Here is a 57,671-nt window from a genome sequence, read left to right as displayed (position 1 = left end):
GGGTACTTTGCATCACCAGCTGCGCGAAGTGAATTGATGATGACGATGTTCATCGTACGTCCCGTTTCAAGTAGTACACTTAGTAAAAGAACTGACGCACCTAACGTAATAATGTGCGGATTATCTGTAAATAGTCCCATTAATTGTGTGCGGAATGTAATAACGAGGACGACCATACATAAAGTGACACCAATTGCCAATTTTACACTTTTCCATACGCGTTCATACGCTTCATCTTTTTCACCACCACCAACGAGGCGTCCGATAATAATCGCTGTTCCCATACCGATCGCAATAGCGAATAAATAAGTGAACATAGAAATGTTAGTAGCGTATTGTCTAGCAGCTAATGATTCCGTTCCTAAGTATGTTGCATAATACAGGAAGACAATTTGGCAAGCTTGATACATAACTTGCTCAAAGGCAGAGGGAATCCCGATCTTTAAAATTTTCCCGATGTATTCTTTTGATAAGGTGAAGTAATATTGTAATTTTACACGATATTCCATAACGCGGTACAGTAACCAGAAGAAAACGATAAGAGCGATTAATCTGCTGACAGCAGAAGAAATGGCAGCCCCTTGTACACCGAGTTCTGGGAAACCAAATTTCCCGAAAATGAGTACGTAGTTTCCAGCGATATGAATAATATTCATTCCAAGTGAAATAAACATCGCTTGCTTTGTGAAGCCATGCACGCGGATAATTGCGGCTAATGAATTAATAATAGCTTGAAGGAAAATAGCTCCCCCGACGATGGATAAATAGTTTTGTGCATACATGAGTACATCGCCTTGTAAGTTCATTGCCATCATCATATGTGTTGAAAATAAAAGAAAACCACCACTTATAACGAGTCCAACCACTAAATTTAATGTGACGGCTAAAGCGGATATTTTAGATGCTTCCATAAAACGTTTGGAACCGAGGTATTGAGATACGACGATAGCAGCGCCGTTCCCGATGACTTCTAGTACCAAAATTGCGATATGGAGATATTGATTCGCTGCACCAACCCCAGATACAGCATCGTCTGATAATGCACTTAACATGAAAGTATCAGCGATCCCCATTAACATAAATAGAAAAACTTCTAGAAAAATAGGCCATGTTAATAAGAATAAACTTAATTTCTCTGTCGGCCCGTTTTTTGCCTGAATTGCAGTCATGTCCGTCCCCTCTTTACCGATATCTATTTTTAGCAAGGTGTATCGTAACATACTTTCTTATCCATTGCACTCATTTTAGCCTACATATTTTTAATATGAAGGGCCTGCAATTTTATGTTAAAAAGAGAAGGATAATTATGCGCAAAGTATTATAAAATATAAATTTTATTTTTCTTTGATAATTTAGAAAAATATAAAAATATTTATTGTCGACGCTTTAGTAAGGGAAAATAGTAATATGAAACGTTTACATGGATACATTTTTTAACGGAAAATTTTAATGAAATAGAAATATAAATATACAAAAAATACATTTGTGTGTATAATATGAATTATTAGAACATATATATATTTCTTTCTGTTTGAAAATGAAAAGGCTAACATTTTTTGGAGGGTGGAAGTATGAAAAAAAAGATACCAGTTTTTGTAGCGTCAACAGTAGCAATGAGCATGATGTTAGGGGCATGTAGCTACCAAAAAGATGAGCCGCAAGCGAACGCAAAAGGGGATAGCGGGAAAAGCGGTGCGAAGCAAGTGATTAATCTAACAGAAGTGTCTGAAATTCCGACAATGGATACAACACTTGCCTCGGATGCTGCTTCTTCAAAAGTTATGAATAATACAATGGAAGGGCTATATCGACTTGGGAAAGGCGATAAGTTAGTTCCAGGTGTAGCGAAATCCAATACGAAATCTGAAGATGGTAAAAAATATACATTTAAATTGCGTGAAGACGCTAAATGGTCGAATGGTGATCCTGTAACAGCAAAAGATTTTGTATATGCATGGCAAAGAGCTGTTAACCCGGATACGGCAGCAAAATCAGGATATATTATGTTAGATGTGAAAAATGCAGAGAAAATTAATAAAAGAGAGCTATCACCGGATCAATTAGGTGTAAAAGCGATAGATGATTATACATTAGAAGTTGAGTTGGATAATCCAGTTCCATATTTTCTTGATTTAACGGTGTATCCACTATTTTTCCCATTAAATGAGAAGTATATGAAAGAACAGGGAGAAAAATTTGGTTTGGAAGCAAATACAACGTTGTATAACGGTCCATTTGTATTAAATGAATGGAAGCATGAACAAAGTTTCCAATTAAAGAAAAATCCAAGTTATTGGGATCAAAAAGAAGTGAAATTAGAAGAAGTTAATTTTAATGTTGTAAAAGATACAGGAGCAGCTGTTAATTTATATAATACGAATGCGATTGACAGAGTTGGTTTATCAGCGGAATTAGTTGATAAATATAAAGGGAAAAAAGATTTTAAAACAATTAATGATCCAACTGTGTTCTTCTTGCGTTTTAATCAAAAAAATCCAGCGTTAGCTAACAAAAATATTCGTAAGGCTATTTCTAGTGCATACGATCGAGATGGTATTGGTGAGGTTATTTTAAACAATGGTTCTAAGGGAGCTTATGGTTTAGTACCATCTGATTTTGTTAAGGGACCAGATAAGCAGGATTTCAGAAAAGAAAATGGAAAACTTTCAAAAGTAGATGTGAAGGAAGCTAAAAAATTCTGGGAAGCAGGAAAGAAAGAATTAAGTAAGGATAAAATAGAACTAGAATTTTTAAACTTTGATAATGAAGAATCTAAGAAAATTGGTGAGTATGTAAAGGGAGAATTAGAAAAGAATTTACCAGGTCTAACAGTAACGATTAAGATGCAACCATTTGCACAAAAATTAAAACTTGAAGATAGTGGACAGTTTGATATTTCATTTACTGGATGGGGACCTGATTTCCCTGATGCAATCACATTCCTTGATATGTTTATAACAGATGGTTCACAAAATAAAATGAGTTATTCTAATGCCCAGTATGATGGCCTTATTAAAAAGGCAAAGCAAGAAGGTTCAGATGTAAAAGGACGTTGGAATGACCTTTTAAAAGCGGAAAAAATCTTATTTGAGGATGCAGCAATTGCACCAGTATTCCAACGCGGTAGATCTATATTAGAAAGAGAAACAATTAAAGATGTATATATCCACAAATATGGCGGCGAATTAAGCTTTAAGTGGGCATCTGTAGAAAAATAAAAAAAGCAGGCTAACCGCCTGCTTTTTTTAATACGTACGTTTCTTATAAATACCTTTTCCGCCAACTTGGTTCCAGCCGGATTGTACATCCAAGCTTTTATTAACAAACTTCATCTTTTCTTTTCCGCCAAAGAGTTTTTCACCGATGTTATTTGTAATGACACCAATCAATGCTGTTATTCCGATGATGAGGGCAGAAACAGTGACAAAATCAATAAAAAAAGCAATCATTTGCAAATTCCCCCTTTGCTTGTCTGTATTTTTATTGTATGAGATAAAAAGATAAAAAAGAAAGAACTGTCAGAAAAATAATGGATTTATTTTAGAAATCGTATAGACATGAATGAGAATGTTTGTTAAAATAAGAACAAGTGTTCCTTTTGGTTCTCACTTGTACAGTCTTACATTTCTTAATTGATTTATCAGGAAAAGGTAAGAAAACGTTCTCTTTTTCATAGGAAAGATTATGAGAAAATAACTATATATCATATGAGGAATCTATGAAAACCGAGTGTTAAAAGGGTTGAAGGTTATTGTTAAAGAACAGGTAATGTGAGTGTAATCTTGTTACATAGCAGTGGAATGCACGGAAGAGTTTTCTCAATTAGAAGGAAATTTACTGTATATTTCTTGCAAAATCTATTGTATAATGATTATAGAAGTTACTTATTAAAAGTAATTGTTGTTTGCTTAAAGTTGTTGCTTACATGAAATGCGATTTTTGCACTTTGTTTTAAGACAAGGTATCGCGAAAAATTGCTGAATTTAGAAATCTAAACTGTAATTAGTACAGAATTTGTACTCTTTAAGGAGAGTGAGCTTTGTATGGTAACATTATATAGTTCTCCAAGCTGTACGTCTTGTAGAAAGGCGAAATTATGGCTAGAGGAAAATCATATTCCTTATACAGAACGTAATATTTTCTCAGATCCATTAACGATTGAGGAAATTAAAGAGATTTTACGTATGACAGAAAGCGGAACGGATGAGATTATTTCTACTCGTTCAAAAGTTTTCCAAGAATTAAATGTAAACTTAGAGTCTTTACCACTTCAAGATTTATATAAGATGATTCGTGACTATCCAGGGATTTTACGTCGTCCAATTATGATTGACGAGAAACGCCTTCAAGTAGGTTACAATGAAGACGAAATCCGCCGTTTCTTACCACGTACAGTAAGAACGTTCCAATTACGTGAAGCACAGCGTCTTGTAAATTAATTATAATAATATGAAAACCTTCTACCTATTATATAGTAGAAGGTTTTTTTTAATGTTTCACATTTCGTAATCGAACTTGTTGAACGATAAAGCCGATACATAAAATGGTGAAAATAAACAAGTACGGAATGCTTGCAGTGAAACTTGGGTTGTTATGAAAAAATGTTGCAAGTCTGTCTTCATGTGTGACCATTTTTCCTGCTGTATAAGCGAGAATGGCTGCCCCACAATAAATGAGGAATGGAAAGCGTTCCATAAGTATTAAAATGAGTTTGCTGCCCCAAATAATAATCGGGATAGAAATGAGTAAGCCGATTATTACGAGTAAAAATCTTCCGTGAGCTGCCCCTGCAATGGCAATAACGTTGTCAAATCCCATAACAAGGTCCGCGAATACAATCGTACGCACAGCTTGAAATAAAGTTGTTTTTCCTTGAATAGAAGAAAGGTCGTTGCTATTATCAGTTAGTAAATTTACTGCGATTAATGTAAGTAAAACGCCCCCAATCAGTTGCAGAAATGGAATGTCGAGTAAATAGACAGCTAATATAGTAAGGACGATTCTTAGTACGATTGCTAAAAGAGTACCAATCAAAATGGCTTTATTTCGCTTTGATTCAGGTAAATTTCGGCTCGCTAGTGCGATAACGATTGCGTTGTCACCACCTAATACAACATCGATACCGACAATCATTAGTACAGATGTTAAAAACTCTAAGTCCATTCGTCTGCCTCCATTTATGATGTTTTAATAAGCGAACTATATGTATGTGGTGAAGAGAGAGACTAAATCATCTTCTCTAATAAAAGTTGCACTTTATTACAGTGTACGGGGGAAGGTGGAAATGTATGTCCAAATTTTTTGTGAGTGAGAAATCGCTATAATGATATATCTGTGTAGATGGTCGAATAAAGATAGGCATTATAACTATTTTTGTAAAATAAATCGATTTTATTTCCATTCTGGAGAATCTTATCATAAAATGAGAGTACAAGAATCTATTGATTTGTCATATGAGTGGGGAATCCCTTCATAACAATTCCAAGCAGGAAGGGAGAGTTGTATTTTGGATATTGAAAGAATTAATGACCATACGATGAAATTTTTTATTACGTACATTGATATAGAGGACAGAGGTTTTAATCGTGAGGAAATCTGGTACGACCGCGAACGAAGTGAAGAGCTCTTTTGGGAGATGATGGACGAAGCTCGTGATCATGATGATTTCTTTATTGATGGGCCGTTATGGATTCAAGTGCAAGCAGTCGATAAAGGGATTGAAGTACTTGTAACGAAAGCAGAGCTTTCAAAGGATGGACAAAAGTTAGAACTACCAGTAGGTGTAGATAAAATTATAGACATTCCTCTAGATGAAGGCATTGAATCATTATTCCAGCAAGAATTAGTGGAAGAGGTAGAAGAACAAACAGGAACAAACTTTAACGAAGATGGTACGTTTGGCTTTTTAATTAAGTTTAATGATTTTGAAGATGTCATTTCATTAAGCCACCGTCTTATTTTTGAAGATATAAAAGATGAGCTGTATTCATTTGAGGACCGCTATTATGTATATGTGGAATTCGATGAAGTGCTACATGATGAAGAAGAAATTGACCGTATTTTAAGTATTGTTTTAGAGTACGGAGAAGAATCCACTTTAACAATTCATCGTGTAAGTGAGTATGGGAAACAAATTGTGAAAGAGCATGCGCTTGAAACAATTCGCAATAATTTTCCTGCTAAAACGTAGGCCGATTTCTGTAGTATGAAATCGGCTTTTTATATGAAGAATAGGAAAGCTTTCTTAGTAAGGAGGTAAGAGATGAAAAATACGTTAAAGTTGATTTTCTTTGTTTTGCTATTGTTCGTATTATTTGTTTCGTTACGTATGTTTATTGATGTAGCATTTTATTCGGATGTAATTGGGATAAAAGATGTTTCGATTCTAGGTATTATTAGTATTTTATTTACGGTATCTGCATTTTTAATTGGCTGCGTGATTTTCTTAGAGAACCGTCATCCGTCTAAAACACTTACATGGCTCATTGTGTTAGGTATTTTTCCCGTATTTGGATTCTTCGCTTATTTATTATTTGGGCAGAACTTTCGGAGGAAGAGAATGTTCCAAAAGAAAGCGTTGCTCGATGAACAAGCGTTTTTACAATATAAAGGGCATGAAGATTACGAAGAACGAATTTTGCGCAATCATAAGCATCAAGAGCTGTTATTTCGTTTAGCGGACCGCTTAGGCGCTTTAAATATTTCATTTCAAACTGAAACGAGAACATTAACAAATGGAGATGAAACGTTTCAGGCTATTTTAGATGGATTAAAACGAGCGAAACATCACATTCATATGGAATATTACATTGTGCGTGATGATAAGCTTGGAACAGAAATTAAAGATATTTTAATACAAAAATCAAAAGAAGGCGTAGTCGTTCGTTTTTTATATGATGCGGTTGGAAGTTTTAAATTATCAAAATCGTATATTGAAGAATTAAACGACGCAGGTGTCGAAATGATTCCGTTTTTCCCTGTGCGCTTTCCGATTTTAAACGATAAAATTAATTATCGAAATCACCGGAAAATCGTTATTATTGATGGGAATGAAGGGTTTGTAGGTGGATTAAATATTGGTGATGAATATTTAGGGAAGGATAAGTACTTCGGCTTTTGGCGAGACACGCATTTATATTTGCGTGGTGAAGCTGTTCAAAGCTTGCAACTTATTTTCCTTCAAGATTGGTTTTATATGACTGGTGAGGCTGTGCTAGCCCCTGAATATTTACAAGCGAAAGCAGTTGAGGGGGATCATTGGGGAGGCGTGCAGCTCGTTGCAGGTGGACCAGATAATAAATGGGAAACAATTAAACATTTATATTTTGCCATGATTTCTTCTGCACGAAAATCCATTTGGATTGCGACGCCATATTTCATTCCAGATGATGATATTTTATCCGCATTAAAGGTAGCTGCACTTGCTGGTATTGATGTTCGTTTGTTAATGCCGAGTAAGCCTGATAAGCGTACTGTCTTTTACGCATCGAGATCGTACTTCCCAGAGCTTTTAGATGCAGGGGTAAAGATATATGAATACGAAAAAGGTTTTCTTCATAGTAAAGTTGTCATTGTCGATTCTGATTTAGCTTCAATTGGGACAGCTAATATGGATATGAGAAGTTTTCATTTGAACTTTGAAGTAAATGCCTTTTTATATGATACAGATAGCATTCGAAAACTTGTTCAAGATTTTAAAGACGATTTAGAAGAATCCAGTGAAATTCATGTCGATCGTTTTCATAAAAGGCGTCTTCATAGACGAATTGTTGAATCAACGTATCGGCTATTATCGCCTTTATTATAAAAAGAGATGTCCGAAATTGGGACATCTCTTTTTTAAAGGAATTTGTAATAAATTGTAGAATATAAGGAGCTGAAAGGGTGTGATTATGATGTTTATTGCCAAAAGAGAAAACGGAGAAAAAATTCATCTACTTTATCATTATGATGAAGAGCTTTTACAACGTATGCGTAAAATGGAGAGCTTCTTTTGCACAGCTTGTGGGAAGGAAGTACAAATGAGATTAGGGAAACAAAAAAAGTGGCATTTTGCTCATAAGAAAGTGGATTCATGTTTGGCCTTTTATGAAGCAGAATCTATATACCATATGCACGGTAAAGAATTGTTATATAGATGGCTAAAACGTCAAAACTTTCATGTAGAGATAGAGCATTATCTGCCGGAGATTCAGCAACGACCGGATATTTTCATAGAGAGAGCAGGGAGAAAAATTGCGATTGAATATCAATGTGCAAATCTTTCTATAGAGCAGCTGTACAAACGAACCTATTCGTATTGGCGAGCTGGTATACAGGTTATTTGGATCATTGGTGGAAATCAATTGAAAAAGCACTCTGCATATTGGATGAAATTTTCCTCACTTATGGCTTTCTCCTTACAATCTTATCCTCAGCCACTGCTTATTTTCTTCTGTTCGAAACAAAAATCATTTATGAAAAGCACGTTTATCACTTCATTTTCTACAAGTGCCTCTTTCTCACATATTATATATTTACCAACTGATAGAACTACTTTTGAAATGCTCTTTTCTCCTGTTCCTTTCCAAAAGGAAATATTAAATCAAGAATGGAAGAAGCGAAAGGACTATTTTCGAAAAAACGCTTTACCTATTTGGAATTATAATCATAAGTCACTATTACGCCTCCTATATCAATGTAAATGTACCCCGGCAAATTTTCCTTCTGAAATTGGTGTGCCGCTCCCGTCCTCATTTGCTTTTCAAACACATCCATTTATATGGCAAGCTTTTCTATATATGAAGTGTATAGGTGAGCTTGCGGTAGGGGATTGTATTTCCCTCGAGTATGTGTGTAGTTACGTAAAAAAGTATACGAAAAGGCGTATGCTCCCGTACTTTTCACAGCATATATGGAAAGTGGCAGTTACGGAATATATGACATTTTTATGCTATGTAGGTGTATTGCAGAAAGTAGGGACGTATAAGTACCGAAAAAAAAGGAGGATAGTTATGCTAAAAACAGAGGAGGAAGTTATGAAATATGATGAAGTTTGCTTAGCGTATGCCTTATCTTTATTTGAGGAAAAGTACAACATGAGAGAAGGAAAAGGGGATATAATAAAGATTGATCGTGAAGGAATTACATAAGAAAAATCGAATTGTATGTAAGTAGAGATATTTAAAGGAGGGCTTAAAGGATGTCTGAACAAAACACAGCAAAAACATTACCAGATCGTAACGAGATTGAAGAATCAAGTACGTGGCGATTAGAAGATATTTTCCAAACAGATGCAGAATGGGAAAAAGAATTCCAAGCTATTAAAGAGCTATTACCGAAGTTAACTGAATTTAAAGGGAAACTTGGTGACTCCGCGAACAATTTACTTGAAGCATTGCAATATGAAGATGAAATTTCAATGCGATTAGGTAAGCTATATACATATGCACATATGCGTTACGATCAAGATACAACAAACTCTGTGTATCAAGCGTTAAATGACCGTGCGACAAATTTATATTCACAAGTATCTAGTAGCACAGCATATATTGTGCCTGAAATTTTATCGATTTCAGAAGATAAACTGCAAACATTCTTGAAAGAAAATAGAGACTTAAGTGTATATGAACATGCATTAGAAGAAATTACGCGTCAACGCCCGCACGTATTATCTGAAGCGGAAGAGGCTCTATTAGCAGAAGCATCTGAAGTAATGAGTGCGTCAAGTAATACATTTGGTATGTTGAATAACGCGGATTTGAAATTCCCATCTATTAAAGGTGAGGATGGAGAAGAAGTAGAAATTACACATGGTCGTTACATTCAGTTTTTAGAAAGTGATGATCGTCGTGTACGCGAAGATGCATTCAAAGCTGTATATGAAACGTACGGAAAATATAAGAACACATTTGCAAGTACGTTAAGCGGAGTTGTAAAGCGTAATAATTTCAATGCGCGCGTTCGCAAATATGATTCTGCACGTCAAGCGGCATTGAGTAATAATAATATTCCTGAAGCGGTGTATGATCAACTTGTTGAATCTGTAAATGATAATTTACACTTGCTACATCGTTACATTGATATTCGTAAGCGTGCACTAGGACTTGATGAGCTTCATATGTATGATTTATATACACCACTTGTACCAGAAGTGAAAATGAACGTGAAGTATGAAGAAGCACAAGACATGTTATTAAAGTCATTAAATGTACTTGGTGATGAGTATGTTGACATTTTAAAAGAAGCATATGAAAATCGCTGGGTAGATGTGTATGAGAATAAAGGAAAGCGAAGCGGAGCATATTCATCTGGTGCATATGGAACAAATCCGTATATTTTAATGAACTGGCATGATAATGTAAATAATTTATTTACACTTGCTCATGAGTTTGGTCATTCCGTGCATAGTTACTATACAAGAAAAACGCAGCCGCATGTATACGGTGATTATTCAATTTTCGTTGCGGAAGTAGCATCAACTTGTAATGAAGCGCTTCTAAACGATTATTTATTAAAAACGACAGAAGATAAGAAAGAGCGTCTATACTTATTAAATCATTATTTGGAAGGATTCCGTGGTACTGTATTCCGTCAAACGATGTTCGCAGAGTTTGAGCATATTATTCATAAGAAAGTACAAGAGGGACATGCGGTTACGCCAGACATGTTAACGGAGATCTACTATGATTTAAATAAGAAATATTTCGGTGAAGCTTTAGTAATCGATGAAGAAATTGGTTTAGAGTGGTCTCGTATTCCGCACTTCTACTACAACTATTACGTATACCAATACGCAACAGGATTTAGTGCAGCAACGGCTCTATCTAAACAAATTTTAGAAGAAGGGCAACCAGCAGTAGAACGTTACATTAATGAGTTCTTAAAAGCAGGAAGCTCAGATTATCCAATTGAAGTATTGAAAAAAGCTGGGGTAGATATGGCATCTTCAGAACCAGTAAAAGAAGCATTGCAAGTATTTGAAGAGAAGTTAAATGAATTAGAAGCATTATTATTTGAAGAGAAGTAATAGAAAAGACGAGGGATTTTCCTCGTCTTTTTGTTTATATATTGAATTGTTGATATTTGTCGAAATAATAAAGTGAATTGCCTTATTTTTTCTAAATTAGAAGGCGGTTTTATAATTGATTTTTGTAGTTAAAACCCTTTAAATCGTTTTTTATGGTTGAAATAAGAGAGAGCGATGACAATGACTCCAAATAAAAGAGGGAAGGCAATAATTTTTGGAAAAGCTTGTAGTAGAGAGAGGATGTACAAGAAAAAAGAAACGATGACAGCTAGAAAGATAAGTAAAATATATGTTTTTTTCATACAGAACACCTCCAAAATAGCTTTTTTATAGCTTATTCAGAAATGAAAACGTTTAGAATGTGACAAAAGTGTGAAATTCGACAAAAGGGGTTGTCATCTGACGTCGAATCTTGTAATATAATAAGCGTGAACGAATTCACATACAAACATATACCCCTTTGTTTGAACGTGAAAATTTCTCCCATCCCCTTTAATATTTTTATAAGCCGTAAAGAAAAAGACCTGGTGTTTACACCAGGTCTTTTTCTATCCATTTCCAATAACGCTCACATTTTACGTCAAGCATTTGTACTTTTCGTTTCAGTTGTAATTTTTTTAGTTCACGCTCGATTTCTTGTTGCGAGCAGTCATATATAAATGCTACTTCTTTTGAAGATATAAATTGCGTTGCTTCTAGTAACACTTCTAAAGGCGGTAATGGTTCTGGTTCGAGTTCACATTTTACAAGTTCTTTTAATAATTGTACGTATACGTCGTAGGAATAAGTTCCAGCGATTTTAATACCTTCTTCATCTGAATTCGCATGAAAAAATACGAGAGAAGGTATTTCTGTAATATGCATCTCATTTGTGAATTTTAAGTCACATTGGAAAGCTTTTTTTGCGCTAGCGGAATGTAGATCTTTTTTAAATTCTTCTACATCAATATCGCTATCTTTTGCACATGCAAGTAATAATTCGCAGTCAGGGTTTGATACATTTTCAAGGAAAATGTATTCTTGGAGTTTGCGCAAAAACTTCGAACCTGCTTTTCGGCCTTGTAACTCCGCTGCCTTAATTGCCATCGAAACTAAATATGGTGTTGATGATGCCTCTTGCATATGTACCTTTCCATCACATGAAAACCCTTGTAAACTTGTTGTCTTTTCCCACACAAATCGAATATTAGCAGGTTTATTCCATTTGTGTGAGGAAGCGTTCGCTCCGTCCACTTTTCCAGTTACGATATGACGAATAGAGAAGTATTTCCCGTATTCAAGCCATAGTTTAATAATAAAGGGTTCAATTTCCCAGCAAGCTTTACAAAGCGGATCAATAAATAAATATGCTTCTACAGACTTATGCTCACATGCGGAAGGAGATGGCATATTGATATGCTTTGCTTCCTGTTTATCCATTATATTTCACCTGTTTCGTTTGGAGTATTAACCATATGCTGAGCAGTTAATGCTAAACGTTCAAAAACAAACTCTCTTATATGACCGTGCACTCCTGTGTCATCCATTGCTTGCTCCATACATGATAGCCAAGCCTCTGCTCGTTTTGGAGTAATCTCAAACGGAAGATGGCGTGCTCTTAACATAGGATGACCATGTTCTTCAGTGTACAAATTAGGACCACCTAAATATTGTGTTAAAAATTGCTTCTGCTTCCTAGCTGTTTCTGTTAAATCATCCGGGAAGATGGGAGATAGGTCAGGGTGTTTGCTGACATAGGAATAAAATGTGTCTACTAATATTGCAATGCATTGTTCACCGCCAATTGCTTCAAATGGTGTCATCGGTTGCTTGCTCATCCTTTATAAACTCCTTTTTCCATGAAATGTATATCTATTGTAGCAATGGAATGTTAGAGAGGGCAAATAAATAGCCTTCATAACGTTCTTTGCTTATTCTACAGATGTAAAAGAATCTTTTCCTTTTAAAAAGCGAGATGTATCCACTAGTAGAACGTATTCACTAGTGGAATTTTCACTTTAGCGTGCTTTGTTTTGTTTGGCAAGGAAAAAGCGTTTTACTTTATTATTTGTATGACGAATTGGTATGTCGTGTTGTTTTAATAAATGAATAAATGCAGCTTTGCCAGTTTCTTCATCTTGCACTTCAAATTCAATTTCATAATCATCGTGATTGTAATAGAAACTATGATCAAAGACAAGCGTTCCGCCTTCAAATAACGTTTCGGCTCTTTCAGTTGTTAAACTACCCATATAAGTTAAAGTGGAAACAGGAATTTGTAGTTTGTGTAGTTGATCCATTACAGCCCCTGAAATAATTACGTTTGTTTCCATCATTATTCTCGCTTCGGCTTCTGTTACGACTTGATGTGTCTCTAACAAGCCGACTTCTGCAGGTTGTTTCAATGTTAATGTATAAGTTTCCCCTTTATGACGAATACGAAGTGCAGAGCCAGCTTCTTTTAAAGAGAAATCCGGTGTTTCAAAGTAGTGATTCACTTGCTTCGTAAATACCTCAATAGAGAATGATTTACATAATGTATTGAATTCTTCTTCTGTAACAATATTTTTAAATTCAATTTCAATTTCTTGTGTCATTGTATGCGCGCTCCTTTTGAAAAATAATTCTTTACACATTATCGCTTTTTCGCAAATTTGGTTCAATGTTTTATTTGTTTGCGTCCATGTTATGATACAATAATACTGTTAAGTAAGACAGGAAGTTGAGATGGAGGAGTTAGAGCATGCAAAATAAAATTCAAGTTAAGAGCGTAGAAAAGAGAGAGAATGCTCTTATTTTTTGTGCGGAAAATAATGAGATAGAGGTAAAGGAGTTAAGTGCGCGTAATCACGTACTTGTAGACTCAGACAATTTATCATTTTTATATATCTTAGAAAACGAAGCATCTTTCATTTATGTAAGTATTCCGCACACATGCTGGGAAGCAATGCATGAAGCGATGAATAAAGATATGGCAATGTTCGTTCGCGTGAATGACGTTGAAATGGAATTAGAAAGTTTAAAAGAAGAAGTAGAATATTTAGTTGAAAATATTGAAGGTAATGCAAATTACGGAGAAGAACTAGTAACTGCTGTAGAAAAAGTATTTCTATAAGCAAATGGATTGATTTTGGTGGTGGTTGAAATGAATCGAAATTGGGAAGAATTTTTAGCACCTTACCATCAAGCGGTGGCAGAGCTGAAAGTGAAACTAAAAGGAATGCGCACTCAATTTGCAATGTTAACAGAGCATTCTCCAATTGAGTTTGTAACAGGAAGGGTAAAGTCGGTTGCTAGTATTATTGATAAAGCGGAGAAAAGAAATGTATCGCTAGACCGGCTCAGAGAAGATATGCAAGATATCGCTGGTCTTCGAATGATGTGTCAATTTGTTGATGAGATTAAGCCTGTGGTAGAATATCTTCGAAAACGAAATGACTTTGAAATCGTGGAAGAACGTGATTATGTCACGCAAAAGAAAGACAGTGGCTATCGCTCTTATCACGTTGTCATTAGTTACCCTGTTCAAACGATTCAGGGAGAACAAAAAGTATTAGTAGAAATCCAAATACGCACGCTAGCAATGAACTTTTGGGCAACAATTGAGCATTCTTTAAATTATAAATATAGTGGACGTTTTCCTGAAGATATTAAAATACGCTTGCAACGTGCAGCGGAAGCAGCATTTTTGTTAGATGAAGAAATGTCTTCTATCCGTCTTGAAATTCAAGAAGCACAAAAAGCTTTTTCAAGAAAGCAAGAAACGAAAGATTCCGAATCATAAACTAAAGGGTGTTGGGCGATGAAATTTACAATTATGTCAAAGGGAGATCAATCATCAGATACGTTGGCAAGCACGATGAAAGAATACTTGCTAGATTTTGGATTTATAATGGATGAAAAGGAACCCGATATTGTAATTTCTGTTGGGGGAGATGGAACGCTTTTATATGCATTTCATCGTTATTATAATCGATTGGATGAAACAGCATTTGTTGGTGTACATACAGGGCATTTAGGTTTCTATGCAGATTGGTTACCGACAGAAGTAGAGAAATTAGTAATTGCAATTGCTAAAACACCATTCCAAGTGGTGGAATATCCGCTTTTAGAAGTGATTATTCGCTATGTGAATGGGAGTAAAGAGTCACAGTATTTGGCGATGAATGAAGCGACTGTAAAAAGTGCAGAAGGTACATTAGTAACAGAAGTGGAAATACGCGGAGAGTACTTTGAAACGTTCCGCGGGGATGGCCTTTGTATTTCTACTCCTTCAGGAAGTACTGCGTATAATAAGGCGCTTGGCGGAGCGATTATTCACCCTTCTATTGAAGCGATTCAAATTGCAGAAATGGCATCTATTAATAACCGTGTGTTTCGTACGGTAGGTTCGCCCCTTGTACTGCCGAAGCATCATACATGTGTGTTGAAGCCAGCTGCAGGAATGAACTTACAAATTACGGTGGATCATCTAACGATGGTTCATCAAGATGTGAAATCAATTCAGTATCGCGTTGCAAACGAGAAAGTACGATTTGTTCGTTTCCGTCCATTCCCGTTCTGGAAACGAGTTCGTGACTCGTTTGTTGCAGATAAATAGAAAGGGTTTATATATTTGAACAGATTTACATTGAAATGGGATATAGAATCGGCTGAAGAGGGAACTTTAGTTAGAGAATTTTTAAAAACAAAAGGGATTTCTAAAGCAGCATTAACGGATATAAAGTTTCACGGCGGAGCTATTGAAGTAAATGGTCAATATGCGAGCGTTCGTCATCAGTTGCAAGCTGGTGACGAATTACGTATCTTTTTTCCGGTGGAGGAAAGAAGTGAAGGGATGATTGCAGAAGATATCCCTTTATGTATTGTATATGAGGATGATGCAGTTCTTGTCATAAACAAAGAGGCGAACATGTCAACAATTCCGTCTAGAGAACATCCATCAGGGAGTGTTGCTAATGCGCTCTTATCTCATTATGATAAGCAACATCTTGCAAGTACGGTGCACATCGTAACGAGGTTAGATCGTGATACTTCAGGCCTTATGCTTATTGCAAAAAATCGTTTCGTGCATCATCTTTTATCGAAACAGCATCAACAAAAAGCCGTGAAAAGAACGTATGAAGCGATCGTTCACGGTGAGATGGTAGAACGAGAAGGAACGATTGACGCACCGATTGGACGAAAATCGGATAGCATTATTGAGCGAACCGTTTGTGAGGAGGGGCAAAGAGCCGTTACTCATTTTAGAGTGATTGATAGCGCCAATCATAAGACACATGTATCGCTTGAGCTTGATACAGGAAGAACGCATCAAATTCGTGTGCATATGGCGCATATAGGACACCCGCTACTTGGTGATACTTTATATGGTGGAAAAAGGGATGAAATGAAACGACAAGCACTTCACAGTACATCTTTGACGTTTTGTCATCCTATTTTAGAGAAGGAAATGTCTTTCACTACAATGATTCCAAGTGATATGCAAGAGGTATTAAAGCATGATTAAAAAGGGAACAAAATTCTTATGTAATGAAGAATTTTGTTCCCTTTTTTCTTAGCGGAATAATATTAAAATTTGATTTTCACCTGTGCGCTTTATAACGAAAAAACCACTTTCGGATTTTGTAGCAATGCCATCGTCATTTGGACGGCAATATCCATGTGTTTCGCAAGTGCCGTCATCACGTACTAACATTTGTCCAATTAATCCGACAGGAAGCCACTCAGTACGATCTTTCCTTGCTATATATTTGCAAGCTGGATCCCATTCTGTATTTAAAAGTGGTTGTATGTCTTGCGATTCCGAACGTACATATTGGCGTTTTCCAAAGTTATCTGTTTTGTAGCGCTTTTGCCAACTTAAAGCACCGCTATTTCCTATAAGAGCGGGGGTTGCACTAGATATTCCTAAAATGAATGAATCGTTTGAAGTAGCAATTCGAATTTTTTCTTCGCTACTAAATGTAACGAAATAACCTACATCAATAAGAGTATTGTCTGCTGTTTCAAACATTTGTGCAAAATCAGTTCCGCTTGCATTGTAAGAAGCGCCATCAATGTACATTTCTCCATTATGAGCAAGCCACTTTGCACCGATATTATGATCGGTTTCATTTGTTCCATTTGCAATAAACCAAGAATAAGATTCTTCTGCTGTGCCGAAGCGTCCCATAATGTGGCTACCTGCAAAATGAGCTGTTGATGTATGATTACCTTCCGCATGAGAAGAGAATCCGTTAGCGATAGTAGCGGTTCCTTCTGCATGTGCTGCTTCGCCTAAAGCGATCGTATGTTTACCTTCCGCATGAGAATAAGAGCCACCTGCTGTCGTTTCACTTCCTTCACTATGCGAACTATGTCCAGTTGCTTTTGTTTTTGATCCTTCTGCATGAGAGAAAGAACCTTTTGCGTGTGTAAGAAGTCCTTCTGCATGTGAAGCTGTACCCTCTGCATTAGAGTGAAGCCCTTCTGCATATGCATGCCGTCCCCCTTTTTTTACTTTTGTATTTTCAGGTGTAGGGGTTTGAATTATGATAGTTTTTTCTGTTTGTATATCATTGGATGGTGCTAATGCTTCTTTTATTTTCTTCACTTGATTTATAATAGCAGCTGGAATTTCTGCTTCCGCTTTTTTATTTATTGCTACAGGGATGTTTTCTTCTGTATTTTCCTCTGTTTGTTCAGAAGGTACAATCTGTTCATTACGAGTAGAGAGAGGGTTGTTTTTTTGTTGCATCTTTGTTTTTCTATTATCAATTATGCGGCTCATTACAGCATTTTCTAAAGAGACATATTTTGGTCTAGCTTTGTTTTTGGGGGATGCCTCTTGTCCTTCCAGTTCTTCTAAAGCTGCAGCGCGAATGCTGCACCAGTTGTTAATTCCGTACATGGGCAGATAAAAAGGCGGGCATTTTCTTTTTTGTTTAGAAGATTTTTTCTTCATTCTGTCACCTCCTGCGACAGTATATGCCGTGTAATGAAAAAAAGATGCACTTTATTGCATCTTTTTTTCATTACTTTACCGAGTTTTTATATGAGATCCGCCTAAATGGTACGTAAATAAGGGGAGTTATGAAATTGGGCGGAATTTCTCAGGGACAAAAGGAAGGGAGGAAGGGACGGAAACAGTCTCCATTTCAGGATAACGTAATCCAGTTAAACTGCCGCCAAATACCGCACCAGTGTCAATGTTGACTGTATGCTTTACAAAGCGAGGTTCTTTTACGGGTGTATGTCCATATACAATCCAAGATTTTCCTTCATAGTCCTTTGCCCAGTCGCGACGGATAGGTGATCCGTCAGCATGTTTTTCTCCTGTAATATCGCCATATAATACAAAGGTTTGTACTTTTTTATCTTGTCTTCCTATGTAATCTTGCCGAATTCCGGCGTGACATACAATTAACCTTTTCTCATCGAGTACGTGATATAAAGGGGATTGCTCGTAAAGTGTGATGAATTTTTCTTTTATAATGTTTTGTTTATGAGCAGGTAGTGCTTCATATTCGGCAACAGTTGTTTCGAGTCCATGAGCGATTGATACATTACGCCCAAGAAAAAATCGGTATAGTTTATTACAGTGATTTCCAGGAGCGTAATAAGCTACTTTTTTATTTATGACAAGTTCCCATACAATTTCAATCATACGTAATGAATGAGGGCCACGATCTGTAATATCACCAACAAACGCAAGCATACGTTGATCAGGATGAGTCGGCAGGTCACTAATCCAGTTATATCCTAGTTTCTCTGTTAAATTTTGAAACTCTTGGAAGCATCCATGTATATCCCCTATAATGTCATATTTCATATGTAAACCTCCATCATATTTTTCATTAGTATATCTAAAAAAGGATAGAGATAAAAATATATCGTTTTGTGCTTCAGTTGAACATAAAGACTTTTGTTCTTGAGCGAACGTTTAAAACAAATCCAATCGCTATCATGTATGTGAGTAAGGAACTTCCTCCGTAGCTCATAAGGGGTAATGTGATGCCTGTAATAGGTAGTAATCCGATGGTCATCCCGATATTTTGAAATACTTGAAAAGTAAACATTCCGATTGTGCCAGCGCAGATGTAACTACCGAAAGGGTCATTACTTTCTAAAGCGATATGAATCATACGGAAAATAAGTAGGAAAAAAAGTGCAATAATGACACTTGCTCCTAAAAAACCGAATTGCTCAGCGACATTAGTGAAAATAAAATCTGTATGTGGTTCTGGAAAGTATACTTGTCCATTTTCCCAACCTTTTCCGTGCATTTCCCCTGATCCAGTAGCTAAGAAAGCTTGTCTTAATTGATAGCCTTGCGCATCATATTTGTATGGCGCTAACCAGCCGTAGAAGCGATTTAGTTGATATTCTTGTAAAATGTGTGCTTTAAAGAATTTTGTATAAGTAAAAAAAATATACGTTAATGTAACGCCAGCTACAAAAATACCGGAAACTAACCCGAAAATAAAACGCCAACGTATACCAGAAACTAATATCATTGCTGCGAGCATAGCTGAAATTACCATCGTGTTTCCTAAATCAGGTTCCTTTGCAATAAGTAGGAGTGGTGGCAAACTTGTTGCGCATATTTTTCCGAGTAATAAAAAATCGTCGTGTATTGTTCTGGAAAAATATTTCTCGTTGTGATTGGATATAATTCGTCCAATGACGAGAATTAAAAATAATTTCATAATTTCAGAAGGCTGAAAATTTCCGATGCCTGGGAGCCTGTACCAAGCGGTAGCACCTTTAATTGTAACGGCACCTGGTACTTGAAGTTCTAGTCCAATAAGTAGTACCAATGCAAAGCTATATAAATACCAAGCAATTTTTTGATAACGATCGAAATCGATAATCATAATAACACCAATGGCTATAAATCCAATGAAGTACCATTGGACTTGCTTTAGTACAAAATTGATGTTTTGTAAAAATGGTGGTAAAGAGGCTTGCGCACTTGCAATAGCACAACAACTAACAATCCCAATGGCAAATAAAATGAATAGTAATATGTAGTCTATTTGATATTGAGAATTTGGATCTTTCAATGTATGTATTCCTTTCTATTATCTAGTAAGAGTATGGATGGCATCATGAAAAAAATAATATGTAAGCAGACTACCGTTACATTTATTCCACTATTTGAGGGAAGCCATACATCACAAGGAAGGAATAGTCCCCCCTTGTGATGGACTATATTGTACGGAGTTCTTTTGTAATTATATTTGAACAATGGGAAAGACGTGCATGTGTATCTTCAGCGTATAATTTTTTCATGGGGGGATGTTGTTCAATTATGTCTCCATTATCATTAATCCAAGTGCGATAGGATGTAATAAGTGTGAGATTTTGATCTAAGTCTTGGTGGAAATAAAACATCATTTTTTCGATTTTATTACTATAAAATACATCATCGTCCATTAAAAAATTTATGTACTCTCCATTAGATTGTTCTACGAGCATAAGGGCGTTATGAAATTGTCCTAGAGTATAGGCGTTTCGAATGTAAGTTATGTGTTTATGCTTAGGTAAATAATGTGTGTTCATTAATCTTTCTGTTTCATCATTCGTACTATCATCTAATAATTTCAATGTTTGGATAGGTTTGTGCTAATGCGCTGTCTAGAGCAATTTTGAAATAATAAGGTCGGTTATAGGTGGGAATAAGGATAGAAACGAGAGGGGATTTTTTTTCATTAGTCATATACAACTATCTTTCAGCAATTTTTTTGTAAGAATAATATCTTGATGACTTGTGTACACAGTTCTACCACACCATGAACTGTAATGGGGATTATTTATTATTTCTAAACCATATTTATTTAGTGGATTAGGAATATCTTTATTCAGAACATAACAATTGTTAATTTGATTATAAAAAACTAATGTGCTTAATCCTGCATTTAAGTAATAGGATGATTCAGAGTTAATTAAAAAGAAAGTAATGAAATATTTTCCATATTTTTTTAGAACTCGTGCAATCTCCCATACGTAATGTCCTAATTCTGTAGGTAGGAGGTGGGATTAATGTAATTTTCTTCTCCTTTTCGTTCATAAATTCACGCATTTCTTATAGTAAAGTAGGAATTTTCTAATTTATGGTGAGGGGAGCTTTGCTTTTATTTATTACAGGATTGTTTCTCATGAATAAAATTAGTGTAATAGCACCCCTCAATTAAATAATTTTTTATTCTATTCTTTTCGCCAAAAAATACCGAAATCATCAATTTTAGTCATAGGAGCTTTTAAATTTCTTTCATTTCTGAAATCTGTTACGGCCTCTGCACATGTTATTAATGCGTAATCATCAATAATGATATATCCACCTGTTGAAACTTTTTCATATAAGTTTACAAGACTATCCATCGTTGATTCATACATATCGCCATCAAGGCGAGCAATTGCAATTTTTTCTATTGGTGCTGAAGGTAATGTATCTTTAAACCAGCCCTTTAAAAATTTCACCTGATCATTTAATAAATCATATTTTCTAAAGTTTTCTTGAACTTGTTCTAAAGAAACGCGTAAGTAATCGAATGTGTGTAAATAATCACCATAATCTTTCGGATATTGTTCTAAGTTAGGTGCCGGCAGACCTTCAAACGAATCAGCAACCCACACATTACGATCCGTAATGTTGTTTGCTTGTAAAAAACCATTCATAAAAATACAAGATCCCCCGCGCCATACACCAGTTTCAATAAAATCACCTGCTATATTCTCTCGAACAACCGTTTCCATTGCTTCATGTAATTGGTTCATACGTTTTCGACCAATCATACTGTGTGCTGCTCTTGGCCAATCGTTTCCACCATGACGTTCGCTTTTTGAAACGGTAGGTTCAATAATTTTTAAATTATGATTTTCTACGTACTGCTTAATCAATAAAGGAAGTGGAACTGTAACTGGCTCATATGATAATTCCTTAGATATATGTAACGAAGCAGGTAAGTATGATTCGTATTCCAGCCATATTTCAAATAAAATTGTTTTCTTTAATAACTCTAGATAAAGTTGAACAGCAGATTTATTTTCCATATTTGTGCCTCCTGCAAAATGTCATACACTATTATGACTATGTAGAAGAGTGAGATTTAATGATTGAATTTACCATTGAAAAAGCAGTAAAACTGATATCAGTTTTACTGCTAAGTAAAAAATTAAGCAATTTTTTCAATAATAATGGATGCACTCGTACCAAGAGCTAATGATAGCCCAAGCCCAGTAACGATTACTTCAACTAATGATGGAGTCATCGTAATTTGCGTAATTGCTTGAACTACGATAGGTGCTCCAACTGAGATTAAACTTGTTCCGGTACCTGGTACAGGTACTCCGTTTACTTGAATTGAAAGTCCTCCTAATATACCTACTGATACAGTATATGCGATAACAGTAATTTTATAGAATCCAGTTTCACTAATTACGAAAGTATCATCATCTAATTGGAAAATTGCTGTACCAAACTGAGATCCAACGGTATTAAATGGTACTGGATTATTAACCCCAATATCTAAAGAAATCCCACCGGAGTTAAATGCATACAGTCCTGCTGGTAGTCCTAGTCCGGATGGTCCAGTAGGCCCGGTAGGTCCAGTAGGCCCGGTAGGTCCAGTAGGCCCGGTAGGTCCAGTAGGCCCGGTAGGTCCAGTAGGTCCAGTAGGCCCGGATGGTCCAGTAGGCCCGGTAGGTCCAGTAGGTCCGGTAGGTCCAGACGGAAGAGTAAATGGCGGTATCGGTGGTAATGTTGGTCCTACAAGATTAGGGTCAAATGCACTAGCTGATAAAGCTTCATCGGGATTTAATCCATCTGAATAATTATTATTTGACATAAAATCACCTCCATAAAGCGTTCATTATATAGTAGATGCGAAACCGAAAGAAAATGACACGAACATTTGAATTATTGAAAAGAAATCTTAAACTACTTGAATAATTAAAAAAAATGGAAAGTTTAGTATATGTATAACATATGATTGATTTGGAAGAGGGTGATTATGTTGAACAAGCAAGGAATTACAATTAGTTTATGTATGATTGTTCGAGATGAGGAAGAGACAATAGCCCGTTGTTTAGACACAGTTGAGAAGATTGTGGATGAAATTATAGTAGTTGATACAGGTTCCATCGATCGAACGAAAGAAATCGTAGAGAAATACACTCCTAACATATATGATTTCCAGTGGGTTGATGATTTTGCAGCAGCAAGAAATTTTTCTTTTTCAAAAGCGACGCAAGAGTATATATTGTGGTTAGATGCAGATGACGTATTATTAGAAGATGCTCAAGAATCATTGAAACTCTTAAAAAGGGAATTAGATCCTAAAATTGATGCTGTTTCGATGCCTTATCACCTTACAATGGATTCTAACGGGAAACCTTTATATTGTACAAAAAGAAATCGGCTTGTAAAGCGTGAAAAACAATTTCAATGGTTTGGAAAGGTTCATGAGTATTTAGCTATTTCTGGTGAGACTTTTAGTAGTAATGTTGCTATTACACATAAAAAAGAAAAAAAAGTAACAGATCGTAATTTAAAAATTTTTCAAAATACTGTAGCTGCAGGAGAAGAATTGAGTCCGAGAGATTTATTTTATTACGCAAATGAATCTATGGATAACCAAAAATATGATGATGCAGTTCTTCTATATGAAACATTTCTTAATCAAGATGAAGGATGGTATGAAGAGAAGATTTATGCATGTGGTAAGTTAGGAGATTGCTATGCCAAGCTCGGAATGTGGGAGAAGGCAATCGAATCTTGTGTGAAGTCGTTTCGGTATGATGTCCCTAGAGGAGAGAATTGTACAAGAATAGGACATATATATATGGAACAACAAAAATATAATGAAGCGATATTTTGGTTTAAACTTGCAACGGAAGTACCAATAGCAACGGAGAGTCCTTTCCATAGTCCAGCTAGCTACACATGGCTACCCTATTTACAAATGTGTATGTGTTATAGCAAGTTAGGAGAGCAAGACAAAGCGTATTATTACAATGAATTAGCAGCTTCTTATGTCCCGAATAATGCTGTAATTGAATATAACCGTAAATATTTTCGGAGCCTTTTTGATAAACAATATAAATTGTAATAAGTTTCATTTTTAAGAAATGACTTATAGTTATTCTAACTCTAAGAGAGGGGCTATATATTAGAGTATCAGTAATATAGTCCCTACAGATAACATCTTTTATTACAATATTTGTAGGAATCAGGATGTCCGTAAATAACCGATTGATGTGGGCTAATAATCAGTGGGAATGAACAAAACCATTGCTGATTAAAGTTTCACTTTATAGGATTCATATGAGATTTATATTTCAAATTCAATTTACATAAGGAGTGTGTGAAATGAATCGGGAAAAAAATACTTTATATGAAGAAAAGTCCGAGCATTATTATAATGCAGCGAATCCGAATTTATTAAAGCATATAAAGAAGGAATGGAAAGAAGTTCTCGATATTGGTTGCTCGAGCGGTGCATTGGGAGCAGCTATTAAAGAAAATGGTACACGTGTATCAGGAATTGAGGCATTTCCAGAGGCGGCAGAAAAAGCGAAAGAAAGACTAGATCATGTTATTTTAGGGGATATAGAAAAAATAGATCTTCCTTATGAGGAGGGGCAATTTGATTGCATCCTATTTGGAGATGTATTAGAGCATTTATTTGATCCGTGGGCTGTGATTGAAAAGGTTAAGCCATATATAAAGAAAAATGGTGTGATTTTAGCAAGTATACCAAACGTTGCTCATATTTCAGTATTAGCTCCCTTACTTGCCGGAAACTGGACGTATACAGAATATGGTTTATTAGATAAAACACATATTCGTTTCTTTACATTTAATGAAATGCTAAGAATGTTTTTAAAAGCAGGATATGTTATTAGTAAAGTAGATCGTGTATATGTTGATCATAAAATGTATGAGCCGCTTATTGAGGAGTTATATGGAATTTGTAAAAAATATCGTCTTGGAAGTGGCTTCATGGCTGAGACAGTTGTATTTCAGTATATTATTGAAGCTGAAAAATCACAATTATGAGTGCTGCAGACAAAACAATATTATTTGTTACATGTATAAATGATCGGAAATTGTATGCAAACTGCGTGCGACATATATTGCAATTGTTAGTACCGCCAGGGTATATTGTCCAATTTATGCCGATTCGAAATGCGAAAAGTATGACGAGTGGATACAATCAAGCCATTTCGCATCCAGCGAAGTATAAAGTGTATTTACATCAAGATGTTTTTATTATAAATAGGGCTTTTTTATACGGATTACTTCAATTATTTGAGGAACATGAACACCTTGGTATGATTGGGATGGTTGGAGCGCAATATGTTCCTCCGACTGGTGTATGGAACGAAGGGCATGGAATTGTAGGAAAGGTCATTGGTTATATGAATGATTTGTTTTATATGGCAAGTTTAGAGCAACCATTCCATGAATCAAAAACGTTTATTCCTGTAGAATGTATTGATGGGCTACTGATGGCAACACAATATGACATTCCGTGGCGTGATGACTTATTCGACGGGTTTGATTTTTATGATGTATCTCAATCGTTTGAATTTAAAAAAGCGGGATATACTGTCGGTGTACCTGTACAGCGTGATGCTTGGTGTATTCATTATCATTTTGATATAAATATGACGAACTACGAAAAGTACAGAAAAATATTTGTGGAGCACTATATGTCAGATGGAAAGAAGGAAGGAAGAATAGGGGGGGTGATTACAAAGTGAAAGATTATACAATATTAGTCGTTGTTTGTGTAAATAATGAAGAGATGTTCAAACAATGCGAGAGACAAATAAGAAATCTTTTTGTTCCCCCTGGCTATGCTGTGCAAATTTTTCCGATACGCGATGCAAAAAGTATGGCAAGTGCGTACAACCGAGCGCTTTCATATCCAGCGAAGTACAAAGTGTATATACATCAAGATACTTACCTCATTAATCGAGAGATGTTTTATACACTCATTTCTCTTTTTAAAGAAAATGAAAAACTTGGTTTAATTGGAGTAGCTGGTGCTCAATTTTTACCGAGTAACGGGATATGGTGGGAAGGGAAAAATTTAGTAGGGAAAGTGATTGAGTATAGAAGACAGAATTATCAATTATTGAATTTAGATCAGATATTTTATGATAATCAATCATTTATGTCAGTTCAGGCAATTGACGGTTTACTCATGGCCACACAATATGATATTCCATGGCGAGAAGATTTGTTTCAGGGATTCCACTTTTATGATGTGTCGCAGTCTCTAGAGTTTCAAAAGGCTGGTTATTTAATTGGTATCCCGAATCAAGCAAATTTATGGTGTATTCATTACAACGGAGATGAGTTTGATGGGGATACATATGAAAAGTATCGGAAAGTGCTTGTAGAACATTACAAAGATATACTATCTCCATCATAAGGGAGAGATGCAGGGTGAAAGGAATTATTTTAGCAGGTGGAACAGGATCGAGATTATATCCAATAACGAAAGTAACAAATAAACATTTGCTTCCTGTTGGACGTTATCCAATGATTTATCATGCGGTATATAAGCTGAAACAATGCGAGATTACAGATATTATGATTATTACAGGTAAAGAGCATATGGGGGATGTTGTTAGTTTTTTAGGAAGTGGTCAAGAGTTTGGCGTGTCCTTTACGTATCGTGTGCAAGATAAGGCTGGCGGAATTGCACAAGCATTAGGGCTTTGTGAGGATTTCGTCGGGAGCGATCGTATGGTAGTTATATTAGGGGATAATATTTTTTCAGATGACATTCGTCCGTACGTTGAAGAGTTTGCAAATCAAAAAGAAGGTGCGAAAGTACTGCTGCAATCTGTAGATGATCCGGAGAGATTTGGTGTAGCACATATTGAAAACCGAAAAATAATTGAAATTGAAGAAAAGCCGAAAGAGCCGAAAAGTTCCTATGCAGTTACAGGAATTTATTTGTATGATTCAAAAGTCTTTTCTTATATCAAAGAATTAAAACCTTCTGCAAGGGGAGAACTTGAAATTACAGATATCAATAATTGGTATTTAAAACGAGGAGCACTTACCTATAATGAAATGAGCGGTTGGTGGACTGATGCGGGAACTCACGTTTCTCTTCAAAAGGCGAATACGTTAGCACGGGATATAAACTTTGGTAGACAGTTTAACGGAGAATAGGTGAGAATATGAAAGTTATAGAAACAAACTTTATTGACGCAAAATTGTTAGAACCGAGGTTATTTGGAGATGAGCGAGGCTTTTTTACTGAAAGCTATAATAAGAAGGTGCTAGAAACATTAGGAGTTACGTATTTATTTGTACAGGATAATGTTTCTTATTCAGCAGAAGCGGGAACGATTCGGGGATTACACTTTCAAAAAAATCCGAAAGCACAAACGAAACTTATTCAAGTTATGCAAGGAGCAATTTATGACGTTATCGTTGATTTGCGAAAAGATTCACCAACGTTTAAACAGTGGAGAGGATATATTTTAAGTGCGGATAATCATCGGCAATTATTAGTGCCAAAAGGATTTGCACATGGTTTTTGTACACTTGTCCCGCATACTATTGTTATGTATAAAGTAGATGAGTATTATAGTGCCGATCATGACTCAGGGGTACTTTGGGACGATAAAGACTTAGCAATTCCATGGCCGGTAACAAGTCCTATTTTGTCTGACAAAGATCGAATATTACCATCACTTCAGGAATGTGAAGATAGTTTTTGAGTAGGAGAGTTGTTTATGAATATATTAGTAACAGGTGGGGCCGGATTTATTGGAAGTAATTTCGTGCATTATATGTTACAAAGCTATGAAACATATAAAATTATTAATTTTGATGCATTAACATATAGTGGAAATCTAAATAATGTAAAGTCTATTCAAGATCATCCGAATTACTATTTTGTAAAAGGGGAAATTCAAAATAGGGAGCTGCTAGAACATGTCATAAAAGAGCGAGACGTTCAAGTAATTGTAAACTTTGCAGCTGAATCACATGTGGACCGTAGTATTGAAAATCCGATCCCTTTTTATGATACAAATGTAATTGGGACAGTCACCTTATTAGAATTAGTAAAAAAATATCCACATATTAAACTCGTGCAAGTATCAACAGATGAGGTGTATGGCTCTTTAGGGAAAACAGGTCGATTTACCGAGGAAACCCCGTTAGCTCCAAATAGTCCATATTCTTCAAGCAAAGCGAGTGCCGATATGATAGCTTTATCTTATTATAAAACATATCAATTACCGGTTATAGTAACGCGTTGCTCTAATAACTATGGCCCGTATCAATATCCTGAAAAATTAATTCCGTTAATGGTTACGAATGCGCTGGAAGGAAAAAAACTACCGTTATATGGTGATGGATTAAACGTAAGAGATTGGTTACATGTAACGGATCATTGTAGTGCGATTGACGTTGTTCTGCATAAGGGGCGTATAGGAGAAGTATATAATATAGGTGGAAATAATGAAAAAACAAATATAGATGTTGTGGAACAAATCATTACCCTCTTAGGAAAAACGAAAAAAGATATTGAATATGTGACAGACCGTTTAGGACACGATCGTCGTTATGCGATTGATGCAAAGAAAATGAAGAATGAATTTGATTGGGAACCAAAGTATACGTTTGAGCAAGGATTAGAAGAAACAGTGCAATGGTATGAGAAGAATAAGGAATGGTGGAAACCATTAAAACAGTAAGGGGTATATAAATGAAAGAGCGGGTTATCATAACGGGAGCAAATGGTCAATTGGGAAAGCAACTACAAGAAGAGTTAAATCCTGAAGAATATGACATATATCCATTTGATAAAAAGTTACTAGATATAACAAATATATCCCAAGTGCAGCAAGTGGTACAAGAAATAAGGCCACATATAATTATTCATTGTGCAGCGTATACAAAGGTTGATCATGCTGAGAAAGAACAAGATCTTGCTTATGTAATAAATGCAATAGGAGCTCGAAATGTAGCGGTTGCTTCACAATTAGTAGGGGCGAAGTTAGTTTATATTAGTACTGATTATGTATTTCAGGGCGACAGACCAGAGGGATATGATGAATTTCATAATCCGGCACCGATAAATATATACGGAGCTTCTAAGTATGCGGGAGAGCAGTTTGTCAAAGAGTTACATAATAAATACTTTATCGTTCGTACATCATGGTTATATGGTAAGTATGGAAATAATTTTGTGAAAACGATGATGCAATTAGGTAAAGAAAGAGCAGAAATATCTGTTGTAGCGGATCAAATCGGTTCTCCTACGTATGTGGCAGATTTAAATGTGATTATTAATAAGCTCATTCATACTTCTTTATACGGTACGTATCATGTATCAAATAGAGGCTCATGCTCTTGGTTTGAATTTGCCCAAAAAATATTTTCGTATGCAAATATGAAAGTGAATGTATTACCTGTTTCAACCGACGAATTTGGTGCGGCGGCAGCGAGGCCGAAATATTCTATTTTCCAACATAAAATGTTACGATTAAATGGTTTTTTACAAATGCCTTCTTGGGAAGAAGGATTAGAGCGATTTTTTATAGAAACAAAAAGTCATTAACAAAATTTAAGTTAATGACTTTTTGTTTGCCTTTAAGAGGTTTTATGGTACTATAATTATAGTATCAGGTACTAATAACAAGTATAAGTATTTCTGGGAGGATATATCATGGAACTATTACAAGGGAAAACATTTGTTGTTATGGGCGTTGCGAACCAAAGAAGTATTGCGTGGGGAATTGCTCGATCTTTGCATAATGCAGGTGCAAAATTAATATTCACATATGCAGGAGAACGTTTAGAGAGAAACGTTCGTGAATTAGCGGACACATTAGAAGGACAAGAATCACTTGTATTACCTTGTGATGTAACAAATGATGAAGAGCTTACAGCTTGTTTTGAAACAATCAAGCAAGAAGTTGGTACGATTCACGGTGTAGCACACTGTATTGCTTTTGCAAATCGTGACGACTTAAAAGGTGAATTTGTAGATACTTCTCGCGATGGATTTTTACTTGCACAAAATATTAGTGCATTCTCTTTAACAGCTGTAGCAAGAGAAGCGAAGAAAGTAATGACAGAAGGCGGAAATATTTTAACGTTAACATATCTTGGCGGCGAGCGCGTTGTGAAAAACTATAACGTTATGGGTGTTGCGAAAGCTTCATTAGAAGCGAGCGTGAAATATTTAGCTAACGATTTAGGCCAACATGGCATTCGCGTTAACGCTATTTCTGCAGGACCAATTCGTACGTTATCTGCAAAAGGTGTAGGCGACTTTAACTCAATCTTAAGAGAAATTGAGGAGCGCGCACCACTTCGTCGTACAACAACTCAAGAAGAAGTTGGGGATACAGCAGTGTTCTTATTCAGTGATTTAGCACGCGGCGTAACAGGAGAGAACATTCACGTTGATTCAGGGTATCACATCTTAGGATAAATATGATATTAAATTTAAAAGGACAATCTCTAAATGTTGAGATTGTCCTTTTTATTTGTTCTTAGAAAGAACGATTTTTAACGAAAGTTCTTGCCACGTTATGAATATAACTATAATAGTACACGATTTATTCAGCTACGTATGGAAGTGGGAGGGACGAGTGTGAAGAATAAAAATAAAAGTTCAACAGTTGGAAAACCGTTGTTATATATTGCGCAAGTAAGTTTGGAACTTGCTGCACCGAAAATAAAAAGAATTATCTTAACAAACTTTGAGAATGAGGATCCAAAAGAGAAAAGTAATAGAAACGAAAATGTTGTAAGTAGTGCTGTGGAAGAGGTAATAGAACAACAACAAGAAGAGCAAGTAGAAGAAAAAATCGAAGAAAAAATAGAAGAAGAGGAACAAGTACAAGAGCAGCCAGAACCAGTGAGAACAGTCCCGTACAATAAATCATTTAAGGATATGAATAATGAAGAGAAAATTCATTTTTTATTAAACCGCCCTCATTACATTCCGAAAGTAAGGTGCAGAATAAAAACAACTACAGTCTCATATGTTGGATCGATAATATCGTATCGTAATGGCATTGTATCCATTATGCCGCAAAATAGTATGAGAGATATTAGGTTGTCTATAGATGATATCCAATCAATTAGTATGGCCGGCTTTTAAATATGTAGAGGTGGTAGAAACCTTCTACCACCCCAATAGTTTTTTAGTTTACTTCACTTATTAGATAGAAACGTCGCGTAAGCACTGGATAGCACAGAAACAGCTTAAATCAACAGTAATACAAGTAGATGTCGATACTAATCTTGCATTTGGTACAGCTAAAAACGTACAAATTGGATTATCACCAGGTGGTACAGGAGAACCATCACCTAATACAACAGTTAATACACGTAGCACAGCACAGCTATCATCATCTACACTTTCCACACGGAAAATTGGAGATTGGCAGCTAACAAGGTTTGCAGATGGTGCAAATGCTTCAAATGGTGCTCCAGCTTTTGTGTATAAAATAAAAGGGCGCGTATTTGCTACTGAAGCACTATTGTGTGCACCTAAAAATGGAATTTCACAACCAGATCCACACGTTGTTGTAGAACAATCTTGTAATTCATTGATGAATTTTACAACGTCAACTACACAATGAGAAGAGCTATGGTGTTTATTTTCGTTACAACTCATTAATGTCACTCCTTATCTTCTTGTTTGTATTTACATTAATAAGATATTGGAGTCGAGGAGATTTGGTCACAATCTCAAGACCTTTTTTTTTAAATAGGCGAAAGAAGATAAGGGAAGGTGGAATCATGCTGTTTACAAGCTGGCTTTTATTTTTTATTTTCGCGTTAGCTGCTTTTAGGCTCACTCGTTTAATCGTTTATGATAAAATTACAGCCTTTTTACGAAGACCGTTTATTGATGAGCTAGAGATTACGGAGCCGGATGGAAGTATATCAACGTTTACAAAAGTAAAAGGTAAAGGATTAAGAAAGTGGATTGGTGAATTATTAAGTTGTTATTGGTGTACAGGTGTATGGGTTAGTGCTTTTTTACTAGTTTTATATAATTGGATTCCTATCGTTGCGGAGCCGTTACTTGCATTATTAGCTATTGCAGGTGCAGCCGCAATCATTGAAACGATTACAGGATATTTTATGGGAGAATAATATATTTTCATAATACGAGAAAAAGCGGAGTTTAAAAGAATGAGGGAACGGAAATAACAAGTTGTTCATATAGTAAATAGACAGAATTGAGAGTAGAGGAGATGTTTGCTGTGAGTAATAATCCAAGGCAAAATTCATATGACCTGCAGCAATGGTATCATATACAGCAACAACACCAAGCGCAACAACAGGCATATCAAGAACAATTACAGCAACAAGGATTTGTGAAGAAAAAGGGATGTAATTGTGGGAAAAAGAAGAACACAATAAAACAATATGAAGAATAAAACACTCATGTTATTGTGAGTGTTTTTTATTATACATATAAAAAGCGGTATTTCTGTATTAGAAATACCGCTTTTTACTAGCTAATTTGTGCAACTGTTAATGCTGCTGCACGGATGTCTACAGTTCCAATTAATTCAACTGGTACAATTTGAATTAAGTCACCAGGGTTTAAGTTAATAAGAATAACACCGCTGGATACGTCTACTTCACCAGTACCAATAACGTTAGAACGAACCGCTGTACCTGATCCGGGAATAATGTTAGCTGGCGTACCTAATGATAAGAAGAAACGACCAGCTTCTGGTGCAGCAGGAACGTTATCAAGACTAATCGTTAATGTATAACTGATTTGATAAATACCAGCTCGTAGAATTCGAATGCCATCTCCAACACTTACTGTATCATTTATTACAGGAACAGTAATATTTGGGTTTGGACTTACGCTAGGTAATAATAGTGGTGTAAATAGTGAAGCGAACTGAGGTGCAGACGCGTTGAAAGCAAAACCGAAGGCAGGTAGTGTACTAGCTGGTTTTGCCTCGCAATCGATTTTAGTAAATTCGCAATCAGAAGAGAACATGTTTTTCACTCCTTTATCTGTTTCTACTTTCAGTTAATGAAAAGGACAGGTTCTATGTTCTAGACAAGTTCCCAATTTTAAGAAATTTACATAATCATACTCTTTAAGCATGGATTGGGTGGCAGATAATTCTGCCACCCAATCCATGCTTAAATCAGTATTTAGTTTTATATAGAAACATCACGTAAGCATTGAATAGCGCAGAAGCAACTTAAATCAACAGTAAGGCAAGTGGAGGTTGATACTAGTCTTGCATTTGGTACAGCTAAAAACGTACAAATTGGGTCATCAGTAGGTGGTACAGGGGAGCTATCACCTAATACTACAGTTAATACACGTAATACAGCACAATCATCATCATCATCTATACTTTCTACGCGGAAAATTGGAGATTGGCAGCTAGTAAGGCTTGCAGTTGGTGCAAATGCTTTAAATGGTTCTCCGGCTTTTGTGTATAAAATAAAAGGACGTGTATTTGCTACTGATGCAGTGTTATGTGCTCCTAAAAATGGAACTTCGCAACCAGATCCACATGTTGTCGTTGCACATTCTTGCAGTTCATGTATAAAACGAACGACATTTGATACACAATTGAAATCAAAATCATGTTGATTATCTTCGTTACAATTGCAGCTCATTATGTTCACTCCTTCTCGTGAGTTCTGACATACACTATTACAATATGAGTGGGATATGGTTGATATTACGTTAATTATCATGATGAAAACAGGGAATTTATATAGGAGGGATGTACATAATGCAATATAAAAAAAAGACATCCTTATTTAGTGGATGTCTTTTCAGGTAAATCTTTTCGTACAGTATATAAAAAACGAGATATATCTAATTTTTTTCCTCTGAAAAATTGCGGAGAGGAAATGTACAATTCTTCTTTTGCACGTGTAATTGCGACATAAAGTAGTCGGCGTTCTTCTTCTAAAGCTTCAGAAGTCTCTGTAATACGATCATTTGCATCTTTTAAAGACGAAGTATGAGGCAGAATACCATCGCTCGCTCCAAGTAAAAAGACGCATGGAAATTCAAGGCCTTTTGCGTTATGAATAGACATAAGCGAAACAGCATCTTTTTGCAGCATTGTTTTTAATGCTTCCATTTCCTTTTGACCTTGAATTGCTTCATCAATGAATTGTAAATAAGCTGGAATATCGGTGAAACGATTTGCCGACTCCATTAATTCTTCTAACATTTCTTCTTGTATATCTTTATGCATCGTAAAAGAAGAACGATCGTTACTTTGTAAGTACTCTAAATACTTTCCTTTCCCATGAATAATTTCTTTTAATGCTTTTTTCGGTTCTAATTCTTTTATAAATTTAATAAAATCGATACGCTCATTTACCTTTTTCACTTGAAAAGGTTTTAAGCTTGGATTTAATAGTAAGAAATGAAGAAGAGAAGGGAACCGCCCCTCACCATATTTCCATTGCTCACGTTCAATAAATGAAATACAATCATCACGCCCGATGTACATCGTTGGTAATATATTTGAAAGTGATTCTAGTCGAAATGGTTCAATTACGAGCCGTAAATGATCTAATACAGGTTTAATTAAAGAATGTTCATAAAATGACTGACTCGCACCGTGCTTAATAAACGGGATTTTATGAATGGTAAGCTGATCAAGTAACGAACGGCTTACAGAATGGGTACGATACAGTAAACAAAAATCTTTATAGTTTCGTTCACCGCTATCTACTTTTTCTTGAATGAGCTGCAAAATTTGATTTGCTTCATCAAGAGTCGTAGCAGGTCTTGCGTAAAAAGGTTGTACACCTTCTTCGCGCACCGAATATAGTTCTTTATCAAAACGCTCTTGATTTAGTTTGATAACTTCATTTCCAAGTCCGACGATAAAAGGATTGGAGCGATAATTCGTATTAAGTGCAATAATCGTAGTGTTATCAAATTCTTTTGGAAAAGATAAAATAATTTGGTGACTTGCTCCTCGCCAACCATAGATCGCCTGATCATCATCACCTGCGATAAACAAATTATTTCTTGGCGAAGCTAACAATTTTACAATTTCATATTGTGCATACGATGTATCTTGGAACTCATCTACTTCAATATAGTGGAAACGTTGTTGTAATTGGGTAAGCAAAGGAGCATTATTTTCTAACATATAATATGTTTCTAATAAGATGTCATCGAAATCGATATAATTATATCGTTGTTTCACTTCTTCAAAACGCTCGTATACTTCTTTAAATTCTTGTTCAACGGGTGTTTTTGCTTTTATATCTTTCGGACGATTCAACTTGTTTTTCTCAAGTGAAATCATCGCGAGCATCGTTTCAGCATCATAATCGTCTTTTAAACGTAACTCTTTTAAAATTTTCTTGAGCATAATTTGCTTATGCTTTTCATTTGCTAAAATTTGCTGATTATATCCTTGGCTACGAAGTAATTTTAAAAAGACAGAGTGGAATGTACCAGCAACAACGTAGCTACTTGCTGCATGATTCATACCTGGTAAATTTGCGACACGATTTCGGATTTCTTCAGCCGCTTTTTGTGTAAATGTAAGCAATAAAATATTTCTAGGATGAACTTGTTTTACATTTACTAAATAACCGACGCGAGTTGTTAAAACAGATGTTTTCCCGCTTCCGGCACCAGCCAATGTAAGAACAGGACCTTCTGTCGTTCGCACGGCCTCTAATTGTTTTTCGTTTAAAAATACATTTTGTTGTTCGAGTGCGCGGAAATATGCCGCATCTGCATCTTCTTCCATAATTAAATGGGTAGATGTTTTAGGAATATGATATGTTGCACGTGGAATGTCAGCGTGCGTTAATGATTTTTGTGAAAATTTTTCTTGTGTCATATATTCACCTTCAAAACTATAGCATCAACATTTAACTTTAGCGGAAGAAAAAGAAAATAGCAATGTAAAAAAACAGGAGGGGATACCTCCTGTTTTCAAATTACAATTCTTTTATCATAACGATGTGAGGAATATTTGCTTCCATGAATACATCAGAATTCGTTATATATCCAAGTTTCTTATAGAAATCTTCAGCATGTGTTTGGGCATGCAGCTTCAATTTTGGTAGTGAGTTTTCCTTCGCATATGCTTCAAGTGCATCCATAACAATTTTTCCAATGCCTTTTTTACGATGGGAAGCTAGTACACAAATGCGTTCCATTTTTCCTATTCCATCAAGGGTGCGAAAACGGCCAGCACCAACGGGAACATCATTATCATATATAACAACGTGTATGGAAGTTTCTTCAAACTCATCATACTCTTCTTCGGCAGAAACTTGTTGTTCATTCACAAATACTTGCTTACGTACAGAGAATGCATCTCTTAGTTGTTCGTCCGTTTGTACGATCTGTGCGTGCAAATTAGTTGTTCCCCTTTCCAAGGTGAAATGTTTCGTGTACAGTCCATGTTCCATTTTCTAATTGATATAGAAGATGGAAGCGGTCAATTGGTTGCTCATAATAGAAATCTTTCATACGTAATCGACCTAATACATCAGCATGCTCTGCATCTGATAAGCCTTGTCCTATTGTTAAATGAGGTACGAAAGCGTATTCGCGTTCTTGTGTAAAGAATCCGCTATGCATTTCCTCATTTAAGAAAGTAAGTTCAGGTGTTTTTTCTACTTTAAAATAAAGAACATTATTAACAGGTGCGAATGAACCAACTTTTCCAACATGAAGGGTGAAAGGGTTCGTTTTACTTGCGATTGTATGTAACTCGTTGACAATCGATTCTAGTTGATCATCTTGCGTCTCAAAGGGTGTTTTCAATGTAATATGTGGCGGAACTAATGCGTAGTGCGGATCATAACGTTTACGCAATCCGTTCGCTTTATCTTGAATCATTTTAGATGGAAAAATTACAATGCCTAATTTCATGTTCCAATTCCTCCCTTTGTAAGTCTAGTTAGATTTTGAGAAAATAACTCTCTTAATCTATTATATCAAATTATTCTGAATACTGCTCTCTATTATTTCATTGATAGCATATGAGAGAAAGCTTTCGGTAAATCAGTTTGCCAATACTTCCACGTATGATTACCTTCAAACTCCTCGTAATGCGTGATGAAATTTCTATCTGTCAGAAGCGTATTAAGCTCACGGTTCGGCCTTACGAAATCAGATACTTGTCCATCCGTACGCTTTACAGCTGTTTCTTTTGTCCCAATGACGTGATAAAGTTCTAGCGCCTCCGGATTTTTGAAGTCTTTTGTTAAGTTCATTACTGTTTCATCCACAAATGGTGATTGCATAACGACTTTACCAAATGTATGCGGATACATAAGTGCAGTCATAAAGGAAACTGTTCCGCCAAGGGAATCACCAATTAGCACACGACCTTTTCCCATTTGGTACGTTGGATAATTTTCATCGATATACGGTGCAAGTTCATGAGCAAGGAAACGAATATACGCAGCGTTTTTAACTTCATTTGGGAAATATTTTTCTTTACGATCGTGTACATTTTTATATGGAATACCGACAATAATTGTACGGTCAATTTCTTCAGTTTCACGAAGGCGCTCAATTACACGGTGCGCTTTACCAAGCTGAAAATAATCTCTACCATCTTGTGCAATTACAATTGTATGTTTGTGCAGTGGTGTGTAATTTACTGGTAAGTAAATGAGAAGTGTAACATCTTCTTGAAGTGATGCACTGTAAAATGAAATCTCTTCAATTCTCCCTATTGTTTGATTCATGTAGATCCCCCTAAATAAAAATTTACTGTAATGATTGTAAGAGCGACGCTTGTAGTGAAAAAGAAAGAAATATTCACTAATAGGTGCTTTCGTTTCTATTTTACCATAATGGTACGAAGAATCTAAAAAATTAGTATTTAAGTTAGGAAAGAAAACGGATATAATGAAGTGGGATTTTTGACAGGCGAGAGGGGAGACGGAATTTGAAACAAGAAAGGTCAATCGCACTACCATTAGCAATTTCCATTATAGCCATTTCATTCGCAGCAGTTTTTGTAAAGATGTCCTCAGCACCATCTTCAATATTAAGTATGTACCGATTATGGATTATCGTACTTATTATGCTGCCTATCGTTTGGAAAAAACGGGAAGAGTTTAGTAAGATTCAAATAAAAGATTGGGGATTTTTAATTGGATCTGGTTTCTTTTTAGCACTTCATTTTCTTTTATGGTTTGAATCTTTAAAGCATACGACAGTTGCTAGTTCGACGATTATTTTAGCGCTTCAACCAATCGTATCTTTAGTTGGAGGTTTTTTCTTATTTAAAGAAAGAACAACATACTCAGCCATTGCGACAATGGGAATCGCGATACTAGGCGTAATGTGTATTGGCTGGGGAGATTTAGGGCTAAGTGAACAAGCAATTTACGGAGATATATTATCCTTTTTAAGTGTAATAGCGGTTGTCGGTTATTTATTTATCGGGCAAACGACAGTAAAGAAAGTATCACACTGGATTTACAGCTTTACAGTTTTTGCATTCGCAGGTATTTTTATGGGGATTTATAATATAGTATTGCAAGTGCCTTTTACAGGTTATACGAAGTGGGACTGGACTGTTTTTCTTTTACTTGCGGTTGTGCCAACAGTGTCACACGTCATTAATAATTGGTTATTAAACTACGTAAATGCAACAACAATTTCAATGAGTATTTTGGGAGAACCAGTTGGAGCATCTATACTAGCGTTCTTCTTACTCGGGGAAAGATTAAATGTAATGCAAATTATCGGTAGCGTGCTTGTATTGTTTGGTGTATCTGTTTTCTTACTACAGCAACAAAAACGAACAGCAAAAAATGTAGTAAACGAGCCGGCGTATACACAGGAATTATAATGTTAGGAGAGAAAAGAGAAGTTGTGATACTTCTCTTTTTGTTTTATAGAAATACGGGCGTAGAAGGGGGAGGGAAATGGAAGAGATATTAAAGAAGTATATGAATAGATTTACAATATTAAGCGAAGAAGAGCAGCAAATGATTCTCAGTGAATTACAAATTGAAGAATATAAAAAAGGAACCGTGCTCCTAAGGCAAGGAGATGTTCCTTCGAAATGTTATTTTGTATTAAAGGGATGTGTGAGGCAACATTGTATAGATGAAACAGGGAAAGGGGTTACATCTAATTTTTATACAGAAGAACAAGCAATCACAAATTTTAATCATCATAAACAAGATAAATCATCCTCATATACGTTAACATGTTTAGAAGATTGTATAGTAGTTGTTGGGAACCTTCATAGTGAAAAGGACATGTATAATAAATACTCACAATTAGAAGAAATGACGCGAAAAATGATTGAGTATAAGTTCGGTGAAGTACAAGATGAACTTGCTTTATTTATCTCATCGACACCAGAAGAGCGATATAAAGCATTATTACAAAAACGCCCGCATTTAAGCAATCGTGTCCCGCAATATCAGCTAGCGAGCTATCTTGGTATTACACCAGAATCATTAAGTCGAATTAAAAAGCGAATTAAGTAATGGATTTCCCCCCTTTTAATAGTAGCCATATCGCAAGGCTTAATTCACCTGCAATCATTGGCAATTGGAACAACGCTTGTATGATTGAGATCACTGTATCGTACTGTGAAAACATCGTATTCATGACGTGAATTACAATATAACCGATAGAAGCGATGAATAGTAGTAGGCTAATACATTTCGGTATATGTTTAGATAGAAAAGCGATATAACCTAAAACGAAAAGATGTAAGCCGAAAATGATTAATCCTACAGACCAAATGTATGCGAATGCATTGAGAAATAACATCGTATATGCTTCTGGATTCGCAATCGTACTTTTTGAAAGTAGCAATACTAATATTAGATTGAATATAGCGATTCCAAGTATCGCTGTATACATAAGACGAAGCAAGGTAGCTAGTAATGAGAGGCTAGTATGAATCGGTTTTAGAAAGAAATAAAGAGCCCACGCGGCGACAATATCAGTAATGAAAATGATAATCCACCCGAAGATTTCTGCTTTGAAAAGTGAATTTGAAGTTTGGATATTATGGAATGTGGTATTCGCGTTTTCTTGTACAACGAGAGTTCCATGAACAAAACCGTAAGAAAAAAATGCAATGAATGCCATAACAAGAAGAGAAGAGCCAGCAAATAAGGCATACTTTCGTTCAGTCATAATATGTCCTCCTATTCTAATGTTGTTTTCATTGTAATAGGGAAGAAGAGAAGATACATTGACTTAAATCAAGAGAGGAGAAGTTTAGTGGAATTTCCATCAAAAAAAGATGTATGGTTATATCCGATTTTTTTCGTTATCATTGGAGCGTGTTTTGCTCCCATATTTGCAGGGAGAGAATATTTTCTTTTATTCTTTACAATTCCGTTAGCCATATTATTTATTTGGAGTTGGTTTTCAACAAAATACATCGTCGGAGAAGAAACAATTACTATTAGATCCGGTTTCGTGAAAAAGCGCATATTTATACGAGATATAAAACAAATTTCAAATACGAAAAATCCAATTGCGGCTCATGCTTTATCATTTGATCGACTTGAAATTGTTTACGGCGCGCATCAAACAGAAATTATTTCTCCTAAAGATAAAGCGCAATTCATCAATCTTGTTAAAAGTAAAAATCCACACATTGAAATGAAGTAAAAGAGTAGCTCGGAAGCCACTCTTTTACTTTGGGTTTGTCATATAAGGTTGTACATGAATGATACATAGGTCACGGAACTTTCCTTCAGCAGTTGTGACAATTACGACTGCTCTTCCGGCACTTTTTCCAGTAATCGTTACCGTATCCCCTTTTGGATACAGTGTGATAACATCAGCATTCATATTTGTCCAAATAAGTTCTTTATTCGTCGCTTGCATTGGCAAAACGGAAGCTGATAACTCAGTGCTTTGTCCCGTTCTTACTTTTAATTTATTTTTTTCCATATGAACACCGATGACTGAAATAACAGAAGGAGCAATTGAAATTTTAGGTGGATTAGGTTGTATGCTCAAACAAGACGCAGAAGTATTGGTGATAGGTGAAAATTTTCGTGTTTGTTGTTGCTGGAAAGCTGCTAACATGTTGGAGTCCCCTTTCTGTATAAGTGCTGATAGTACTACTATAAAGGAGTAGTGTTACGTTTAATTTAACGAAACATAAAGAAATTGTTAAATTCGCGCAGAAGATTGTCGAACTTTGATATAAAGAAAGCTCTGCTATTACGATAGCAGAGCTTTTCCTTTATAGATTATGACTATGTTGTTTTTCGAAATCCTCAAATTGCTCTTCAACTTCTTTTGAAGGTTGCGTTAGTAAACTAACAATTACGATTACTAGTAAACTAATAGTGAAACCAGGAATCATTTCATATAAAACTTCTTTTAAGAATTTGAATTGAGTCCAAATAATTACTGTGGTGGCACCAGAAATCATACCAGCAAGTGCGCCCCATTTTGTCATACGTTTCCAATATAAGCTTAATAAAATAGCAGGTCCGAATGAGGAACCAAATCCAGCCCAAGCGTATCCAACAAGAGCTAAAATCGTATCATTTTGTTTAAACGCTAAAGCGCACCCAACTAATGCAATAACAAGTACAGCCATACGACCGACAAATACAAGTTCTTTATCAGAAGCAGAACGTTTAAAGAATGTACGATATAAATCTTCTGTTATAGCACTAGAAGTAACGAGTAATTGAGATGAAATTGTACTCATAATAGCTGCTAAAATAGCTGCTAATAAAAATCCAGTAATAAGTGGATGGAATAAAATTTTTCCAAGTTCAAGGAAAATTGTTTCTGGGTTAGATAATGTTAACTCTTGTTGTGAGTAGTAAGCAATACCGATAAGACCAGTAAACATAGCTCCGACAACAGAGAAAATCATCCAGCTCATACCAATTCTTCGTGCGCTTTTAATTTCTTTTACAGACGAAATTGCCATAAAGCGTACGATAATATGAGGTTGTCCAACATAACCAAGACCCCATGCGAATAAAGAAATCATCCCTAAAGTAGAAGCGCCTTTAAAAATATCTAAACGTGTTGGATCTACAGCACGAATTGTATCAAATGCAGGTCCAAGTCCGTTCGAGTTCATAATTGTTACGATAGGAACAAGAATAAGAGCAATTACCATAATGATTCCTTGCACGAAGTCTGTCCAACTTACTGCTAAGAAACCACCAAATAATGTGTAAGCTACAACAACGCCTGCAACAATGAATAATCCAACATGATAGTTCATGCCAAATGAATTTTCAAATAATACAGCACCTGAAACTAATCCTGAAGCTACATAGAAAGTAAAGAAAATCATAATAACAAGTCCGGATACTAAACGTAGCATGTGAGATTTGTCGTGGAAACGGTGTTCCAAAAATTCTGGGATAGTAATAGAGTTATTTGCAATTTCAGAGTAGGTACGTAAGCGAGGAGCGACATATAGCCAGTTTGCGTATGCGCCTAGTGTCAGGCCGATCGCAATCCAACTACTACTTAATCCAACGCTAAACATTGCACCGGGTAAGCCCATTAAAAGCCAACCACTCATATCGGATGCTCCAGCGCTTAATGCTGTTACTGCGGGGCCTAGTGTACGCCCGCCAAGCATATAATCTGTTAAGTTGGACGTTCGTTTATAGGCGAAATAGCCAATTACTAACATCCCGAGCATGTAGATAGAGATTGAAGTTAAAGTTAACATCTGCGTACTCATGTAGTTCCCCTTCCTTTTGTCATGTCTTTTGATGCGTTATGCATATTTATAATCTATCATGATTATTCTGAGAAATCCATACAGAAATATGAATTTTCAGAAATGTAAGCGTTTTTTGACATCATTTTACTTTTTTAATATATAATATTCATACAAAAAACCTTATTTTTAATAGAGTATTTATTATATTTACATAAAAAGAGGTTGTTTTGTCAATATAATATTGAAAGGAGAGAAAAATAAATTTTTTTAAAAAGTATTGACTTATGAAAAAAGTCAGGTCTATAATGAGTGCAACTTAAAAAAATGCAAGCGTTGATGAAGAAGAGTACACATGATGAACATGTCAGAGAGCTGATGGTTGGTGTGAATCAGTATGGGATTGATGTGGAATGGGCTTCGGAGCTTCCAAACCGAAACGAAAGAAGTAGGCTTTGGCGACATGATCTCATCGATACAAGAGACACGTATTGTTTTTGATACGGTAAAGTGCGTTACATTCGTAACGAATTAAGGTGGCACCACGGGAGTACCCGTCCTTTCTATAGGATGAGTACTCCCTTTTTGTGTACAAAAAATTAAATAAATGAAATCGTTTAAGTAAGAAGAGTACGTATATTGGAGACGTTACAGAGAGCCGGGGATAGGTGGGAGCCCGGTACGGTTCCATATACGGAATGGGCTTACGAGAGGTATGCTGAACAATTTTTTCAGTAGGCAACCCGGGTTCCGCCGTTACAAGGATAAGGTATATATTTTGTACCTGAATAAAGCGGGATGCTTTTGCGTCCAACATGAGGTGGTACCACGGTAAATTTATCGTCCTCTACATATTTTCGATATGTAGAGGACTTTTTTATTTTTCAGATTGAGGTGAAAGGCATGATGACAAAAGAGGAATTTATGAAGCAAAAAGAACAGGGAAGAACATTTTTAGTAATCGCTGAAGAAGAAGGAGATAGCATTACGCCAATTTCTTTATATAGACGTATGAAGGGAAAGAAAAAGTTTTTATTAGAAAGCTCGCAGCTTCATCAAGATAAAGGACGCTATTCTTACTTAGGGTGTAATCCGTATGGCGAAGTGAAAAGTGTTGGTATGGAAGTGGAACGAACGATTTACGGCCGGGCAGAAAGGTTGCAAGGTAACGTACTTCAAGTATTAGAAGAAGTGATCGCGTCAGCTCAAGTAGACAGCCCATTTCCATTTTGCGGAGGAGCAGTTGGTTATATTGGCTATGACGTCATTCGGCAATATGAAAATATAGGCGTGGATTTACACGACCCATTAAATATTCCAGAAGTACATCTTTTACTATATCGTGAGTTTATCGTGTATGACCACTTACGCCAAAAATTATTATTTGTATATGTATGCAGGGAAGATGATGTAGCTTCTTATGAAGAAGTATATGAAAGATTGCAAGTATACAAAGAGCAAGTGTTAAAGGGGGAAGAGGCTGAAGTAACGGAAATAAGATCAACATTATCATTCACTTCTTCTATAACGGAAAAAGAATTTTGCTTGATGGTAGAAACAGCGAAAGAATACATTCGCGCCGGGGACATATTCCAAGTCGTATTATCTCAGCGTTTACAAAGTGAATGTATTGATGACCCTTTCGCTTTATACCGTAAATTGCGCATTGCGAATCCGTCGCCATATATGTTTTATATTGATTTTCAAGACTATGTTGTACTCGGATCCTCGCCAGAAAGTTTGCTATCAGTACGGGGCGATAAAGTGATGACGAACCCAATTGCCGGTACGAGGCCGAGAGGGAAAACGAAGCAGGAAGATACGGAAATCGAAAAAGAACTGTTAGAAAATGAGAAAGAACGAGCGGAGCACATGATGCTTGTCGATCTTGGGCGGAATGATATAGGTAGAGTGAGTGAAATCGGCTCAGTTACGATAGATAAATATATGAAAGTAGAAAAATACTCTCACGTTATGCACATTGTATCTGAAGTTTACGGAATATTGCGGAAACAGATGAGCGGATTTGATGCATTAGCGTATTGCTTACCAGCGGGGACAGTATCAGGTGCTCCGAAAATTAGGGCAATGGAAATTGTAAATGAGCTAGAGAATGAAAAAAGAAATGTATACGCCGGTGCGGTTGGATACGTTAGTTTTTCAGGGAATCTTGATATGGCGCTTGCCATTCGAACGATGGTTGTGAAAGATGAGAAAGCATACGTTCAGGCAGGAGCGGGTATCGTCTACGATTCAGACCCAGTTGCTGAATATGAAGAAACGTTAAATAAAGCGAGGGCGCTTTTGGAGGTAATGAAATGATTGTACTGATTGATAATTACGATTCATTCACATATAACTTGTATCAACTATTAGGCGAATATGAGGAAGAAATTGTTGTCGTAAGAAATGATCAAATAACGATAGAACAATTAAAAGAAATGAAGCCGAAAGGAATTGTGCTTTCACCAGGACCAGGAAAGCCAGAAGATGCTGGTGTTTGTATCGAAGTCATTCGTCATTTTTATAAGAACGTTCCCATATTAGGTATCTGCCTCGGCCATCAAGCAATCATATCGGCATTTGGCGGAGAAATTGTTAGAGCAGAGCGCATTAAACATGGAAAAACATCGCGTGTGAAACATAACGGGACATCGATTTTTTCATATGTGACGCAACCCCTAACAGCGATGCGTTATCATTCCCTTGTTGCAGAACAAACGAGTTTACCACAATGTTTTGATGTATTAGCAACTGCAATGGATGACGGAGAAATAATGGCAGTTCGTCACAATTATTATCCGCTCTTCGGATTACAGTTTCATCCGGAATCAATTGCGACAGAAGAAGGCGGAAAGTTAATACGCGCCTTTTTAGGCGAAGTGAAAGAGGAGGAAAGGGTATGAATAACTATCTTCGTAAATTAGTGGAGGGACAACATTTAACAGAAGAGGAAATGTATAAAGCAGGGCTTCTTTTATTAAATGAAAACATATTGGAAAGTGAAATTGCAGCTTTCTTAGTCTTACTGAAAGCGAAAGGTGAAACAGCAGAAGAAATATACGGTCTCGTTCGAGCTCTTCGTGAAAAGGCATTACCGTTTTCGAACCATATACAAGGAGCCATGGACAATTGTGGGACGGGTGGTGACGGTGCCCAAACGTTTAATATTAGTACAACATCGGCATTTGTACTGGCAGGAGCTGGCGTAAAGGTTGCAAAACATGGTAATCGTGCTGTTTCTAGTAAAACAGGAAGTGCAGATTTATTAGAAGAACTCGGTGTAAATATTAGTAGTACGCCAAACGAAATTGATTATTTATTAGAGCATGTCGGAATCGCATTTTTATTCGCACCAGCGATGCATCCAGCATTAAGGCGCATTATGAAAATAAGAAAAGAATTGAACGTGCCGACAATCTTTAACTTAATTGGCCCTTTAACAAATCCGGTGAATTTAGAAACACAATTTGTCGGCATTTATAAACGAGATATGTTATTACCAGTTGCGCAAGTATTACAGAAACTAGGAAGAAAACAAGCGCTTGTCGTAAACGGAAGTGGATTTTTAGATGAAGCATCATTGCAAGGAGAGAATCATGTTGTCATTTTAAAAGATAATGAAATAGTGGAAACGAGTATTGAACCTGAGAAATATGGTTTCTCAATAGTGAAAAATGAAGAAATAATAGGCGGGGATTCGAAAGAAAATGCAAAGATTACGATCGGAGTATTAAGCGGTGAAAAGGGTGTTTACCGCGATACTATTTTATTAAATGCAGGTCTAGCCCTTTTCGCAAATGGAAAAACAGAAACGATTGAAGAAGGAATTAAGCTAGCGGCATATAGCATTGACTCTGGAAAAGCATTAGCCAAACTAAACTTATTAATTGCAGCAAGCAATGAAAAATTAGAAAGGGTGAATTAAAGTGGGGACGATTTTAGACAAAATTGTAGACCAGAAGAAACAGGAAGTTGTGGCATTATATGAAACGTATACGCCATTAAAAGAAAGTAGAAAGACACGTTCACTTGTAGAAGCGTTACAGCAGTTTACTGTCATTGCCGAAGTAAAGCGAGCATCACCATCAAAAGGAGATATTAATTTACACGTTGATGTACGAAAACAAGTGAAGACATATGAAGAATGCGGCGCAGGAGCAGTTTCTGTTTTAACAGACGGTCAATTTTTTAAAGGATCTTTTCATGATTTACAAACGGCAAGAGAAGAAAGTAGCATTTCGCTTTTATGTAAAGATTTCATAATTGATAAGATCCAAATTGATAGAGCATATGAAGCAGGAGCAGATATTATTTTACTAATCGTAGCGGCGTTAACGAAAGAGAAGTTAAAAGAGCTGTATAGTTACGTACTAGAAAAAGGATTAGAAGCAATTGTTGAAGTTCATGATGAACAGGAATTAGAAATTGCGATCCAATTAAATCCGCACGTTATCGGTATTAATAATCGTAATTTAAAAACATTTGAAGTTGATTTAAGCCAAACAGAAAAGCTTGGAAAACGATTAAATGAGGAGAAATTACTTTGGATTAGTGAGAGCGGGATTCATTCAAAGGAAGATATTATTCGCGTCAAACGAGCCGGAGCAAAAGGTGTATTAGTTGGAGAAGCACTTATGACATCATCTTCTATTCGTACCTTTTTTGAAGATTGTAAGGTGAACATATGAAAGTGAAAATTTGCGGGATTACTGATATGGAAACAGCAAAACGTGCTTGCGAATACGGAGCAGATGCACTCGGATTTGTTTTTGCAAAAAGTAAGCGAAAAATCACTCCAAAGAGAGCAAAAGAAATCATTCAGGAGCTTCCAGAAAATGTGTTAAAGGTCGGTGTTTTCGTAAATGAATCAGTAGAAGTGATCCAGAAAATTACAGATGAATGCGGGTTAACGCATGTGCAACTACATGGGGATGAAGATAATCATCAAATTAGAAGATTGAATATTCTGTCTATAAAAGCGCTCGGAGTGACTTCAGAGGCCGATATGAAAAATGCTCAAGCATATGAAACGGATTATATATTGTTTGATAGCCCAAAAGAAAAGTTTCACGGAGGAAATGGAAAGAAATTTTCATGGGAACTACTCCCACATATGCCAAAAGAGTTGCGAGAGAAAACGATATTAGCTGGTGGATTAAACGCTCTTAATATAGAAGAAGCGATTCGAACTATTCAGCCGTACATGGTTGATGTAAGTAGCGGAGTAGAGACAGAAGGAAAGAAAGATGTAGAGAAAATAAAACAATTTATTAAAAAAGCGAAGGAGTGTTCCAAATGAATTACGCATATCCAGATGAAAAAGGTCACTACGGTATATATGGAGGAAGATACGTTCCAGAAACGTTAATGCAATCTGTATTAGAACTAGAAGAAGCATATAAAGAGGCAATGAAAGATGAAGAGTTTCAAAAGGAATTAAATCATTATTTAAAAACGTATGTCGGAAGAGAAACACCGCTTTATTTCGCTGAAAATATGACGAAGTATTGCGGCGGTGCAAAGATTTATTTAAAACGTGAAGATTTGAACCATACAGGAGCTCATAAAATTAATAATACAATCGGTCAGGCACTTCTTGCGATGCGAATGGGAAAGAAGAAAGTTGTCGCTGAAACAGGGGCTGGACAACACGGTGTTGCAACAGCGACTGTATGTGCCCTTCTCGGTTTAGAATGTGTCATCTTTATGGGAGAAGAAGATGTGAGACGTCAAAAATTAAATGTGTTTCGAATGGAATTACTCGGAGCGAAAGTAGAAAGTGTAGCGGCAGGTAGCGGCACATTAAAAGATGCGGTGAACGAGGCGCTTCGCTACTGGGTTTCACACGTACATGATACACACTACATTATGGGATCCGTTCTTGGACCACATCCATTCCCGCAAATTGTTCGTGATTTCCAAAGTGTAATTGGGAAAGAAACGAAAAAACAATATGAAGCGTTAGAAGGAAAGTTACCAGAAGCAGTCGTTGCTTGTATTGGTGGTGGTAGTAATGCGATGGGAATGTTTTATCCGTTCGTACACGATGAAAAAGTCGCTCTTTACGGCGTAGAAGCAGCAGGGAAAGGCGTTCATACAGAAAAGCATGCAGCTACTTTAACGAAAGGAAGCGTTGGCGTTTTACACGGATCGATGATGTATCTTCTGCAAAATGAAGAAGGACAAATTCAAGAAGCTCACTCTATTTCAGCGGGACTCGATTACCCGGGTGTTGGTCCAGAACATAGCTTGCTAAAAGATATTGGCCGCGTTTCTTATCATTCAATTACTGATGATGAAGCGTTAGAAGCATTTCAATTATTAACGAAAAAAGAAGGAATTATCCCGGCATTAGAAAGCGCGCATGCTGTCGCATACGCATTAAAATTAGCACCTCAAATGAAGAAAGACGAAGGGCTTGTCATTTGTTTATCAGGCCGCGGTGATAAAGATGTAGAGAGTATAAAAAGTTATATGGAAGAGGTGTAAAAAATGGGAGTAGAAAAAATTAAAACAGTGTTTAAAAATGGTAAAAAGACTTTTATTCCGTACGTAATGGGCGGAGATGGTGGCCTTGAAAAGTTAAAAGAGAGAATTCGTTTTTTAGATGAAGCAGGAGCAAGCATCGTTGAAATTGGTATCCCGTTTTCAGATCCAGTCGCAGACGGCCCAACGATTCAAAGAGCAGGGAAACGAGCGCTAGATAGCGGTGTAACATTAAAGGGCATTTTTCAAGCATTAGTAGAAGTAAGGAAAGAAGTGCAAATTCCATTTGTACTCATGACATATTTAAATCCAGTGCTTGCATTCGGAAAAGAACAATTCATCGAAAACTGTATAGAAGCAGGGGTAGACGGTATGATCGTTCCAGATTTACCATATGAAGAACAAGACATTATTGCACCGCTTCTCCGCACGGCAAATATCGCTTTAATCCCACTCGTTACCGTTACGAGCCCAATTGAGCGAATCGAAAAAATTACGAGTGAATCAGAAGGGTTCGTCTACGCCGTTACAGTAGCAGGTGTAACAGGAGTACGTCAAAATTTTAAAGAGGAGATTCATAGTTACTTAGAAAAAGTAAAATCACATACGCATTTACCGGTAGTGGCAGGGTTTGGTATTTCAACAAAGGAACATGTAGAAGAAATGATTACAATATGTGACGGCGTTGTCGTTGGAAGTAAAGTCATTGAGCTGTTGGAAAATGAAAAGCGAGAAGAAATATGTGAATTAATACAGGCAACAAAACAAAAAGAAGAGGCGTAAGTCTCTTCTTTTTGTTTTGTGTAATAAATGTTAAAATATACAGAAAATACATATAATTTAGAGGGGGAGAAAGCATGCTAAGACGCAAAATACTGTATCTTCTTTTAACTGTACCATTATACGCTTGGCTCATTAGCATGACGAAAATAGAGTTGATGGCTCAATTTTTAGGATATGTATTCATCTTTTCCAACTTAAATCGGATCCAAGAGCAATCTATTTTAGAAATATGTATATTTTCGATTAGTATAGAACTATTTAGTATCGTTTCGATTGTATTATTAAACGAATTATTTCGATGGACTTATTCATTTTCGTTAATGAAACTTTGGAATATTGTATTGCAAGTAGTATGTGCTTATATTGTGTTTGTTGTGCTAGACAAAATAATTAGGCAGCAGACGGTTTTTCAGGATAATAGAAAATGGGAGTGATTCAAAAAAGGAGCCAAACGGCTCCTTTTTTGAATCTGTTGTAAAAACAATTGAAAATTATGATATCTGTTATATAATAGTTAAAAATTGTATTTTTAACGAAATGAGATGATAACATGGCCATATTGTTGGCACTTATCCCAATTATGATGATTTTCATTTGTTTATTTTTATTTAAACAAACGTCATTAAAGTCCTCATTAATTTCTTATGTAGTATCTGTTGGAATCGTTTTACTCTCGCCAACGTTTCAATTAGGGATAAGTGAAACTGTGCACGCAACGATTAAAGGATGGTTAATTTGTTTTATCGTCGGGTACGTTTTGTTTTTTGGTATTTTTTTATTTCACCTCATGAACAAAATGGGGCACATCGACCAAGTAGCGCGTTTTCTAGAAGAAGTCACACATGATCGTTTACTACAAATGCTTCTTATGTGCTTTGGTATTTGTCCACTTATTGAATCAGTAAGTGGATTTGGAATTGGATTCATGGTTGCAGCACCTATTTTTCTTTCATTAAGCTATAAACCGTTTCAAGCTGTATTACTTTCATTTATCGGCTTACTAGCTAGCTCATGGGGCGCAATGGCAACTGGTACGATTATCGGTTCGCAACTTATAAATATGCCTCTTACAACACTTGGTACAAATACAGCGCTATTAAGTATCCCGATGTTTGCTTATTTCGTCATTCTTTCTTTACACGTTGTTGGCGGCTGGCAGGCCGTGATTGAGAAGTGGAAGGAAGGAGTAGGATTCTTTCTGTTATTTTCTCTCGGAATCTATCTTTCTAACGCATACGTAAGTGTGGAACTAGCCGGGATATTAAGTTCTATCGTTACCATTACATTTGGCTTTCTTATCATTAAATTAAAAGGGAAAAATGAGCAAAATCTAATAACAGAACATGCTGCGGCAACGGAGAGAGAAGTATCTATTATAAAAATTATTAGCCCTTATATATTCTTAACCGTTTGTATTTTACTTTCTCGCCTTGTGCCAGCATTACATGATGTATTCAGATCATATGCCGTTCTTGATTTAAAATCATACTCTTATAAACTGGAGCTACTATATTCACCAGGATTTTGGCTCGGTATGACTTGCTTATTTACTATTATTTTCTTCCGCATTCCATCTAATATTATTAAACAATCACTCTCGCAAACGATAAAACAATGGATTCCATTTGCGATTACGACGACAATGTTTATCTCTATTTCAGAACTAATGGGTGCATCTGGCATGCATTCATTACTTGCAAAAACAGCTGGTGAAACATTTGGAACATTTTTCGTTTTCGTTGCTCCGTTTATCGGCGGAATCGGTGGCTTTTTAACAGGTAGTAACGCAGGCTCAAATGCGATGTTTATAAAACTACAAATGCAAACGGCGCAAAACGTAGCCCTCCCGTGGCAATACGTCACAACACTGCAAAACACTGCATCGTCAGTAGCGACAATCGCTTGCCCGTCACGTATTACACTAGGTGCGTATTTATGTAACATCCCGTATCGTGAAAATGAATTATTAAAGAAGACGACGTTAATGATCTTTGGTGCGGTTTTGCTTGTGGTGGTAGAGGTTGCTTTTTGGTATTTTATAATATAGTTATTTTTAAAATTTATATAAATTGATATAATTAAAAGGAGGCGGGAGATGAATATTTGTTATGTTAAAAATATATTATTTGAAAATTGAAGAGGGTATGACATTGGAGGGGATTTTGAAATTTAAAGAATATATTTCCAGAAAACGGGCTATTAAAGTTGATCATTATAAATTTGAGAACGACAAAAAATTATCAATTTTAGGGGAACTCCTTATTAGATATGCTGTATGTTTAAATTTTAATATTATAAATCAAGAGATTAAATTTAAAGAAAATAGATATGGGAAATTATTTATAGATTCTATAGAGGATGTTTTTTTCAATTTATCACATTCCGGATCTTATGTAATTTGTGGAATCAGCGATCAAAAAATTGGAATTGATATAGAAGAAATAAAAGATATCGACTTATCTATTGCTTCAGAATTTTTTTGTAAGAGTGAAAGTGATTTGATTTTATCTGCACACGGCAGTGATAAAATTGAATATTTCTATTCGATATGGTGCTTGAAGGAAAGTTATATCAAATATGAGGGACGAGGATTACACATTGCTTTAGATTCATTTTGTTTTAGTATTGCGGGAAAAACAATAAAATTGATAGATTCTAGTAATTTTAAGGATATCAATTTTGAGATGTTGCCAATAGACTCAAATTATAAATCAGCAGTTTGTTACAATGGTAGCAGCATTCACTCTATTGAAAAGGTACACATAGATGACATTGTGAAAATTTTGAAACTAAATTTTAATTTGTAATGATTAAGATTATAAATTAATAAAAAGGCACTTTCTTTTTTAAAGAATAAGTGCCTTTTTAGATTAAACTTATAACAGGATAAAGAGAAACTATAAATTATAAATTTTGTATTTTCTCTTTGGATTAACATCACTAAACAAAGAAGTGATAATTCCAAAGAAACTTAAGATACCAGCTAAAATAAAGGTATCGCTAAAAGCCTTATCAATATTGGAACTAAAGGATTTGGAAACTTCTTTGAAGATTTTTAAAGACTCCTGCTCTTGTTGTTTAAATTGTTTTTTTATCTCTGCATGGTATATTTCTGGACTATTTTGGAGTGCCTTAGTTTCAGCAACTTTGATTTTATCAGTAACTATAGAGTTTGAAGAAGGAGTGATTTTAGTATCGGATTTTAAGCTCGAAATAATCTCACTTTTAACTTCTGTTTTTAAAATCTTACTATTGTTCACAATTTCAATACTTTCATTTTTTGCTATTGAAATGTAATTACTAATATTCATAGTCAAAACAGTAGTTAACAATGCTATTCCTAAAGCTTGCCCAACAGCCCTCATCATATTAATTGTCCCTGAGGCAATCCCTACTTTATTTTCTGATATTTGTCTAATTGAAGAACCCATTGCTGGTCCTATTACCATGCCTAATGAAAGTCCGGTTAAGCATAGTAGTAAGATTATATAATATAAAGAAGAATCTTGATTTAAAGTAGCGTATAAAAAAGTAGAAATGCACATGCCTAACATTCCAAAAAATGAAAACTTAACCCCCCCTAATTTATCTGAAAATTTACCAGAAATGATAGAAGTGAACATTGAGCTAAAAGCTAGAGACGAGATAATTAAACCTGATTTCATTGAAGAAAAATTCATTACATTTGTTAAATAGATTGTTATTAATAAAGTGCCACTTGTTAAACTTACACCTAAGATAAAGAGTGTCAGTGAACTAAAGGTAAAAGTCCTTACTTTTAAAAAATTTAATGGGAAAATTGGTTCTGCTGCTTTTTTTTCAATAAATAAAAATAACAAGAACGTCGCTAAAAAAGATATGAATAATAGAATAATTGGTTGAGATGACCAACCTAGTTCACTGGCTTTAGCAAAAGAAAAAGTTAAGCAAAATAATGAAATAGTTAGAGTAATACTACCTAGATAGTCAATTTTTTTAGATGCATTATGGTCATATGTTTCTCGTAGATAAAAAGTTGCGAGAGCTAGTGTAATTATGCCGATTGGTATATTGACAAAGAAGATGGATTGCCAACCAAATTCTTCTGATAAAATTCCACCTAGAACTGGACCAAGAGCAGCAGCAAAACCAGAAACGGCTCCCCAAACCCCGATGATTAGTCCTTTTTTATTTTTATCGACAATATCAATGGCGATAGGCATAGTAACGGGAACTATAAACGAAGCGGTTAGGCCCTGGAGTATCCTGAAAACTATCAATGCCTGTATGGAGGTACTAATCCCACATAATAGAGAAGTTAGAGTGAACGCAATTAGACCACCGATAAAAACTTTTTTTCTTCCAAATTGATCGGCTAATTTAGATGCTGAGATTAGTAAAATTCCAAATGCCAAGTTATACCCTGTAGTGACCCAACTTACTTTGGATAAGTCAACAGAAAAATATGTCAAAATATCTGGAATTACAATATTTACAATTGTAGTGTCCATTAAAGCCATGAATGAAGCTAATAGAAGTGATACAAGAGCCAGTTTTCTTTTTGGTGCTGTATTATATTTAACCTGTAATTTTGTTTGTTGCATATCCTTCCCTCTTTCTGTTTTTATCTAAAATGTTTTTAGAAGTTCATCTAAATTTAATGTTAATCTAACATTTTTTTTTATGACAGTCAATATATTTATTTTGTAATAGATGGATATATTTGTTTAATTTGTTATAAAGTATTTGACTACTTAAGTTCGAAGGTGATAAAATCTATTTTAGATATTCATCTAAAATAGATGGTTAATTTTTGTATATTAAAGGAGAGAAAGTTATGGATGAAAAGAGGTATTATTGGTCCCCGGCAGTTCAATGGAAATTTGAAGATGGTCAAATAATAATAGGGAATTTTACTTTTAAAGGCTTTCCAATTGAACTTTTTCTAGAAACGTATTATTTTTTGCAAAATGCTCAAGGTAGAACCGAAGAAGAGTTAAAGGGTTATTGTAATCAACTAAAAGGAAAAAAATCGAAAATCAGTACTATGTTTTTGAATGATTTGATAAAAAAAAGAATTTTAATAATGTCGTTAAATGAACCGAAAGAGTTATTTGCATGCCAGAGTAAATTTGTTGAAGGGGATTATGCGGAGGATTATTTCTTTCATAAAGACAATGTAGAAAATTATGTTAACGAAAAATTGAATAGATTTTCAATTACAGAAAACAAAGATTTTATCGAATTGGAAGTAACGAAACAACTGCCTGACTTTATTGAAAACAGAAGGAGCTCGAGATCCTTTGATAAAAATAAAACAGTAACTTTTTCTAAATTTAGTAACTTTATTAATGCAATGGGACAAAGAAGAGATGGGAAAAAAATTAGATACATATATCCAAGTGCTGGTGGGATTTATCCATTAAATATTTATTTGTACATCAAAAAGGATCGGGTTGAAGGTATAGAGGAAGGAATATATAAATACAATCCTGAGAAAAAAGGTTTGTATTTATTGAACAGATTAGAAAAAATAGATAAAAACGCTCATTTTTTCACTAATTCTGATATTTTCAATGATTCTGCGTTCTCTATATTTATAAGTTATGATGGGGAAGTGAATATGCATAAATATAAGGAAACAGGATACTTTTTTGGAATAATTGAATGTGGAATTTTGTTAAGTATATTAAGTTATTCAGCTGAATTTTTTGGTTTAGGTTGTTGTATTATTGGGGAAATGGATTTTGATAAAATTAAGTCAGCTTTTGAATTTAACACAAACGAGGTATTTTTACAATCATTAGAAATTGGAATTAGGAAATAAGAAAGGAATTACACTATATGGTTAATAATATATTTATAGATGAAATAGTTGAAATATTCAAAGGTAATACAGAAATAAAAGAATTTGATGGAGAAACTGATTTATTTGAATTAAACCTTTCGTCACTAAAAATCATTAAAATTTTAGGCGAGTTGGAATCTAAGTGTAATGTAAAAATCGAATTTTCTGATTTCGTAGAATCAGATACTATAAATGCTCTAATTGATAAAGTTACGATTTTTACAAATGAAAAAAGTGTTCAAACAATTCGGGGTGAAAGAGATGATTATGAGCCCTTTGAACTTACAGATATACAGTTGGCATATCTTACAGGTCAAAATAAAGAATTTGATTTAGGTGGGATTACTACACATGCCTATTTTGAATTTAAGACTCAACTTGATATGCAAAAACTCTCACATGCAATTCAACAAGAAATAACAAGACAAGAGATGCTTCGTTGCATATTTTTACCTAACGGCACGCAAAAAATTTTGAAGGACGTTCCCAAATATGAAATTGCAGTTGAAGATGTATCACACTTGTCAGTGGAACAACAGCAGACACGAATCACTGAATTGAGAAACAAACTCTCATATCGCAATTTTAATCCTGAGGTATGGCCACTGTTTGAGTTTTCTGCTTTGAAATTAGATCATAATAATTATTATCTTTTTTTTGATATTGATGCGTTAATCGCGGATGGATTAAGTATTCAAATTTTTTTATATGATTTAATTAATATATATAATGATAATCATATGATGGAACTGAATGGAAGTTTTCGCGATATTTTTGATAAAAGAAAATTTAATGATAAGAGGTATATTGAAGATAGGGAATACTGGGTAAATAAAGTTGATAATATTTATGAGGCCCCTGATTTATCTTATAAAACAGAAATATCAAAAGTAGAAATACCAAATTTTAAAAGACAGGAGAAGCTTTTTACTAAGGAACAATGGAAATTAATTGAGGAAAAATGCGGTAGATATAAAGTAAGACCTTCTATATTTTTATTAGGGTGTTACGCGAAAATATTATCAAAATGGAGTAATCAGCAAGGTGTTTCGGTAAATGTAACCACTTTTAGCAGAAATGAAGATAGCTATCTAGATAGAGTTATTGGAGATTTTACGTCTCTTTTATTGGTTTCTTATTCAGATGTTTGTTTTTCTGAATTTTGGAGTAATTTAAAGGAGTTTCAAGCTGATTTTTTCCGAGATTATGAACATAAATCTTATACAGGATTAGAAGTTATTAACAACTTATTAAATAAATCTGATAATGAAAATACTAGTATATCTGCACCAGTGGTATTTACAAGTATGTTATTTGATGAAACGGAAAATGTTTTCAATGGAATTGGTCATTTGGAGTATAGTGTAACTCAAACGCCTCAGGTAATTTTAGATCATCAAGTTTTAAAAGTTGGGGAGGGAGTAATTTTAAGCTGGGATTATGTATCAGAGTTATTTGAAAAAGAGATAATAGAAAACATGTTTATTGATTATATTAGTCTAATAGAAAAGTTAATCTTTGACAGTGAAGAAAAATATAATTCTATTGAAGAAGTAACTAAATATAATAAAACTGAAAAAAAAATTAATGAAAAGAGTTTAGTCAATCTTTTTGATGAACACTTTCAAAAACATCCAAATAATATAGCGATAGAATCGGAGAATAGGAGTTTAACTTATAGTGAATTAGATAGACTCTCTAATAAAGTGAGTTTATATTTAAAAGAAAACGGAATAAAATCTGGAGATTTTGTTGCCGTTATGGGTGAGAGAACAAGTGAAACAATTATAGGTATTTTGGGGATATTAAAAATAGGAGCAGCATATATTCCATTAGCTTCTGATATTCCTTTAAAAAGAAAAGAGACAATCTTTAAAGATTCTAATTGTAAAATGGAATTAAATACGACAT

At 35.4% G+C, this 57,671-nt stretch carries 60 protein-coding genes, 2 pseudogenes and 2 other annotated features (1 of these 64 running past the window's edge); of the genes and pseudogenes, 37 read left to right on the top strand and 25 right to left on the bottom strand.

The features are described 5' to 3' along the window. On the bottom strand, window positions 1–1,220 hold the 5' portion of the coding sequence (locus CO726_RS21455) for an MATE family efflux transporter (protein WP_136699803.1). The gene continues 226 nt to the left of window position 1, outside the view; the window shows 1,220 of its 1,446 coding nt (coding positions 1–1,220); its start codon is at window positions 1,218–1,220; the stop codon falls past the left edge of the window. A 351-nt stretch (window positions 1,221–1,571) separates the two neighbouring features. Here CO726_RS21455 and CO726_RS21450 point away from each other — a divergent pair, with 351 nt between their 5' ends. Next, a complete protein-coding gene (locus CO726_RS21450) occupies window positions 1,572–3,218 on the top strand; it encodes a peptide ABC transporter substrate-binding protein (RefSeq protein ID WP_136699802.1) in 1,647 nt (548 codons plus the stop codon). Window positions 3,219–3,245: 27 nt separating this feature from the next. Here the strand turns inward: CO726_RS21450 and CO726_RS21445 are convergent, their stop codons facing one another. Beyond that, entirely contained in the window at window positions 3,246–3,449 is a 204-nt protein-coding gene (locus tag CO726_RS21445) for a hypothetical protein (protein ID WP_099685634.1), read from the bottom strand. Window positions 3,450–4,043: 594 nt separating this feature from the next. On the opposite strand from CO726_RS21445, the gene spx reads away from it, so the two are divergent. Further along, a complete protein-coding gene (spx, locus tag CO726_RS21435) occupies window positions 4,044–4,439 on the top strand; it encodes a transcriptional regulator Spx (protein ID WP_000258267.1) in 396 nt (131 codons plus the stop codon). Window positions 4,440–4,488: 49 nt separating this feature from the next. On the opposite strand, the gene CO726_RS21430 is transcribed toward spx, so the two are convergent. Then, window positions 4,489–5,163 (bottom strand): TerC family protein, encoded by a 675-nt coding sequence (locus tag CO726_RS21430; RefSeq protein WP_000362615.1) that lies wholly within the window; start codon window positions 5,161–5,163, stop codon window positions 4,489–4,491. A gap of 343 nt (window positions 5,164–5,506) precedes the next feature. On the opposite strand from CO726_RS21430, the gene mecA reads away from it, so the two are divergent. The 4 genes from mecA (at window position 5,507) to pepF (ending at window position 11,008) form a co-directional block, all read left to right on the top strand. Next, the gene (gene mecA / locus CO726_RS21425; protein ID WP_099685633.1) at window positions 5,507–6,190 is read left to right on the top strand and encodes an adaptor protein MecA; all 684 of its coding nucleotides are present in this window, start codon (window positions 5,507–5,509) and stop codon (window positions 6,188–6,190) included. A 72-nt stretch (window positions 6,191–6,262) separates the two neighbouring features. Beyond that, window positions 6,263–7,807, top strand: coding sequence for a cardiolipin synthase (locus CO726_RS21420; RefSeq protein ID WP_099685632.1), 1,545 nt, complete (start codon window positions 6,263–6,265; stop codon window positions 7,805–7,807). Window positions 7,808–7,886: 79 nt separating this feature from the next. Next, window positions 7,887–9,131 (top strand): competence protein CoiA, encoded by a 1,245-nt coding sequence (locus tag CO726_RS21415; protein ID WP_099685631.1) that lies wholly within the window; start codon window positions 7,887–7,889, stop codon window positions 9,129–9,131. A gap of 50 nt (window positions 9,132–9,181) precedes the next feature. Then, window positions 9,182–11,008, top strand: a complete 1,827-nt coding sequence (gene pepF, locus CO726_RS21410; protein WP_099685630.1) for an oligoendopeptidase F — start codon at window positions 9,182–9,184, stop codon at window positions 11,006–11,008. A gap of 128 nt (window positions 11,009–11,136) precedes the next feature. Here pepF and CO726_RS31870 read toward each other — a convergent pair whose 3' ends face one another. The 4 genes from CO726_RS31870 to CO726_RS21390 form a co-directional block, all read right to left on the bottom strand. Beyond that, window positions 11,137–11,310, bottom strand: coding sequence for a hypothetical protein (locus CO726_RS31870; protein WP_098611861.1), 174 nt, complete (start codon window positions 11,308–11,310; stop codon window positions 11,137–11,139). Window positions 11,311–11,539: 229 nt separating this feature from the next. Continuing rightward, window positions 11,540–12,427: a ClpXP adapter SpxH family protein gene (locus CO726_RS21400; protein WP_098758709.1), complete on the bottom strand. Its 888-nt coding sequence runs from the start codon at window positions 12,425–12,427 to the stop codon at window positions 11,540–11,542. Then, window positions 12,427–12,825, bottom strand: a complete 399-nt coding sequence (locus tag CO726_RS21395; protein ID WP_000043381.1) for a globin domain-containing protein — start codon at window positions 12,823–12,825, stop codon at window positions 12,427–12,429. Before CO726_RS21395 ends, CO726_RS21400 begins: the two co-directional genes overlap by 1 nt. A 180-nt stretch (window positions 12,826–13,005) precedes the next feature. Further along, the gene (locus CO726_RS21390; protein ID WP_098758711.1) at window positions 13,006–13,584 is read right to left on the bottom strand and encodes a CYTH domain-containing protein; all 579 of its coding nucleotides are present in this window, start codon (window positions 13,582–13,584) and stop codon (window positions 13,006–13,008) included. Between the two features lie 146 nt (window positions 13,585–13,730). Between CO726_RS21390 and CO726_RS21385 the strand changes: the two genes are divergently transcribed. Genes CO726_RS21385 through CO726_RS21370 form a run of 4 tightly spaced genes read left to right on the top strand, consistent with a single transcriptional unit; the run spans window position 13,731 to window position 16,496 of the window. Further along, entirely contained in the window at window positions 13,731–14,102 is a 372-nt protein-coding gene (locus CO726_RS21385) for a UPF0738 family protein (protein ID WP_099685629.1), read from the top strand. A 30-nt stretch (window positions 14,103–14,132) separates the two neighbouring features. Beyond that, on the top strand, window positions 14,133–14,771 hold the full coding sequence (gene yjbM, locus CO726_RS21380) for a GTP diphosphokinase (RefSeq protein WP_098758713.1): 639 nt from the start codon (window positions 14,133–14,135) through the stop codon (window positions 14,769–14,771). Between the two features lie 18 nt (window positions 14,772–14,789). Next, window positions 14,790–15,587 (top strand): NAD kinase, encoded by a 798-nt coding sequence (locus CO726_RS21375; protein ID WP_000673190.1) that lies wholly within the window; start codon window positions 14,790–14,792, stop codon window positions 15,585–15,587. A gap of 15 nt (window positions 15,588–15,602) precedes the next feature. Next, window positions 15,603–16,496, top strand: coding sequence for an RluA family pseudouridine synthase (locus tag CO726_RS21370; RefSeq protein WP_099685628.1), 894 nt, complete (start codon window positions 15,603–15,605; stop codon window positions 16,494–16,496). Window positions 16,497–16,544: 48 nt separating this feature from the next. Here the strand turns inward: CO726_RS21370 and CO726_RS21365 are convergent, their stop codons facing one another. The 7 genes and pseudogenes from CO726_RS21365 to CO726_RS21335 all read right to left on the bottom strand — a co-directional run bounded on the left by CO726_RS21365 (window position 16,545) and on the right by CO726_RS21335 (window position 22,818). Then, window positions 16,545–17,933, bottom strand: coding sequence for a peptidase G2 autoproteolytic cleavage domain-containing protein (locus tag CO726_RS21365; protein WP_099685627.1), 1,389 nt, complete (start codon window positions 17,931–17,933; stop codon window positions 16,545–16,547). Between the two features lie 126 nt (window positions 17,934–18,059). Further along, window positions 18,060–18,800 (bottom strand): bis(5'-nucleosyl)-tetraphosphatase PrpE, encoded by a 741-nt coding sequence (gene prpE / locus CO726_RS21360; protein ID WP_099685626.1) that lies wholly within the window; start codon window positions 18,798–18,800, stop codon window positions 18,060–18,062. 73 nt (window positions 18,801–18,873) lie between these two features. After that, window positions 18,874–20,034, bottom strand: a complete 1,161-nt coding sequence (locus CO726_RS21355) for an FtsW/RodA/SpoVE family cell cycle protein (protein WP_099685625.1) — start codon at window positions 20,032–20,034, stop codon at window positions 18,874–18,876. 202 nt (window positions 20,035–20,236) lie between these two features. Beyond that, window positions 20,237–20,690, bottom strand: a pseudogene (locus CO726_RS21350) (glycosyltransferase family 2 protein); the annotation flags it as partial. Then, a pseudogene (locus CO726_RS21345) lies at window positions 20,687–21,010 on the bottom strand (class I SAM-dependent methyltransferase); the annotation flags it as partial. The pseudogenes CO726_RS21350 and CO726_RS21345, both read right to left, overlap by 4 nt. Before the next feature lie 168 nt (window positions 21,011–21,178). Continuing rightward, window positions 21,179–22,024: a TylF/MycF family methyltransferase gene (locus tag CO726_RS21340; protein ID WP_099685624.1), complete on the bottom strand. Its 846-nt coding sequence runs from the start codon at window positions 22,022–22,024 to the stop codon at window positions 21,179–21,181. A gap of 122 nt (window positions 22,025–22,146) precedes the next feature. Continuing rightward, complete coding sequence (locus tag CO726_RS21335) at window positions 22,147–22,818, bottom strand: BclA C-terminal domain-containing protein (protein WP_099685623.1); 672 nt, start codon at window positions 22,816–22,818, stop codon at window positions 22,147–22,149. Between the two features lie 165 nt (window positions 22,819–22,983). Here CO726_RS21335 and CO726_RS21330 point away from each other — a divergent pair, with 165 nt between their 5' ends. The 10 genes from CO726_RS21330 to CO726_RS21285 all read left to right on the top strand — a co-directional run bounded on the left by CO726_RS21330 (window position 22,984) and on the right by CO726_RS21285 (window position 31,125). Beyond that, window positions 22,984–24,081, top strand: coding sequence for a glycosyltransferase (locus tag CO726_RS21330; RefSeq protein WP_099685622.1), 1,098 nt, complete (start codon window positions 22,984–22,986; stop codon window positions 24,079–24,081). Between the two features lie 260 nt (window positions 24,082–24,341). Next, entirely contained in the window at window positions 24,342–25,031 is a 690-nt protein-coding gene (locus CO726_RS21325; protein ID WP_099685621.1) for a class I SAM-dependent methyltransferase, read from the top strand. Then, the gene (locus CO726_RS21320) at window positions 25,028–25,738 is read left to right on the top strand and encodes a glycosyltransferase family protein (RefSeq protein WP_099685620.1); all 711 of its coding nucleotides are present in this window, start codon (window positions 25,028–25,030) and stop codon (window positions 25,736–25,738) included. The genes CO726_RS21325 and CO726_RS21320 overlap by 4 nt, the downstream gene beginning before the upstream one ends. Next, entirely contained in the window at window positions 25,735–26,415 is a 681-nt protein-coding gene (locus CO726_RS21315) for a glycosyltransferase family protein (protein WP_098758723.1), read from the top strand. Before CO726_RS21320 ends, CO726_RS21315 begins: the two co-directional genes overlap by 4 nt. Window positions 26,416–26,429: 14 nt before the next feature. After that, window positions 26,430–27,167, top strand: a complete 738-nt coding sequence (locus tag CO726_RS21310; protein ID WP_099685619.1) for a sugar phosphate nucleotidyltransferase — start codon at window positions 26,430–26,432, stop codon at window positions 27,165–27,167. 8 nt (window positions 27,168–27,175) lie between these two features. Further along, window positions 27,176–27,721 (top strand): dTDP-4-dehydrorhamnose 3,5-epimerase, encoded by a 546-nt coding sequence (rfbC, locus tag CO726_RS21305; RefSeq protein WP_099685618.1) that lies wholly within the window; start codon window positions 27,176–27,178, stop codon window positions 27,719–27,721. Window positions 27,722–27,736: 15 nt separating this feature from the next. Further along, window positions 27,737–28,705, top strand: a complete 969-nt coding sequence (gene rfbB / locus CO726_RS21300; RefSeq protein WP_099685617.1) for a dTDP-glucose 4,6-dehydratase — start codon at window positions 27,737–27,739, stop codon at window positions 28,703–28,705. An 11-nt stretch (window positions 28,706–28,716) separates the two neighbouring features. After that, entirely contained in the window at window positions 28,717–29,571 is an 855-nt protein-coding gene (gene rfbD, locus CO726_RS21295) for a dTDP-4-dehydrorhamnose reductase (RefSeq protein ID WP_099685616.1), read from the top strand. Window positions 29,572–29,679: 108 nt separating this feature from the next. Further along, window positions 29,680–30,450 carry an enoyl-ACP reductase FabI gene (gene fabI, locus CO726_RS21290; RefSeq protein WP_000421886.1) on the top strand — a complete coding sequence of 257 codons (771 nt, stop codon included), beginning with the start codon at window positions 29,680–29,682 and terminating at the stop codon, window positions 30,448–30,450. A gap of 141 nt (window positions 30,451–30,591) precedes the next feature. After that, window positions 30,592–31,125 (top strand): spore coat CotO family protein, encoded by a 534-nt coding sequence (locus CO726_RS21285; RefSeq protein ID WP_098758874.1) that lies wholly within the window; start codon window positions 30,592–30,594, stop codon window positions 31,123–31,125. Between the two features lie 60 nt (window positions 31,126–31,185). Here CO726_RS21285 and exsY read toward each other — a convergent pair whose 3' ends face one another. Next, a complete protein-coding gene (gene exsY / locus CO726_RS21280; protein ID WP_099685615.1) occupies window positions 31,186–31,644 on the bottom strand; it encodes an exosporium assembly protein ExsY in 459 nt (152 codons plus the stop codon). Between the two features lie 125 nt (window positions 31,645–31,769). Here exsY and CO726_RS21275 point away from each other — a divergent pair, with 125 nt between their 5' ends. Both CO726_RS21275 and CO726_RS21270 read left to right on the top strand, forming a co-directional pair. Next, on the top strand, window positions 31,770–32,129 hold the full coding sequence (locus CO726_RS21275) for a DUF1360 domain-containing protein (RefSeq protein WP_098758729.1): 360 nt from the start codon (window positions 31,770–31,772) through the stop codon (window positions 32,127–32,129). A gap of 101 nt (window positions 32,130–32,230) precedes the next feature. Further along, window positions 32,231–32,416, top strand: coding sequence for a hypothetical protein (locus tag CO726_RS21270; RefSeq protein ID WP_029948404.1), 186 nt, complete (start codon window positions 32,231–32,233; stop codon window positions 32,414–32,416). A gap of 77 nt (window positions 32,417–32,493) precedes the next feature. On the opposite strand, the gene exsF is transcribed toward CO726_RS21270, so the two are convergent. From exsF to CO726_RS21240, 6 genes are all read right to left on the bottom strand, one after another. Then, window positions 32,494–32,997 carry an exosporium protein ExsF gene (exsF, locus tag CO726_RS21265; protein ID WP_099685614.1) on the bottom strand — a complete coding sequence of 168 codons (504 nt, stop codon included), beginning with the start codon at window positions 32,995–32,997 and terminating at the stop codon, window positions 32,494–32,496. 167 nt (window positions 32,998–33,164) lie between these two features. Continuing rightward, complete coding sequence (gene cotY, locus CO726_RS21260) at window positions 33,165–33,635, bottom strand: spore coat protein CotY (RefSeq protein ID WP_099685613.1); 471 nt, start codon at window positions 33,633–33,635, stop codon at window positions 33,165–33,167. Window positions 33,636–33,778: 143 nt separating this feature from the next. Next, window positions 33,779–35,845 (bottom strand): ATP-dependent helicase, encoded by a 2,067-nt coding sequence (locus tag CO726_RS21255; RefSeq protein WP_099685612.1) that lies wholly within the window; start codon window positions 35,843–35,845, stop codon window positions 33,779–33,781. A 100-nt stretch (window positions 35,846–35,945) separates the two neighbouring features. Then, window positions 35,946–36,368: a GNAT family N-acetyltransferase gene (locus CO726_RS21250; RefSeq protein WP_099685611.1), complete on the bottom strand. Its 423-nt coding sequence runs from the start codon at window positions 36,366–36,368 to the stop codon at window positions 35,946–35,948. A gap of 1 nt (window position 36,369) precedes the next feature. Next, on the bottom strand, window positions 36,370–36,888 hold the full coding sequence (locus CO726_RS21245) for a YjcG family protein (protein ID WP_099685610.1): 519 nt from the start codon (window positions 36,886–36,888) through the stop codon (window positions 36,370–36,372). A 92-nt stretch (window positions 36,889–36,980) separates the two neighbouring features. Further along, complete coding sequence (locus CO726_RS21240) at window positions 36,981–37,712, bottom strand: alpha/beta hydrolase (RefSeq protein WP_099685609.1); 732 nt, start codon at window positions 37,710–37,712, stop codon at window positions 36,981–36,983. A 203-nt stretch (window positions 37,713–37,915) separates the two neighbouring features. Here CO726_RS21240 and CO726_RS21235 point away from each other — a divergent pair, with 203 nt between their 5' ends. Together CO726_RS21235 and CO726_RS21230 are read left to right on the top strand one after the other, a co-directional pair. After that, the gene (locus CO726_RS21235; protein WP_099685608.1) at window positions 37,916–38,827 is read left to right on the top strand and encodes a DMT family transporter; all 912 of its coding nucleotides are present in this window, start codon (window positions 37,916–37,918) and stop codon (window positions 38,825–38,827) included. A gap of 76 nt (window positions 38,828–38,903) precedes the next feature. Further along, window positions 38,904–39,476, top strand: coding sequence for a Crp/Fnr family transcriptional regulator (locus CO726_RS21230; protein WP_099685607.1), 573 nt, complete (start codon window positions 38,904–38,906; stop codon window positions 39,474–39,476). On the opposite strand, the gene CO726_RS21225 is transcribed toward CO726_RS21230, so the two are convergent. After that, entirely contained in the window at window positions 39,469–40,137 is a 669-nt protein-coding gene (locus tag CO726_RS21225; protein WP_099685606.1) for a DUF4386 domain-containing protein, read from the bottom strand. The genes CO726_RS21230 and CO726_RS21225 overlap by 8 nt on opposite strands. An 87-nt stretch (window positions 40,138–40,224) precedes the next feature. On the opposite strand from CO726_RS21225, the gene CO726_RS21220 reads away from it, so the two are divergent. Further along, window positions 40,225–40,620 (top strand): PH domain-containing protein, encoded by a 396-nt coding sequence (locus CO726_RS21220; protein ID WP_099685605.1) that lies wholly within the window; start codon window positions 40,225–40,227, stop codon window positions 40,618–40,620. 24 nt (window positions 40,621–40,644) lie between these two features. Here the strand turns inward: CO726_RS21220 and CO726_RS21215 are convergent, their stop codons facing one another. Then, window positions 40,645–41,043 carry an Ig-like domain-containing protein gene (locus CO726_RS21215; protein WP_099685604.1) on the bottom strand — a complete coding sequence of 133 codons (399 nt, stop codon included), beginning with the start codon at window positions 41,041–41,043 and terminating at the stop codon, window positions 40,645–40,647. A gap of 160 nt (window positions 41,044–41,203) precedes the next feature. Next, window positions 41,204–42,682, bottom strand: a complete 1,479-nt coding sequence (putP, locus tag CO726_RS21210) for a sodium/proline symporter PutP (protein ID WP_099685603.1) — start codon at window positions 42,680–42,682, stop codon at window positions 41,204–41,206. 306 nt (window positions 42,683–42,988) lie between these two features. Continuing rightward, window positions 42,989–43,226, top strand: a binding site (T-box leader). A gap of 42 nt (window positions 43,227–43,268) precedes the next feature. Next, window positions 43,269–43,512: a binding site (T-box leader), on the top strand. Window positions 43,513–43,564: 52 nt separating this feature from the next. On the opposite strand from putP, the gene trpE reads away from it, so the two are divergent. The 10 genes from trpE (at window position 43,565) to CO726_RS21150 (ending at window position 52,740) form a co-directional block, all read left to right on the top strand. Next, entirely contained in the window at window positions 43,565–44,983 is a 1,419-nt protein-coding gene (trpE, locus tag CO726_RS21195; RefSeq protein ID WP_136699801.1) for an anthranilate synthase component I, read from the top strand. Continuing rightward, on the top strand, window positions 44,980–45,567 hold the full coding sequence (locus tag CO726_RS21190; RefSeq protein ID WP_098758742.1) for an aminodeoxychorismate/anthranilate synthase component II: 588 nt from the start codon (window positions 44,980–44,982) through the stop codon (window positions 45,565–45,567). Before trpE ends, CO726_RS21190 begins: the two co-directional genes overlap by 4 nt. After that, window positions 45,564–46,589: an anthranilate phosphoribosyltransferase gene (gene trpD / locus CO726_RS21185; protein ID WP_220389087.1), complete on the top strand. Its 1,026-nt coding sequence runs from the start codon at window positions 45,564–45,566 to the stop codon at window positions 46,587–46,589. Before CO726_RS21190 ends, trpD begins: the two co-directional genes overlap by 4 nt. 1 nt (window position 46,590) lies before the next feature. Further along, complete coding sequence (gene trpC / locus CO726_RS21180; RefSeq protein ID WP_099685601.1) at window positions 46,591–47,352, top strand: indole-3-glycerol phosphate synthase TrpC; 762 nt, start codon at window positions 46,591–46,593, stop codon at window positions 47,350–47,352. Beyond that, on the top strand, window positions 47,349–47,963 hold the full coding sequence (locus CO726_RS21175) for a phosphoribosylanthranilate isomerase (RefSeq protein WP_099685600.1): 615 nt from the start codon (window positions 47,349–47,351) through the stop codon (window positions 47,961–47,963). The genes trpC and CO726_RS21175 overlap by 4 nt, the downstream gene beginning before the upstream one ends. Continuing rightward, window positions 47,960–49,153 carry a tryptophan synthase subunit beta gene (trpB, locus tag CO726_RS21170; protein WP_099685599.1) on the top strand — a complete coding sequence of 398 codons (1,194 nt, stop codon included), beginning with the start codon at window positions 47,960–47,962 and terminating at the stop codon, window positions 49,151–49,153. Before CO726_RS21175 ends, trpB begins: the two co-directional genes overlap by 4 nt. Window positions 49,154–49,156: 3 nt before the next feature. Beyond that, window positions 49,157–49,933: a tryptophan synthase subunit alpha gene (gene trpA / locus CO726_RS21165; protein WP_098758746.1), complete on the top strand. Its 777-nt coding sequence runs from the start codon at window positions 49,157–49,159 to the stop codon at window positions 49,931–49,933. A 74-nt stretch (window positions 49,934–50,007) separates the two neighbouring features. Next, window positions 50,008–50,367 (top strand): DUF4029 domain-containing protein, encoded by a 360-nt coding sequence (locus CO726_RS21160; protein ID WP_099685598.1) that lies wholly within the window; start codon window positions 50,008–50,010, stop codon window positions 50,365–50,367. 116 nt (window positions 50,368–50,483) lie between these two features. Next, window positions 50,484–51,980 (top strand): L-lactate permease, encoded by a 1,497-nt coding sequence (locus CO726_RS21155; protein WP_099685597.1) that lies wholly within the window; start codon window positions 50,484–50,486, stop codon window positions 51,978–51,980. 61 nt (window positions 51,981–52,041) lie between these two features. After that, a complete protein-coding gene (locus tag CO726_RS21150; protein WP_099685596.1) occupies window positions 52,042–52,740 on the top strand; it encodes a 4'-phosphopantetheinyl transferase family protein in 699 nt (232 codons plus the stop codon). A gap of 90 nt (window positions 52,741–52,830) precedes the next feature. Here the strand turns inward: CO726_RS21150 and CO726_RS21145 are convergent, their stop codons facing one another. Continuing rightward, window positions 52,831–54,516: an MFS transporter gene (locus CO726_RS21145; protein WP_099685595.1), complete on the bottom strand. Its 1,686-nt coding sequence runs from the start codon at window positions 54,514–54,516 to the stop codon at window positions 52,831–52,833. A gap of 233 nt (window positions 54,517–54,749) precedes the next feature. Here CO726_RS21145 and CO726_RS21140 point away from each other — a divergent pair, with 233 nt between their 5' ends. Together CO726_RS21140 and CO726_RS21135 are read left to right on the top strand one after the other, a co-directional pair. Continuing rightward, entirely contained in the window at window positions 54,750–55,739 is a 990-nt protein-coding gene (locus CO726_RS21140) for a SagB/ThcOx family dehydrogenase (protein WP_099685594.1), read from the top strand. A gap of 17 nt (window positions 55,740–55,756) precedes the next feature. Further along, window positions 55,757–57,671, top strand: a 1,915-nt coding sequence (locus CO726_RS21135; protein WP_169513060.1) for a condensation domain-containing protein, incomplete at its 3' end; no start/stop codon positions are given.

The organism is Bacillus fungorum, assembly GCF_002746455.1.
Taxonomy (GTDB): Bacteria; Bacillota; Bacilli; order Bacillales; family Bacillaceae_G; genus Bacillus_A; species Bacillus_A fungorum.
The sequence above is the reverse complement of the archived record's forward strand: the minus strand, read 5'-3'. Positions and strand labels throughout refer to the sequence as shown.

Excerpts from the sequence above, each read along its gene's own strand:
- CO726_RS21335 (WP_099685623.1), bottom strand. The coding sequence starts at position 22,818 with ATGTCAAATAATAATTATTCAGATGGATTAAATCCCGATGAAGCTTTA.
- exsF (WP_099685614.1), bottom strand. The coding sequence starts at position 32,997 with ATGTTCTCTTCTGATTGCGAATTTACTAAAATCGATTGCGAGGCAAAA.
- CO726_RS21445 (WP_099685634.1), bottom strand. The coding sequence starts at position 3,449 with ATGATTGCTTTTTTTATTGATTTTGTCACTGTTTCTGCCCTCATCATC.
- CO726_RS21320 (WP_099685620.1), top strand. The coding sequence starts at position 25,028 with ATGAGTGCTGCAGACAAAACAATATTATTTGTTACATGTATAAATGAT.
- CO726_RS21420 (WP_099685632.1), top strand. The coding sequence starts at position 6,263 with ATGAAAAATACGTTAAAGTTGATTTTCTTTGTTTTGCTATTGTTCGTA.
- CO726_RS21140 (WP_099685594.1), top strand. The coding sequence starts at position 54,750 with ATGGATGAAAAGAGGTATTATTGGTCCCCGGCAGTTCAATGGAAATTT.
- putP (WP_099685603.1), bottom strand. The coding sequence starts at position 42,682 with ATGAGTACGCAGATGTTAACTTTAACTTCAATCTCTATCTACATGCTC.
- cotY (WP_099685613.1), bottom strand. The coding sequence starts at position 33,635 with ATGAGCTGCAATTGTAACGAAGATAATCAACATGATTTTGATTTCAAT.
- CO726_RS21430 (WP_000362615.1), bottom strand. The coding sequence starts at position 5,163 with ATGGACTTAGAGTTTTTAACATCTGTACTAATGATTGTCGGTATCGAT.
- CO726_RS21365 (WP_099685627.1), bottom strand. The coding sequence starts at position 17,933 with ATGAAGAAAAAATCTTCTAAACAAAAAAGAAAATGCCCGCCTTTTTAT.
- yjbM (WP_098758713.1), top strand. The coding sequence starts at position 14,133 with ATGAATCGAAATTGGGAAGAATTTTTAGCACCTTACCATCAAGCGGTG.
- CO726_RS21270 (WP_029948404.1), top strand. The coding sequence starts at position 32,231 with ATGTTTGCTGTGAGTAATAATCCAAGGCAAAATTCATATGACCTGCAG.
- fabI (WP_000421886.1), top strand. The coding sequence starts at position 29,680 with ATGGAACTATTACAAGGGAAAACATTTGTTGTTATGGGCGTTGCGAAC.
- trpA (WP_098758746.1), top strand. The coding sequence starts at position 49,157 with ATGGGAGTAGAAAAAATTAAAACAGTGTTTAAAAATGGTAAAAAGACT.
- trpB (WP_099685599.1), top strand. The coding sequence starts at position 47,960 with ATGAATTACGCATATCCAGATGAAAAAGGTCACTACGGTATATATGGA.
- CO726_RS21225 (WP_099685606.1), bottom strand. The coding sequence starts at position 40,137 with ATGACTGAACGAAAGTATGCCTTATTTGCTGGCTCTTCTCTTCTTGTT.
- prpE (WP_099685626.1), bottom strand. The coding sequence starts at position 18,800 with ATGAAATATGACATTATAGGGGATATACATGGATGCTTCCAAGAGTTT.
- exsY (WP_099685615.1), bottom strand. The coding sequence starts at position 31,644 with ATGAGTTGTAACGAAAATAAACACCATAGCTCTTCTCATTGTGTAGTT.
- CO726_RS21145 (WP_099685595.1), bottom strand. The coding sequence starts at position 54,516 with ATGCAACAAACAAAATTACAGGTTAAATATAATACAGCACCAAAAAGA.
- CO726_RS21175 (WP_099685600.1), top strand. The coding sequence starts at position 47,349 with ATGAAAGTGAAAATTTGCGGGATTACTGATATGGAAACAGCAAAACGT.
- CO726_RS21390 (WP_098758711.1), bottom strand. The coding sequence starts at position 13,584 with ATGACACAAGAAATTGAAATTGAATTTAAAAATATTGTTACAGAAGAA.
- rfbD (WP_099685616.1), top strand. The coding sequence starts at position 28,717 with ATGAAAGAGCGGGTTATCATAACGGGAGCAAATGGTCAATTGGGAAAG.
- trpD (WP_220389087.1), top strand. The coding sequence starts at position 45,564 with ATGAATAACTATCTTCGTAAATTAGTGGAGGGACAACATTTAACAGAA.
- CO726_RS21340 (WP_099685624.1), bottom strand. The coding sequence starts at position 22,024 with ATGGAAAATAAATCTGCTGTTCAACTTTATCTAGAGTTATTAAAGAAA.
- CO726_RS21160 (WP_099685598.1), top strand. The coding sequence starts at position 50,008 with ATGCTAAGACGCAAAATACTGTATCTTCTTTTAACTGTACCATTATAC.
- CO726_RS21150 (WP_099685596.1), top strand. The coding sequence starts at position 52,042 with ATGTTAAAAATATATTATTTGAAAATTGAAGAGGGTATGACATTGGAG.
- pepF (WP_099685630.1), top strand. The coding sequence starts at position 9,182 with ATGTCTGAACAAAACACAGCAAAAACATTACCAGATCGTAACGAGATT.
- rfbC (WP_099685618.1), top strand. The coding sequence starts at position 27,176 with ATGAAAGTTATAGAAACAAACTTTATTGACGCAAAATTGTTAGAACCG.
- CO726_RS21240 (WP_099685609.1), bottom strand. The coding sequence starts at position 37,712 with ATGAATCAAACAATAGGGAGAATTGAAGAGATTTCATTTTACAGTGCA.
- CO726_RS21275 (WP_098758729.1), top strand. The coding sequence starts at position 31,770 with ATGCTGTTTACAAGCTGGCTTTTATTTTTTATTTTCGCGTTAGCTGCT.
- CO726_RS21155 (WP_099685597.1), top strand. The coding sequence starts at position 50,484 with ATGGCCATATTGTTGGCACTTATCCCAATTATGATGATTTTCATTTGT.
- CO726_RS21245 (WP_099685610.1), bottom strand. The coding sequence starts at position 36,888 with ATGAAATTAGGCATTGTAATTTTTCCATCTAAAATGATTCAAGATAAA.
- CO726_RS21230 (WP_099685607.1), top strand. The coding sequence starts at position 38,904 with ATGGAAGAGATATTAAAGAAGTATATGAATAGATTTACAATATTAAGC.
- CO726_RS21330 (WP_099685622.1), top strand. The coding sequence starts at position 22,984 with ATGTTGAACAAGCAAGGAATTACAATTAGTTTATGTATGATTGTTCGA.
- CO726_RS21375 (WP_000673190.1), top strand. The coding sequence starts at position 14,790 with ATGAAATTTACAATTATGTCAAAGGGAGATCAATCATCAGATACGTTG.
- CO726_RS21255 (WP_099685612.1), bottom strand. The coding sequence starts at position 35,845 with ATGACACAAGAAAAATTTTCACAAAAATCATTAACGCACGCTGACATT.
- CO726_RS21190 (WP_098758742.1), top strand. The coding sequence starts at position 44,980 with ATGATTGTACTGATTGATAATTACGATTCATTCACATATAACTTGTAT.
- CO726_RS21400 (WP_098758709.1), bottom strand. The coding sequence starts at position 12,427 with ATGGATAAACAGGAAGCAAAGCATATCAATATGCCATCTCCTTCCGCA.
- CO726_RS21215 (WP_099685604.1), bottom strand. The coding sequence starts at position 41,043 with ATGTTAGCAGCTTTCCAGCAACAACAAACACGAAAATTTTCACCTATC.
- CO726_RS21450 (WP_136699802.1), top strand. The coding sequence starts at position 1,572 with ATGAAAAAAAAGATACCAGTTTTTGTAGCGTCAACAGTAGCAATGAGC.
- CO726_RS31870 (WP_098611861.1), bottom strand. The coding sequence starts at position 11,310 with ATGAAAAAAACATATATTTTACTTATCTTTCTAGCTGTCATCGTTTCT.
- CO726_RS21385 (WP_099685629.1), top strand. The coding sequence starts at position 13,731 with ATGCAAAATAAAATTCAAGTTAAGAGCGTAGAAAAGAGAGAGAATGCT.
- CO726_RS21395 (WP_000043381.1), bottom strand. The coding sequence starts at position 12,825 with ATGAGCAAGCAACCGATGACACCATTTGAAGCAATTGGCGGTGAACAA.
- spx (WP_000258267.1), top strand. The coding sequence starts at position 4,044 with ATGGTAACATTATATAGTTCTCCAAGCTGTACGTCTTGTAGAAAGGCG.
- rfbB (WP_099685617.1), top strand. The coding sequence starts at position 27,737 with ATGAATATATTAGTAACAGGTGGGGCCGGATTTATTGGAAGTAATTTC.
- trpE (WP_136699801.1), top strand. The coding sequence starts at position 43,565 with ATGATGACAAAAGAGGAATTTATGAAGCAAAAAGAACAGGGAAGAACA.
- CO726_RS21285 (WP_098758874.1), top strand. The coding sequence starts at position 30,592 with ATGGAAGTGGGAGGGACGAGTGTGAAGAATAAAAATAAAAGTTCAACA.
- CO726_RS21325 (WP_099685621.1), top strand. The coding sequence starts at position 24,342 with ATGAATCGGGAAAAAAATACTTTATATGAAGAAAAGTCCGAGCATTAT.